Origin of the sequence: Fictibacillus enclensis (genome assembly GCF_030123385.1) — a bacterium.
Classification (GTDB): Bacteria; Bacillota; Bacilli; order Bacillales; family Fictibacillaceae; genus Fictibacillus_C; species Fictibacillus_C enclensis.
Genome location: NZ_CP126109.1, coordinates 2298055 through 2355199, shown reverse-complemented (window position 1 = coordinate 2355199; position 57145 = coordinate 2298055). Strand labels below are relative to the sequence as shown.

At 44.8% G+C, this 57145-nt stretch carries 61 protein-coding genes, 1 other RNA gene and 1 pseudogene (2 of these 63 running past the window's edge); 16 read left to right on the top strand and 47 right to left on the bottom strand.

Annotated elements, in window-relative coordinates; genetic code table 11:
- Together QNH15_RS12500 and QNH15_RS12495 are read right to left on the bottom strand one after the other, a co-directional pair.
- Window positions 1–218, bottom strand: partial view of a DUF2203 domain-containing protein gene (locus QNH15_RS12500; RefSeq protein WP_061969914.1) — the 5' portion only. 166 nt of this gene lie to the left of the window's left edge; 218 of the gene's 384 nt are visible here — the first part of the coding sequence; the start codon lies at window positions 216–218; its stop codon lies beyond the left edge, outside the window.
- A gap of 99 nt (window positions 219–317) precedes the next feature.
- The gene (locus tag QNH15_RS12495; RefSeq protein ID WP_141687035.1) at window positions 318–599 is read right to left on the bottom strand and encodes a hypothetical protein; all 282 of its coding nucleotides are present in this window, start codon (window positions 597–599) and stop codon (window positions 318–320) included.
- A gap of 214 nt (window positions 600–813) precedes the next feature.
- Between QNH15_RS12495 and QNH15_RS12490 the strand changes: the two genes are divergently transcribed.
- On the top strand, window positions 814–2280 hold the full coding sequence (locus QNH15_RS12490; protein WP_283895046.1) for an amidase family protein: 1467 nt from the start codon (window positions 814–816) through the stop codon (window positions 2278–2280).
- Window positions 2281–2323: 43 nt separating this feature from the next.
- Here the strand turns inward: QNH15_RS12490 and ltaE are convergent, their stop codons facing one another.
- Window positions 2324–3364 (bottom strand): low-specificity L-threonine aldolase, encoded by a 1041-nt coding sequence (gene ltaE, locus QNH15_RS12485; RefSeq protein ID WP_283895045.1) that lies wholly within the window; start codon window positions 3362–3364, stop codon window positions 2324–2326.
- A 95-nt stretch (window positions 3365–3459) separates the two neighbouring features.
- Window positions 3460–4239, bottom strand: a complete 780-nt coding sequence (locus tag QNH15_RS12480) for a phosphatase PAP2 family protein (protein ID WP_283895043.1) — start codon at window positions 4237–4239, stop codon at window positions 3460–3462.
- Window positions 4240–4400: 161 nt separating this feature from the next.
- Here QNH15_RS12480 and QNH15_RS12475 point away from each other — a divergent pair, with 161 nt between their 5' ends.
- Window positions 4401–4676: a YciI family protein gene (locus QNH15_RS12475; RefSeq protein WP_061969902.1), complete on the top strand. Its 276-nt coding sequence runs from the start codon at window positions 4401–4403 to the stop codon at window positions 4674–4676.
- A 30-nt stretch (window positions 4677–4706) separates the two neighbouring features.
- Here QNH15_RS12475 and QNH15_RS12470 read toward each other — a convergent pair whose 3' ends face one another.
- Window positions 4707–4991: a hypothetical protein gene (locus QNH15_RS12470; protein WP_283895040.1), complete on the bottom strand. Its 285-nt coding sequence runs from the start codon at window positions 4989–4991 to the stop codon at window positions 4707–4709.
- A 10-nt stretch (window positions 4992–5001) separates the two neighbouring features.
- Entirely contained in the window at window positions 5002–5778 is a 777-nt protein-coding gene (locus QNH15_RS12465; protein ID WP_283895038.1) for a class I SAM-dependent methyltransferase, read from the bottom strand.
- A gap of 98 nt (window positions 5779–5876) precedes the next feature.
- Here QNH15_RS12465 and QNH15_RS12460 point away from each other — a divergent pair, with 98 nt between their 5' ends.
- The 3 genes and pseudogenes from QNH15_RS12460 to yjcZ form a co-directional block, all read left to right on the top strand.
- Window positions 5877–8048 carry an MMPL family transporter gene (locus tag QNH15_RS12460; protein WP_283895036.1) on the top strand — a complete coding sequence of 724 codons (2172 nt, stop codon included), beginning with the start codon at window positions 5877–5879 and terminating at the stop codon, window positions 8046–8048.
- A 100-nt stretch (window positions 8049–8148) separates the two neighbouring features.
- Window positions 8149–8727 carry a glycerol-3-phosphate 1-O-acyltransferase PlsY gene (gene plsY / locus QNH15_RS12455; protein ID WP_061969894.1) on the top strand — a complete coding sequence of 193 codons (579 nt, stop codon included), beginning with the start codon at window positions 8149–8151 and terminating at the stop codon, window positions 8725–8727.
- Between the two features lie 285 nt (window positions 8728–9012).
- Window positions 9013–9171, top strand: a pseudogene (gene yjcZ / locus QNH15_RS12450) (sporulation protein YjcZ); the annotation flags it as partial.
- Between the two features lie 97 nt (window positions 9172–9268).
- On the opposite strand, the gene QNH15_RS12445 reads toward yjcZ, so the two are convergent.
- From QNH15_RS12445 to QNH15_RS12415, 7 genes are all read right to left on the bottom strand, one after another.
- Complete coding sequence (locus QNH15_RS12445; RefSeq protein WP_283895033.1) at window positions 9269–10006, bottom strand: exonuclease domain-containing protein; 738 nt, start codon at window positions 10004–10006, stop codon at window positions 9269–9271.
- Window positions 9984–11093: a DUF294 nucleotidyltransferase-like domain-containing protein gene (locus tag QNH15_RS12440; protein WP_283895031.1), complete on the bottom strand. Its 1110-nt coding sequence runs from the start codon at window positions 11091–11093 to the stop codon at window positions 9984–9986. Before QNH15_RS12440 ends, QNH15_RS12445 begins: the two co-directional genes overlap by 23 nt.
- Before the next feature lie 4 nt (window positions 11094–11097).
- Window positions 11098–12396: an ammonium transporter gene (locus tag QNH15_RS12435; protein WP_283895029.1), complete on the bottom strand. Its 1299-nt coding sequence runs from the start codon at window positions 12394–12396 to the stop codon at window positions 11098–11100.
- 206 nt (window positions 12397–12602) lie between these two features.
- Complete coding sequence (locus QNH15_RS12430) at window positions 12603–13037, bottom strand: BrxA/BrxB family bacilliredoxin (protein ID WP_090236734.1); 435 nt, start codon at window positions 13035–13037, stop codon at window positions 12603–12605.
- Between the two features lie 61 nt (window positions 13038–13098).
- The gene (locus QNH15_RS12425) at window positions 13099–13770 is read right to left on the bottom strand and encodes a Rossmann-fold NAD(P)-binding domain-containing protein (RefSeq protein ID WP_283895027.1); all 672 of its coding nucleotides are present in this window, start codon (window positions 13768–13770) and stop codon (window positions 13099–13101) included.
- Window positions 13771–13799: 29 nt separating this feature from the next.
- Window positions 13800–14366, bottom strand: coding sequence for a cysteine hydrolase family protein (locus QNH15_RS12420; RefSeq protein ID WP_061969882.1), 567 nt, complete (start codon window positions 14364–14366; stop codon window positions 13800–13802).
- Window positions 14367–14387: 21 nt separating this feature from the next.
- The gene (locus tag QNH15_RS12415; protein WP_430667146.1) at window positions 14388–15068 is read right to left on the bottom strand and encodes an MgtC/SapB family protein; all 681 of its coding nucleotides are present in this window, start codon (window positions 15066–15068) and stop codon (window positions 14388–14390) included.
- A 207-nt stretch (window positions 15069–15275) separates the two neighbouring features.
- On the opposite strand from QNH15_RS12415, the gene QNH15_RS12410 reads away from it, so the two are divergent.
- Entirely contained in the window at window positions 15276–15611 is a 336-nt protein-coding gene (locus tag QNH15_RS12410) for a DUF485 domain-containing protein (protein ID WP_283895023.1), read from the top strand.
- Complete coding sequence (locus QNH15_RS12405) at window positions 15608–17149, top strand: solute symporter family protein (RefSeq protein WP_283895021.1); 1542 nt, start codon at window positions 15608–15610, stop codon at window positions 17147–17149. The genes QNH15_RS12410 and QNH15_RS12405 overlap by 4 nt, the downstream gene beginning before the upstream one ends.
- Window positions 17150–17168: 19 nt before the next feature.
- Here the strand turns inward: QNH15_RS12405 and QNH15_RS12400 are convergent, their stop codons facing one another.
- The 4 genes from QNH15_RS12400 to QNH15_RS12385 all read right to left on the bottom strand — a co-directional run bounded on the left by QNH15_RS12400 (window position 17169) and on the right by QNH15_RS12385 (window position 21543).
- Entirely contained in the window at window positions 17169–18587 is a 1419-nt protein-coding gene (locus QNH15_RS12400; RefSeq protein WP_283895019.1) for an amino acid permease, read from the bottom strand.
- A gap of 118 nt (window positions 18588–18705) precedes the next feature.
- Window positions 18706–19566, bottom strand: coding sequence for a CvfB family protein (locus QNH15_RS12395; protein WP_283895017.1), 861 nt, complete (start codon window positions 19564–19566; stop codon window positions 18706–18708).
- A gap of 93 nt (window positions 19567–19659) precedes the next feature.
- Window positions 19660–19809, bottom strand: coding sequence for a YycC family protein (locus tag QNH15_RS12390; protein ID WP_283895015.1), 150 nt, complete (start codon window positions 19807–19809; stop codon window positions 19660–19662).
- 45 nt (window positions 19810–19854) lie between these two features.
- Window positions 19855–21543, bottom strand: a complete 1689-nt coding sequence (locus QNH15_RS12385; protein WP_283895013.1) for a formate--tetrahydrofolate ligase — start codon at window positions 21541–21543, stop codon at window positions 19855–19857.
- A 178-nt stretch (window positions 21544–21721) separates the two neighbouring features.
- On the opposite strand from QNH15_RS12385, the gene QNH15_RS12380 reads away from it, so the two are divergent.
- Complete coding sequence (locus tag QNH15_RS12380) at window positions 21722–22042, top strand: 2Fe-2S iron-sulfur cluster-binding protein (RefSeq protein WP_061969870.1); 321 nt, start codon at window positions 21722–21724, stop codon at window positions 22040–22042.
- A 54-nt stretch (window positions 22043–22096) separates the two neighbouring features.
- Here the strand turns inward: QNH15_RS12380 and QNH15_RS12375 are convergent, their stop codons facing one another.
- Window positions 22097–22738 (bottom strand): HD domain-containing protein, encoded by a 642-nt coding sequence (locus tag QNH15_RS12375; protein WP_283895009.1) that lies wholly within the window; start codon window positions 22736–22738, stop codon window positions 22097–22099.
- A gap of 80 nt (window positions 22739–22818) precedes the next feature.
- Here QNH15_RS12375 and QNH15_RS12370 point away from each other — a divergent pair, with 80 nt between their 5' ends.
- Complete coding sequence (locus QNH15_RS12370; protein WP_061969865.1) at window positions 22819–23070, top strand: DUF2564 family protein; 252 nt, start codon at window positions 22819–22821, stop codon at window positions 23068–23070.
- A gap of 42 nt (window positions 23071–23112) precedes the next feature.
- On the opposite strand, the gene QNH15_RS12365 is transcribed toward QNH15_RS12370, so the two are convergent.
- The gene (locus QNH15_RS12365; RefSeq protein WP_240482222.1) at window positions 23113–23391 is read right to left on the bottom strand and encodes a DUF6123 family protein; all 279 of its coding nucleotides are present in this window, start codon (window positions 23389–23391) and stop codon (window positions 23113–23115) included.
- Window positions 23392–23448: 57 nt separating this feature from the next.
- Window positions 23449–24111, bottom strand: a complete 663-nt coding sequence (locus QNH15_RS12360; protein WP_283895006.1) for a reverse transcriptase-like protein — start codon at window positions 24109–24111, stop codon at window positions 23449–23451.
- 82 nt (window positions 24112–24193) lie between these two features.
- Here QNH15_RS12360 and QNH15_RS12355 point away from each other — a divergent pair, with 82 nt between their 5' ends.
- The gene (locus QNH15_RS12355) at window positions 24194–24592 is read left to right on the top strand and encodes a reverse transcriptase-like protein (RefSeq protein ID WP_061969858.1); all 399 of its coding nucleotides are present in this window, start codon (window positions 24194–24196) and stop codon (window positions 24590–24592) included.
- A gap of 18 nt (window positions 24593–24610) precedes the next feature.
- Here QNH15_RS12355 and QNH15_RS12350 read toward each other — a convergent pair whose 3' ends face one another.
- The 3 genes from QNH15_RS12350 to QNH15_RS12340 form a co-directional block, all read right to left on the bottom strand.
- Window positions 24611–25504, bottom strand: coding sequence for a 5'-3' exonuclease (locus QNH15_RS12350; protein ID WP_283895003.1), 894 nt, complete (start codon window positions 25502–25504; stop codon window positions 24611–24613).
- 65 nt (window positions 25505–25569) lie between these two features.
- A non-coding RNA gene (gene ssrS / locus QNH15_RS12345) (6S RNA) lies at window positions 25570–25757 on the bottom strand.
- Window positions 25758–25791: 34 nt separating this feature from the next.
- Entirely contained in the window at window positions 25792–25932 is a 141-nt protein-coding gene (locus QNH15_RS12340) for a hypothetical protein (RefSeq protein WP_164988858.1), read from the bottom strand.
- A 118-nt stretch (window positions 25933–26050) separates the two neighbouring features.
- Here QNH15_RS12340 and QNH15_RS12335 point away from each other — a divergent pair, with 118 nt between their 5' ends.
- Both QNH15_RS12335 and QNH15_RS12330 read left to right on the top strand, forming a co-directional pair.
- Window positions 26051–26302, top strand: a complete 252-nt coding sequence (locus QNH15_RS12335; protein ID WP_283895000.1) for a DNA alkylation repair protein — start codon at window positions 26051–26053, stop codon at window positions 26300–26302.
- A 97-nt stretch (window positions 26303–26399) separates the two neighbouring features.
- Complete coding sequence (locus QNH15_RS12330; protein WP_283894999.1) at window positions 26400–26792, top strand: hypothetical protein; 393 nt, start codon at window positions 26400–26402, stop codon at window positions 26790–26792.
- 10 nt (window positions 26793–26802) lie between these two features.
- On the opposite strand, the gene QNH15_RS12325 is transcribed toward QNH15_RS12330, so the two are convergent.
- The 9 genes from QNH15_RS12325 to QNH15_RS12285 all read right to left on the bottom strand — a co-directional run bounded on the left by QNH15_RS12325 (window position 26803) and on the right by QNH15_RS12285 (window position 36490).
- Window positions 26803–28092, bottom strand: a complete 1290-nt coding sequence (locus QNH15_RS12325; RefSeq protein ID WP_283894997.1) for a peptidase — start codon at window positions 28090–28092, stop codon at window positions 26803–26805.
- Window positions 28093–28116: 24 nt separating this feature from the next.
- Window positions 28117–28779 carry a 3-oxoacid CoA-transferase subunit B gene (locus QNH15_RS12320; RefSeq protein WP_283894995.1) on the bottom strand — a complete coding sequence of 221 codons (663 nt, stop codon included), beginning with the start codon at window positions 28777–28779 and terminating at the stop codon, window positions 28117–28119.
- On the bottom strand, window positions 28746–29471 hold the full coding sequence (locus tag QNH15_RS12315) for a CoA transferase subunit A (RefSeq protein ID WP_283894993.1): 726 nt from the start codon (window positions 29469–29471) through the stop codon (window positions 28746–28748). The genes QNH15_RS12320 and QNH15_RS12315 overlap by 34 nt, the downstream gene beginning before the upstream one ends.
- Before the next feature lie 16 nt (window positions 29472–29487).
- Window positions 29488–30855 (bottom strand): aspartate aminotransferase family protein, encoded by a 1368-nt coding sequence (locus QNH15_RS12310; RefSeq protein ID WP_283894991.1) that lies wholly within the window; start codon window positions 30853–30855, stop codon window positions 29488–29490.
- Between the two features lie 61 nt (window positions 30856–30916).
- Entirely contained in the window at window positions 30917–31186 is a 270-nt protein-coding gene (locus tag QNH15_RS12305; RefSeq protein ID WP_283895549.1) for a YokU family protein, read from the bottom strand.
- Window positions 31187–31213: 27 nt separating this feature from the next.
- The gene (gene kamA / locus QNH15_RS12300) at window positions 31214–32638 is read right to left on the bottom strand and encodes a lysine 2,3-aminomutase (RefSeq protein WP_430667145.1); all 1425 of its coding nucleotides are present in this window, start codon (window positions 32636–32638) and stop codon (window positions 31214–31216) included.
- 172 nt (window positions 32639–32810) lie between these two features.
- Window positions 32811–34196 (bottom strand): sigma-54 interaction domain-containing protein, encoded by a 1386-nt coding sequence (locus QNH15_RS12295; protein WP_283894989.1) that lies wholly within the window; start codon window positions 34194–34196, stop codon window positions 32811–32813.
- A 68-nt stretch (window positions 34197–34264) separates the two neighbouring features.
- Window positions 34265–35125 carry a putative beta-lysine N-acetyltransferase gene (gene ablB / locus QNH15_RS12290; protein WP_283894987.1) on the bottom strand — a complete coding sequence of 287 codons (861 nt, stop codon included), beginning with the start codon at window positions 35123–35125 and terminating at the stop codon, window positions 34265–34267.
- Window positions 35126–35656: 531 nt separating this feature from the next.
- Window positions 35657–36490, bottom strand: a complete 834-nt coding sequence (locus QNH15_RS12285; RefSeq protein WP_283894985.1) for a sulfurtransferase — start codon at window positions 36488–36490, stop codon at window positions 35657–35659.
- 93 nt (window positions 36491–36583) lie between these two features.
- Here QNH15_RS12285 and zwf point away from each other — a divergent pair, with 93 nt between their 5' ends.
- The gene (gene zwf, locus QNH15_RS12280; RefSeq protein WP_283894984.1) at window positions 36584–38086 is read left to right on the top strand and encodes a glucose-6-phosphate dehydrogenase; all 1503 of its coding nucleotides are present in this window, start codon (window positions 36584–36586) and stop codon (window positions 38084–38086) included.
- Between the two features lie 57 nt (window positions 38087–38143).
- On the opposite strand, the gene QNH15_RS12275 is transcribed toward zwf, so the two are convergent.
- Window positions 38144–39303 (bottom strand): IS3 family transposase gene (locus QNH15_RS12275; protein WP_283895545.1). Its coding sequence is split into 2 segments (ribosomal slippage): window positions 38144–39024 and window positions 39024–39303, totalling 1161 coding nucleotides; the frame shifts between segments, so codons are not numbered across the junction.
- Between the two features lie 106 nt (window positions 39304–39409).
- Complete coding sequence (gene bcbE / locus QNH15_RS12270; protein WP_283894983.1) at window positions 39410–40705, bottom strand: bacillibactin exporter BcbE; 1296 nt, start codon at window positions 40703–40705, stop codon at window positions 39410–39412.
- A gap of 152 nt (window positions 40706–40857) precedes the next feature.
- Between bcbE and QNH15_RS12265 the strand changes: the two genes are divergently transcribed.
- Window positions 40858–42018, top strand: coding sequence for an aminotransferase A (locus QNH15_RS12265; protein ID WP_283894981.1), 1161 nt, complete (start codon window positions 40858–40860; stop codon window positions 42016–42018).
- 31 nt (window positions 42019–42049) lie between these two features.
- Here QNH15_RS12265 and QNH15_RS12260 read toward each other — a convergent pair whose 3' ends face one another.
- The 5 genes from QNH15_RS12260 to cshA form a co-directional block, all read right to left on the bottom strand.
- Window positions 42050–42325, bottom strand: a complete 276-nt coding sequence (locus QNH15_RS12260) for a DUF2533 family protein (protein ID WP_283894979.1) — start codon at window positions 42323–42325, stop codon at window positions 42050–42052.
- 529 nt (window positions 42326–42854) lie between these two features.
- Entirely contained in the window at window positions 42855–44801 is a 1947-nt protein-coding gene (locus QNH15_RS12255; RefSeq protein ID WP_283894977.1) for an IS1182 family transposase, read from the bottom strand.
- 152 nt (window positions 44802–44953) lie between these two features.
- The gene (locus tag QNH15_RS12250) at window positions 44954–48628 is read right to left on the bottom strand and encodes a dynamin family protein (protein WP_283894975.1); all 3675 of its coding nucleotides are present in this window, start codon (window positions 48626–48628) and stop codon (window positions 44954–44956) included.
- Between the two features lie 293 nt (window positions 48629–48921).
- The gene (locus QNH15_RS12245) at window positions 48922–49458 is read right to left on the bottom strand and encodes a GNAT family N-acetyltransferase (RefSeq protein ID WP_283894973.1); all 537 of its coding nucleotides are present in this window, start codon (window positions 49456–49458) and stop codon (window positions 48922–48924) included.
- Window positions 49459–49565: 107 nt separating this feature from the next.
- A complete protein-coding gene (gene cshA, locus QNH15_RS12240; protein WP_283894971.1) occupies window positions 49566–51074 on the bottom strand; it encodes a degradosome RNA helicase CshA in 1509 nt (502 codons plus the stop codon).
- A gap of 364 nt (window positions 51075–51438) precedes the next feature.
- Between cshA and QNH15_RS12235 the strand changes: the two genes are divergently transcribed.
- A complete protein-coding gene (locus tag QNH15_RS12235; RefSeq protein ID WP_283894969.1) occupies window positions 51439–52845 on the top strand; it encodes a Na+/H+ antiporter NhaC family protein in 1407 nt (468 codons plus the stop codon).
- On the opposite strand, the gene QNH15_RS12230 is transcribed toward QNH15_RS12235, so the two are convergent.
- A complete protein-coding gene (locus QNH15_RS12230) occupies window positions 52837–53487 on the bottom strand; it encodes a uracil-DNA glycosylase family protein (protein ID WP_283894968.1) in 651 nt (216 codons plus the stop codon). The genes QNH15_RS12235 and QNH15_RS12230 overlap by 9 nt on opposite strands.
- Window positions 53488–53677: 190 nt before the next feature.
- Here QNH15_RS12230 and QNH15_RS12225 point away from each other — a divergent pair, with 190 nt between their 5' ends.
- A complete protein-coding gene (locus QNH15_RS12225; RefSeq protein ID WP_283895543.1) occupies window positions 53678–53965 on the top strand; it encodes a HesB/YadR/YfhF family protein in 288 nt (95 codons plus the stop codon).
- A gap of 23 nt (window positions 53966–53988) precedes the next feature.
- Here the strand turns inward: QNH15_RS12225 and QNH15_RS12220 are convergent, their stop codons facing one another.
- The 7 genes from QNH15_RS12220 to acnA all read right to left on the bottom strand — a co-directional run.
- Window positions 53989–54303, bottom strand: a complete 315-nt coding sequence (locus tag QNH15_RS12220) for a hypothetical protein (protein WP_283894967.1) — start codon at window positions 54301–54303, stop codon at window positions 53989–53991.
- The gene (locus QNH15_RS12215) at window positions 54303–54734 is read right to left on the bottom strand and encodes an acyl-CoA thioesterase (protein ID WP_283894965.1); all 432 of its coding nucleotides are present in this window, start codon (window positions 54732–54734) and stop codon (window positions 54303–54305) included. The genes QNH15_RS12220 and QNH15_RS12215 overlap by 1 nt, the downstream gene beginning before the upstream one ends.
- 94 nt (window positions 54735–54828) lie before the next feature.
- Window positions 54829–55050, bottom strand: coding sequence for a small acid-soluble spore protein Tlp (gene tlp / locus QNH15_RS12210; RefSeq protein ID WP_061969803.1), 222 nt, complete (start codon window positions 55048–55050; stop codon window positions 54829–54831).
- Between the two features lie 62 nt (window positions 55051–55112).
- The gene (locus QNH15_RS12205; protein WP_061969801.1) at window positions 55113–55625 is read right to left on the bottom strand and encodes a hypothetical protein; all 513 of its coding nucleotides are present in this window, start codon (window positions 55623–55625) and stop codon (window positions 55113–55115) included.
- A gap of 136 nt (window positions 55626–55761) precedes the next feature.
- On the bottom strand, window positions 55762–55902 hold the full coding sequence (locus tag QNH15_RS12200) for an acid-soluble spore protein N (protein ID WP_283894963.1): 141 nt from the start codon (window positions 55900–55902) through the stop codon (window positions 55762–55764).
- Between the two features lie 112 nt (window positions 55903–56014).
- On the bottom strand, window positions 56015–56143 hold the full coding sequence (locus QNH15_RS12195; RefSeq protein ID WP_074440478.1) for an FbpB family small basic protein: 129 nt from the start codon (window positions 56141–56143) through the stop codon (window positions 56015–56017).
- A 119-nt stretch (window positions 56144–56262) separates the two neighbouring features.
- On the bottom strand, window positions 56263–57145 hold the 3' end of the coding sequence (gene acnA, locus QNH15_RS12190; protein WP_283894960.1) for an aconitate hydratase AcnA. Its footprint extends 1850 nt past the window's final position; only the last 883 of its 2733 coding nucleotides appear in the window; the start codon falls outside the window, past its right edge — the gene reads right to left on this strand; it ends in the stop codon at window positions 56263–56265.

The window sequence follows — 57145 nt, the reverse complement described above, 5'->3', positions numbered from 1 at the left end:
TGGATATTATGGATGTAGCTCTGAGCTTCCATCTCCATAAAATCGAGCTTGCTTTCAAGTACGAAAAAATCGTCATCCGGAGGATTATCTGACAACCGCAGTTTTTCCAATTGATCATAAAATTTCACAAAAGAAAGCTGAAGCTGCTGAAGGGCTTCTAACTCACGTGTAATGACCGGCAAAAGCTGATTCGCTTCTTCAACAGTAAAATATTTCATGCTATTAGACTCCTCTAGTGTTTACTTACTCTTTCATTATAACAACACTTCGGATGAATAGCATTAATAATGTACCGGCCAGAAAACCCACAATTGTAATTAGACGTTTGCTGTCTGCTTTTTCGGCTGCTTCAGATCAAGATAAAAATTTCTTACCTTGTCATCTTCAAGAAGTTCCGGGAAGTCTCTCCGGTATTCAGAGCTGATTAAAATGTGCGCTGCCAATGCTCCGGAATCTTTATTCATGAGACGGCGAAGAGTCAGCCACTTTTCCTGTTTTGTTTTCAAATGAAATTTTGTAACAAACAGCATTATTCTATCATTTGCACTGAAATTGTTATGGTTTCCGCTATAGAGTGTGAGACTAGTAATTCCTTTCATCTCCATCACCATCCCCTTCACGTTCTTTTTATCATTATTATTCAATGTTTTTAGAAATATACTACCCCTTGGTAAATTAATCTATTACCACTAGTAAACTTATTTTAAAATACTAGACTGTGCAGTTTGCGATCCGGACGGTTTTTTGCTTTAATTGAATTATCAAAAAATGGGAAATATTATTTGAAATTAAAGTGAAAAGCGGGGAAAAAGTATGTCCGTCACAAAAATCAATCCCTTCCAACTGGAAGAAGCAACGATTTCATACATTCAGGAAGCGCTGGAAAAAGAAGAAATTACTTCGCTAAAGATGGTGGGGATGTACATAGAAAGAATTTCGAAATTTAATCACACAGGCCCAGGACTGAATGCGGTTATTGAAATCAACCCTGATGCGATCCACATTGCAGAAGCACTGGATGCCGAACGATCCACTAAAGGAGCAAGAGGTCCTCTTCACGGGATTCCAGTTTTGATCAAAGATAATATTAATACCGGTGATGCCATGCACACCAGTGCCGGCTCTCTTGCCCTGAGCGAATCGTACGCCGACCAGGATGCCTTTATCGTGACAAAACTAAGAGAAGCGGGCGCTATTATTCTCGGGAAGACCAACCTGACTGAATGGGCAAATTTTATGACAGAAAACATGCCCAACGGATTTAGTTCACGGGGAGGACAGGTCCTGAATCCTTACGGACCCGGAAAATTTGATGTCAGCGGTTCAAGCTCTGGATCCGGATCTGCAGTAGCCGCAAATTTTGCCGTGGCTGCGATCGGAACCGAGACGTCCGGATCGATCACCAGTCCCGCCGCCGCCAACAGTATTGTCGGGATCAAACCGACCGTTGGCCTGCTCTCGCGATTTGGCATCATTCCTATTTCTGTCAGTCAGGATACCGCAGGTCCCATGACACGGACTGTAGCTGATGCCGCCATACTTCTTGGAGCGATGACGGGGCTTGATCACAATGATGCCGCCACGTTAAAGGCTTCCTATTCAAGCAAAGCTGACTATACCGCCTACCTGAGGGAACATGCATTAAACGGTACACGGATCGGTATTTCGTATGAATATTCCGTCAGAGAATTGTCTCCTTCTCAAAAGGAATTATTTGATCAAACCATTGCAACTATGAAAGAAAAAGGGGCGGAAATTGTTATTCTCGATTCAGCAACCCCTCTCGAACAGGAAGATGGGGATTTTAATGTATTGCTTTATGAATTTAAATCGGGTATCAACTCCTACTTGAAACGGCACACCAAACTCCCATCAATCACCTCTCTGGAAGATGTGATTGCTTATAATTCAAAGCATCCTGAAACATGCCTGAAATATGGGCAGGTTCTTTTAGAGCAAAGTGAAAGCACATCCGGCACACTTACCGAGTCCTCGTATTTAAACAGCCGACTGGATGATCTTAAAAAAACAAGGGAACTTGGATTGGATCAGGCTCTGAACGAATTTCAGCTGGATGCCATTTTGTATCCAACAGATGCGGGCTATGGGTTTCCCGCAAAGGCAGGCTATCCTTCGATCAGTGTGCCCGCAGGCTATGATGATGAGGGCAAACCCTTTGGCATCCTTTTTACGGCAGGTGCGTTCTCCGAGCCGAAGCTGATATCATTGGCCTACTCTTTCGAACAGGCAACGAAATACCGTATACCGCCAAAAATGTAAGGTTACAAAAACCCGGCTCCAAATGGGAGCCGGGTTTTTTATGTTAATGCAAAATGACTTTTGAAGAGATGATCGCCGAGATGCTGGTGAGAGCTTTATCAATATCTTCAAAGGTAACATCATAGTGAGTGGTAAATCGGATCGTTTGAGGTCCAAAAGCAACAGCAAGTATTCCTTGGCCCTTGAGCAATTGAAGGAATTGGTCGGCAGAAAATCCGGTTTGCCCAATATTAACCAAAACAATATTGGTATCCACCTGGTTTTCGATGGAAAGCGACGGGATTTCCGCTAAGCCCTCTGCCAGCTTGCTGGCTTTTTCATGATCCTCATGCAGACGCTCTGTCATCTCGGTAAGCGCGATCCGTCCCGGTGCAGCCAGCACACCTCCCTGGCGGAGTCCTCCCCCAAGTCGTTTTCTCCACTTTCTTGCTTTCCGGATAAAATCCTCCGATCCGGCAATCAGGGAGCCGACCGGTGCCCCAAGCCCTTTGGAAAGGCAAATTTGTACCGTATCACAATAAGAAGCGAAATCTTTGACGCTTGTTCCACTGCCAGCTGCCGCATTAAAAAGGCGTGCGCCATCGATATGAACAGGGATCGAGGCAGCAGAACAAATTTTGTAAATGTCTTTCATATCACGAAGAGGAACGATCGCTCCGCCTGCACGGTTATGCGTATTTTCCAAACAAACAAGGCTTGTCTCAGGGTGATGAATATCGTCACTCCGAATCGCGTTTTTAACATCCTCTGCCTGCATGGAGCCGTTGATTCCCTTGACCAAACGAGGCTGAATTCCCGCAAAAGCCGATACAGCGGCTCCTTCATACATGTATATATGGGAGTCGCTTTCCATGATAACCTCACTGCCAGGTGCCGTATGAGTCAAAACCGCAATCTGGTTTCCTTGTGTACCGCTCGTGACAAACAATGCTTTTTCCTTTCCGAGCAGGTCAGCAGCGGTTTCTTCCAAGGAATTAACAGCAGGATCTTCTCCGTAGACATCGTCCCCCACCTCAGCTGCGTACATGGCCTTTCGCATACGCTCTGTCGGCTTTGTCACGGTGTCGCTTCTAAGATCGATCATTGCACTATACCCCTCCGGATGTTTTTTATCTATCGTAACACAATTGCCTTATAAAAAAAGAAAAAAACTCCGGCTGCCCCGGAGTCCGTTTATGTTTAACGCGAAATGACTTCACTTTTCTTTTGTTGAAATCCAGCTGTAAGATCGCTGTTTCTGTTGCTTTTTTGAACGTCCCCTTCCACTCGCTGATAGCGGAGAGAAACAACGATCATGTCACCCATCTGTCTTCCCAATTTCATTCCTTCCTCGACATCTGCCTTATATTGAATACCTGCCAGAAACATCGTCCATGAGATCTCCTCGGCCAGCCGTTTCAGCTTCCCGTCTTCATGGGGGAAAAAGTAGGATAAGATCATATGGGCACAGCCTGCAGCGGAAGCCTGCTCACATACAAACGAAGGAGAAGAGGGAATTGAAAGAACCGGCTGCAGGGTGGCATCCAGCTGATGGGGACGTGGAACATCATACAAGTTTTTCACATAGTGAACGGCAGCCGCGGTATCCGATAATCCCATTGTCAGTGCCGCCCTAACTCTGGCAGACAACATAGGTGATAATTTATAAGATGAAATCAAATTTCCGGTTATCCGAAACCAAAAATCTTGTAGATGCTCACCATAAAAGTTGATCTTCTTCCGCTTGTCAGGAGTCAAATTTCGTAACGCTGAACGCACTTGCTTGAGCTCATTGCCTTTAAAATCAACAAAAGCAGGATTCCTCAACTCCCAGGTGACCACGTTCCCTTTTCTGTCGGTAAATTCTCCCCTTCTGTTTCGTTTCAGGAAAAAGGTCGGCCAATTGTTACCATGCCCTTCATCTCGACTCCGGCTGCAATCAAACGAACTCCATGCAGGATATCTTCTGTTTATTCTCATTTTACTCCCCCATGCATCCTGTTTTATTTTAAACTAGTAATCATTTAACTTTATGGATGCATACCAGAAAACTTTCTTATATTTTTCAATGGGCATACATCTTTTCTTTTTCGGGGTTTGTCTTCATAATAAAAGAGACTACATCTCAGGGAGGTTAATTGATGAATTATTATGCTGTTCGTTTACCAGTTTTAGATGAAGAAAAAAGCAAGGTTCACCGTCAGGAACATCTTAGCTATCTTGAAAGCCTTGCAGAAAAAGGGAATATCTTTACATATGGAAGGTTTACCGACGGTACTGGTGGACTTGTTATTTACAAGGCTGCCAATCTGGAAGAAGCAACTTCACTGGCCAAAAATGATCCGTACGTCGTGACCGGGGCCAGAGATTGTGTGGTTAACGAGTGGGCCATGAACATTGAAGTACTTTCGAAATAAAAAACAAAATCCCGGCAAAGCAACACTGCTTTACCGGGATTTTTCTTTAATATACGCGATAAAACCATCTCTGCACCCATCGTTTGCAAGAAGCCGCTGTACATAATAAACATCTTTTAACGGACCGCTTTTTTCAAACGATTGAATCAGACCGGAAGATTGTGGATCGTTCATGAGCTCCTGATACCAACATTGTTTTTTTAATTCCGCCAAATAATGAGCAAGATCGGGATCTTTTATCCTTAAGATATGCTTTTTAATAAATCCCACGATCCCGGCACCAGCAAGCAGTAGCACCATTAACCCCGTCAGCATCGCATTCTCCTCAATCCCCTAATTCAATGATGGCATAATGGAACTTGGACGAAGGCCGCTTTATTACGGTAAATCCAAATTGTTCAAATCGGCTGCTTTTATAATGGTCCTTCAATACGACCCGTTCTTTGGCGACCCGTTTTGCTTCCGAAATAATATCAGCGGTAAGAGGCGAATATTCCGCCATATTCTTCAGTCCGCTCAAACCGGGGGATTGTATCGTTTCCTCGAACATCGGATCAAAATAAACAACATCGAAGGATTGGTCGGACTGTCGCTTCAGATAGGCCAAATGATCTTCGTGCAGGATGGTGATCCGGCGCATGGATTCATCCATTTCCTTCAACCCGCTTTCCCACGTTATCAATCCGCTTTTCACCAAAAACGCGATGTACTGGTTTTTCTCCAATCCGGTCACTTTCCCCTCTGGTCCGACAGCCAGGCTGCATACAATCGCATCAGAAGCCAGTCCGGCCGTACAATCAAGAACAGTCATGCCTTTTTTAAGCCGTGCCGCTGTGAGCAATGGATCATGCTCTCCCCTTACGATTTGCTTCACCCGGAACATCGAGGAATTCGGATGAAAAAATAGCGGTTCTGATCCACCAAAAGGATGCAAGGTCAGTTTTTCTTTTCCAACCATTAATAGATGATCCTTAAATTGGGTATGTAAGGAAGAGATGGATTTATTTTTTCTCAACACAAACGTTCCTCCGACCGTCTCGTTGATTTTTTCCGCTTTTTCGATCAGTTTTTGATCAAACTTGCCTGCCGTTGTCACAATCATTGCTATTTCACCAGAACCTTTTTTATTTAATCTTTTATCACACATTTGCCGAAAGAGCAATCCTTCACCCTATACAGCAGCCTTTAAGGAGGAAATTCATGAAGAATTGGAGTTTATTTCAAGGAATCGGAAAATTCGTTTATACATACCGAAAGCTGATCATTGCAGTTTGGATTTTGCTTGCCGCAACGTTTAGTGTTCTGGCACTGAAACTGCCAGACTCCCTCAGCGGAAGCGGTTTTGAAATGGAAGGTTCATTTAAAAAAGTAGAAAACATGATGCAGCAGGATTTTGGCCAGCCTAAATCATCGGTCATGGTGCTTTTTCAATCCGATACCCTCTCACCCCAAGATACACAGTACAAAAACACAGTAGAGCGTACGCTGAAAAAATTGAGAGATGTGGATCATGCGGTCAGTGTAACCTCACCCTACTCTTCAGCAAAGATGATCAAAGGAAACACCTCTTATGCAACTGTGAATTTTGACTTGAATTTCGGAGAACTTAAAAAATCAATCGAACAGATCCGCTCCAAAACGACCAGCACAAAGGATGTCAAAATTGGAATCACAGGCGGTCCGGTTATCGCCGAAGACATGAACACAGCGAGCCAGAAAGATTTGGCACGCGCCGAGGCGATTGGACTTCCCGCAGCTCTGATCATTCTACTGCTGGCATTTGGAGGTCTGGTCGCAGCAGGCCTTCCGATTCTTATTGGTTTGATCAGTGTGGCCTGTGCGATGGGTGTGCTTTACCTGGTAAGTCAGGAACTGAATTTAACGATCTTCATATTAAATGTCGTTCCGATGATCGGCCTTGCACTCGGCATTGATTTCGCGCTACTGCTGGTCAACCGTTTCAGAGAGGAATTGGAGAAAAACCCGGTGAAAAAAGCAGTCATCACGTCAGTACAAACAGCAGGCAGGTCCATCGCATTCTCTGGCTTGTGTGTGTTTCTGGGGCTTTCAGGTATGCTGCTCATCCGAATCGATATCTTTCGTTCCGTCGCCCTCGGAGGCATGGTCGTTGTTATCATCTCGGTTATCAACGCGCTCACGTTTCTCCCTGCCGTCTTAAGTATCCTCGGACCGCGCATTAACTCGCTGATGATTTTAAAACGTAACCGTGAACGATCCGGCTGGAAAGCTTTCGCAACGTTCGTGATGAAACGCCCGGGAATCATGCTGACTGCGTCCATCGCCATTCTTGTCCTTTTCCTATTGCCCGTACGCCATTTAGAATTATCCATTCCTGAGGCCGAGTCCCTTCCTCCTGATTACGAATCAAGGATCATGTTCGAGAAATTCGAGGACACATTCGGTAAAAAAGATTTATATCCCGTGACCATCGTCGCAAAGAGCAATGGAGATATAACGAGCAGTGATAACCTTACCAGAGCGGAGCAGCTGGTCGAACGGTTGAAAAAAGAGAGTGTCGTCGACCGGGTGGACTCCCTGTTTTCCCATACCGGTGGCATACCGCCTGATCAGCTCCAATCGTTCATCAAAACAAAGGAAGGAAAACGCCGCCTGCAGTCGGTGCTCGACCATTATTCAAAGGATAATCTAACCGTCATCCAGGCATATCTTTCAGTGGGCGTCACATCTGACAAGGCAAAGCAATGGGTCAAAGATTGGGAAGGTGAAAAAAATGGCTTAAAACTCACATTAGGCGGTTCAACCAAGTTCAACCAGGAAATCTTCGATGAAATTCTTAATAAAACACCTGAAGGGCTTGTCATCGTATTGCTATCGACCTTTGTTATCCTTCTTCTTGCTTTTCAATCATTATTTATTCCGTTAAAAGCCATTGTCATGAACATTCTCAGTCTTTCGGCAACCTTCGGCCTGTTGGTATGGATCTTTCAAAGCGGAAATCTCATGGATCCTGTCAGTATCGGATTAATGATTCCCGTCTTTACGTTCGGTATCGTTTTTGGACTCAGCATGGACTATGAAGTATTTCTCATTTCCCGGATACAGGAAGTCTATGAAAACACGGGCGACAACGACAAGGCAACACTGGACGGTTTAACGTCAACCTCCAAAATCATTACCTCTGCTGCCGCCATTATGATCGTGATTACGGGTTCATTTGTAACAACGGACGTCATGCCGGTAAAACAAATCGGCATAGCAATTGCACTGGCTATTTTCATCGACGCCACCCTTGTCCGAATGATTCTTGTCCCTTCTTTGATGAAACTAATGGGCAAATGGAACTGGTGGCTGCCATTCAGGAAACACACTGTAAAAAACCACGCCCAATAACGGCCGTGGTTTTTTACTATTTGCTTGTTTAAAAATCCCCTATCTAAACCATCGGAATGATTATATAATAAGAGAAAAAGACAGGCGAAAGGTGAATCGTATGGTATTTTTCATTCTGTTATTATCTTACGTTATTGGATCGGTTCCTTTTGCGCTCATTGTAGGCAAGTGGGGCTACGGCATAGACATCAGACAGCACGGAAGCGGAAATCTCGGAGGAACGAACACCTTCCGAATCCTTGGAAAAAAAGCAGGCTTTATTGTAACCATTTCGGACATCCTTAAAGGAACCCTTGCCGCATCTCTTCCCGTTTTGTTTCATACGGATCTTCATATCCTTATTGCCGGAATTCCGGCAGTGCTTGGCCATTGCTATCCTATTTTCGCAAAGTTTAGGGGCGGTAAGGCGGTTGCCACATCAGCGGGGATTTTATTGTTTTATGCTCCCCTTATGTTCGTCGTCCTTGTGGCTGTATTTTTTGTTGTCCTTTACCTGAGCAAGTATGTGTCTCTTTCTTCCCTCATCGCGTGCTCGGCAGCTGTTGTCTACGGACTGATCGTACAGGACGTGCTTCTTACGGTGGTAATGACGGCATTTCTGCTGTTTCTTCTTTATCGTCACCGTACCAACATTGTGAGAATCATATCCAAAACAGAGCCAAAGATTACATGGCTTTAAACGTTCCGTGAAGGAACGTTTTTTTTATTTTAAAAAAATCCGCATTTGTCCGTTACCGACCAGGGCAAACGTACATAGGCTGTAGGGTGATATATACCTATATTATTGATTAACGGAGGGACAATAATGGAAAACAAAAAAATAAATGTACCTATGGCCCCGGCAAATAAACCTATGAACGCCCCTGTCAATATGCCGGTAAACAAACCCGTGAACATCCCATTAAACAAGCCGCTCAACGTACCAACTGCCCTTGCAGCACCCGTCTATGACCACGGGTATGGCGGTTACGGATACGGAGGAACACCGTGTTATGATTATGGTTATGGCGGCGGATACGGAGGCTATGGTGGTTATGGCGGACACTTCGGATTTACCCTGCTCATCGTGCTCTTTATTTTGTTAATCATTATTGGCTGCTCCTGCTGGTCCGGATTTGACGGCGAGGAACGTTGCGAAAGCAGCAGCTCCAGCAGCAGTTCATGCAGCAGCACAAAAAGTCATTAATAAAAAGCAGGGGCGAAAAACCGCTCCTGCTTTACTATTTGATATGAATATACAAGTCTTCCAGTGTCTCTATTCCCTTTTCAATACATAACCGCAACAGGTTCATCCACAAACTGCTCATAATCTTTACATCAGCATCCGCCTGGTGCCGGTTCTGACAGGGAATATTAAAATAATCGGCAGCACTGTCCAGGCTCGGAAAAGGGCCCTCCCCGGTGAGACGTTCTGTCAGGAGAGCCAGCTCCAGGGCCGGCTGTTTTAAGGAAGAACGATATCTTCTCCACAAGTAATGGTTCAAGAACGCATAATCATGAGAAATATGATATCCAATAACAATACCTCCAGATAAAAAGCCCAGAATTTCTTCTGCTTTTTCATCCAATGCCGGTGCCTCTTTTACATCTTTTGTGGTAATGCCGGTAAGCAGACTAATTTCTTTCGGAATCTCTATTCCCGGATTGATTAAACAACGAAACTCACCAATAACCGATCGGTTTTGGATACGCGCAGCTGCCACCGAAAAGATATGGTCTCCATGCTCCGGCCGGAAACCAGTTGTCTCTGTATCCAGCACAATAAACAGGACATCTTCCAAGCGGGTTTGGAGATCAGCGCGCCTGGACGCTTTTTCCTTCAGCATCCTCCTGATCCAGGCTTCATGCTGAAAGGACCCGGGGCTCCCTGGCGGTACTTCTCCTCTTTTCAGGCCCAGATTGAACAAGCGGTTCATGAACTGCTTCAGATTTCCGTCAAAACCCGGTTGATTGTTCAAACTGTATTCCTCTCTTTTTTATCTTTTTTTGCAGCCATTTTACAAGTCGCATCGTATCCTTCAACTGGTGAACCCGTTTGGTTCCCAAACGGTTTAACTGGATATGATAATCCAGCTTGTCATCATTGTCCCTGGCTTTCACAGAATGACAGAGCCGCAGGTGCAGAAGAAAATCATAGGCCAGAAGACAATCTTCCAGTTGAACCCTGGATAGCTCTCCCCGTCCCTCTAAAACAATCAATCTTTCCCGTGTTGAAGATTCTTCAACGTTGCTGATCACAGCCAAAACTTTAACAGCATTTGTAAAGGGAGCAAAAACACCTTGCTTTACATCAAAACGGCCAGCGAATTTCCCCCATCGTTCTGTGAATATCATTCCTGCAAAGTTAATCGGTATATCATGAGACCCTGCAAGCGAGGACATCTTCATGAGTACTTTCGGATGTTGCCGAAGTTCATGAAGGTACCAGGCTCGCAGTTGATACAAAAGCCCGGGATTACCGAAAATTGGCCTGGTGTCCAACAGCATCATCAAATATTTTAAATCATACTCACTCGCCTCGTTCCAGTAGGCGGCCAGCTGTGTTTTCCATTCGCTTTCACTGTGTCTCCAACGGGGATTGGATGCCATCACATTCCCAGGGCATAAAGGATAGCCAGCCTCAGAAAGATAATGAACGGACGCTTCAGAGAATTCCCTCGCAAATCGTTCAGCCTTCTCCTGATCCAATCCGAAATCATGGATCAACCCATTATCCTGGTCCGTCCAGATTGTCTGTTCTTGTCTTGCACTTGACCCCATGCTGAAAAAACAAAGATTCCCTTCAGGCTCCCCGATCTCCTGAATAACATGGTCGTATGCAAAGGAAACCGCCTTCCTCGCCATCACATCGTGCGCTTCATTCAGTTGAGCATATACTTCCCCAGTCGAATGTTGGGAATCCTGCAACGCCTGAATCCACGAGATAAACATCTCGTGGATTCTTCGCAATTCTTCCAGTGTAGCCGCTTTTTGCACCCTTTCCTTTACACTAAGAATCTCAAGGGCATCCTGTTTGCCTTTGGATTCATCAAAAAGATTCAACATGGACCTAATTGGCTTTCTTTGCGCTGGTAAGTGAAGGATCAAGGTGCTCAGGGTAACCGTATGAACCATGTTCACTGATATCCAGTCCGGAAATCTCCTGCTCCGGGGTTACCCGAAGGCCGACAAGTTTCTTCATGACAAACAATAAAATGAACGAAATAACTCCGACATAAACCGCTGCACCAATAACACCGATCGTTTGAACAAACAATTGATCAAAGCCTCCGCCATAAAAAAGTCCTGCTTTCCCTACGCCAGTCTGTTCCACGAGACGAGGAGAGGCAAAAAAACCGGTCGAAATCGTACCAATAATACCGGCAATCCCATGAACAGAAAAAGCATAAATCGGATCATCAATCCCTTTTCTTTCAAAATAGACCGACGTCCAGAAAGTAAACGCCCCTGCAAAGAATCCGATCACAATAGCTGCCCAGGCTTCCACAAAGGCACATGCGGCAGTAATAGCCACCAAAGCGGCAAGAACGCCATTGACCATTGCAGGAATATCCGCTTTCCCTGTCAGAAACTTAGAAGTCAGGATTGCACCGATTGCTCCGGCCGCCGCTGCCAGATTAGTAGTCAAGGCAACATAGCCAAAAAATCCATCCGCAGTACCCATCGTGCTTCCTGCATTAAATCCGAACCAGCCAATCCAAAGAATAATTCCGCCAAGCACCGTATAGACCTGGTTATGACCCGGAATAAGGTTCGGTGTCCGATCCTTATTGAACTTCCCAATTCGCGGCCCAAGAAGAAGCGTAGCCACTAGAGCAGCAATTGCTCCCTGAAGATGGACAACCGTTGAGCCGGCAAAATCCTGCATCCCCATTTCTCCCAGCCATCCACCGCCCCAAACCCAGTGACCGATGACCGGATAAATTAAAACGGTGAAGACGATGCCGAAAATAAAATAAACGGATAATTTCGCACGCTCAGCAAATCCTCCCCACGCAATGGCCAGTGATACACCGACGAACGCCAATTGAAACAAAAATTTAAGTGACAGTGGCACATTGGCCCAGGATAAGGCCTCGAATGTCTTGCTGTCGCCCCCTAGCATCCAACCAGAAGTTCCAAATAAGCTGTTGCCCTCCCCGAAAGTGATTCCAAATCCGACAGCCCAAAAAGCAATCGTGGCAAGGGCAAAACTCAAAATTTGCTTTCCGGCAACATGCCCCGAATTCTTCATTCGTGTCGATCCCGCTTCAAGGAGCGCAAATCCCGCCTGCATCCCAATTACCAGGATTGCTGCAACCATCACCCAAAGAGAATCCAGGTACATCATGATCGTACTTTCCTTCATGTTACATCTCCACCCTTCTTCATGTCATGTTTTCTAACATCTGATAGGTATACTATATGACATGTAAAAAGAAAGTGCAATTGTTTTCTGAATATTTTTCAAAATAAGTTGATTATTTGTCCTACTTATCTCCTATTCTCTGCATAAAAAAAGAATCTTCAGAGGATCGCAAAAGCTTCCTCTGAAGATTCCGGTATTGGTATGGTTTATTTATTATAGGTGTTATAAGCGTTCACAAGGTTTCCAACAATCTCTTCCGCACTGTGGTTTTCAATATCGTGGCGGTGAATAAAGTGAACCACTTCTTTGCCTTTTAATAGGGCCATGGACGGAGAAGAAGGAGGATACCCTTCAAAATATTCTCTCATTTTTGCGGTTGCTTCTTTATCTTGTCCGGCAAAAACGGTAACCAAATGATCGGGTTTTGCTTCATGGTTAAGTGAATAAATTGCCGATGGCCTGGCCAATCCTGCAGCACAACCGCACACGGAATTGATGAAAACAAGAGAAGTTCCCTCTGCATTTTCCATAAAACCGTCCACTTCTTCTGGTGTTGTTAATTCTTTGAACCCTGCATTTGTAAGCTCGGCTCTCATCGGCTGGGCCATTTGCTTCATGTACTCTTCGTAAGCGTTCATAATATCCCTCCAAATCAATCTGTATTGTCATTATAGCCCATAATCCAAATGGAAGAAACTCATTTCACTTATTAAGAGAATAGGAGGACTCATTCATCTCTTCTGATGAAATGAGATGAACCCCTGTTTTTTCTTTTTGGGCAAACTCAAACATGGCAGCGGCGACCGAACTCGCTTTTACAGGGCGGTATTTTTTAAGACCACCTTTGAACAAAAAGGAAAGCCGACCGGCAATCCAGTCAGCAGCTCGTTCTCCTGCCCGGAACTCCTCACGCTCGCCTGTTAACAGAGACGGGCGGAATATTCCGATCAATGGCACACCTTCTTTTGCCACGTCACGCTCCATCTCTCCCTTAACCCTGCTATAGAAAAAACGTGACTCCATATCTGCACCCAGTGCGGAAATTACCTGAAAGGAATGTGCTCCCTGATCGGCCGCAATATGGGACATCACAACGGGATAATGATGATCAACCTGTCTGAAATTCTCCTTCGTCTTTGCCTTTTTTATCGTTGTACCAAGGCAGCAAAATACATCTGCGGCAATAAAGTAATGTTTGTGCTCTTCAAGGCTGTTAAAATCTGTGATTACTTCTGTCACTTTCTTATGGCTGATGCCTTTTTTCCTTCGAGCAAACACAATAGTACGCTCATACCTATTGCTTTCTGCCAACAAATGGAGTAATTCCCACCCGACAAGTCCTGTAGCTCCGGCAATCACTGCCGTTTTTCCCATGTTACCATTCCTTCCATGATCCTTTTTAACTAAAACGAGCTCTCGTTTACGACTCTGGCTCCAATGACATTTGTGAAATGCTGAAGCGCCCAATCATGGCCGGCGGCATTAAAGCTTTGTACAGCATCCTCATGAACGACAATGGTAAAGCCTCTATTATAGGCATCAATCGCGGTGTGCAAAACACAAATATCAGAGCAAACACCAACCAGGTGAATTTCAGTAATGTTGCGTTCCCGCAATTTGAGATCAAGATTGGTTCCGGCAAAAGCACTGTACCTGGTTTTATCCATCCAGTACACCAGCTTATTTTGCTCGGCCAGCAAAGAAGAGACATACTCTCCAAGCTTTCCGTATTGCTCTCTTCCCTTTGTCCCTTTAATATTGTGAGGCGGAAACAGTGACATTTCGGGATGGTACGTATCCTCTTCTTCATGCAAATCAACCGCAAATACAACAAAATCATTATTCTCGACGAATTGCTTTGTAAGGGCTGTTAAACGGTTCTCGATGGACTGGCCCGGAACACCGCATGTCAATTTTCCTTCATCCGCAACAAAATCAAACGTATAATCCACAACAATCAAGGCTTTCATCGTCCTAGCTCCCTTATGATATTATCCAAGCGTTTCAATCTCTACGTTTTGTACTCCTGTTATTTCTTTAATATCATAATAAATGTCGGTTGTATATCTTTTATCGTACGTTCCAATGGTCAGTTCCATTTTACTCATTCCATTTTCCAGATCCTTCACACGCACATTGTAAATTTTCATCTGTCTCTTCTTGATTTCTTTAATCATTTCCGTCATATTCCTGCCATCAGGAACAATAAGTCGTACTTTAGCTTCTTTTTCCCTCAGCGTTTTCGGACCTACCCATTTCATGATCATGGGGATCAATTCTACACTGATCAGAATCATGAGTGCCCCTGCGGAAGCCTCTAAGTAAAAACCTGCTCCCGATGCAATTCCCAATCCGGAAGCGCCCCAAATCATCGCAGCTGTTGTCAGCCCTGAAATGACGTCATTGCTCCGCCTTAATATGACACCTGCACCCAGGAAACCGATACCGCTGACGATTTGTGCCGCCAAACGCATCGGATCCATCATTGTTCTTCCTGTCAGCTCAGAATATGTGCTTGCTGATTCAATGGAAACAATTGTCAACAGACAACTGCTGATCGAAATGACCAGGCATGTTTTCAGGCCAACCGGTTTTCGTTTCAGTTCCCGCTCAAGGCCAATGACCAAACCGAGGAATGCTGATATTCCAAGCTTGATTAAAATGAGGCTCATTGCCATTCCCCTCCCTCTTATATTTTATATGTATGGTAAATATCCTAAAAATACTATAACCTTCCGAAAAGCTCAACTATATATCAGAAAATGTAGATAAACAGAAAAGCATCCTATATAATAAGGATGATTTAAATTTTTCTGAAAAATTAGATAAAGGAGTGTTGCATGCGTGGATTCTCACTTACATTTTCCGGAGGGGATGAAATGTTAGCCGAAAAAGAGATTAAAAAAGGACAAACCGATTATTCAGCCATTGCTTCTTCCCCGTCTTTTCAGAATTTGATTCGCCAAAAAAAGAAATTCCTTCTGCCTATGTCGATTTTCTTCCTGGTCTTTTACTTTACTCTTCCCATCATGACGTCCTACTCAACCATCTTAAATACGAATGCAGTCGGTGGCATTAGCTGGGCTTGGATTTTTGCATTTTCCCAGTTTGTTATGACGTGGATGCTTTGCATTCTTTATTCCCGAAAAGCGATAAAATTTGACCAAATCGCCAATCATGTCATCACTCAATCCGAAAAGGAGAAAACGAAATGAATACAGCTTTCATGCTGTTCGTCGGAATTGTTGCCATTACTCTTGTCATAACATACTTTGCTGCCAAACGGACCAATAATGCAAACGATTTTTACACTGCAAGCGGCGGCCTGACAGGATGGCAAAATGGTCTTGCCATCGCAGGTGATTACATGTCAGCCGCGTCGTTTTTAGGCATTGCCGGTTCTATTGCGCTTTCAGGATTTGACGGATTCTTTTATTCCATCGGGTTTCTCGTTGCTTATCTCGTCGTCCTCTATCTCGTGGCCGAACCGCTCAGAAACCTTGGTAAGTACACGATGGCCGATATGATCGCCTCCCGGTTTGATGATAGGAAGGTCCGGGGTGTGTCCGCCTTGAATACCATCACCATTTCCATCTTTTATATGATCGCCCAGCTCGTAGGAGCAGGAGCCCTCATTACTTTATTGCTCGGTTTGAAATACACAACCTCGGTATTAATCGTCGGTGTTCTTATGACGGTTTATGTGGTGTTTGGCGGCATGATGGCCACGAGCTGGGTACAGATCGTAAAAGCTGTTTTGCTCATGATCGGAACCTTTATTATCTCCGTCATGGTTTTTGCCAAATTCGGATTCAGTGTAACAGGGATGTTTGAGCATATGAAATCTGCTACCCCGCTCGGAGAGAGTTTCCTGAATCCCGGCAATAAATACAAAGACCCGCTGGATACGATTTCTCTCAACATGGCTCTTGTCCTTGGTACAGCCGGCCTGCCGCACATTCTAATCCGTTTTTTTACAGTAAAAGACGCCCCGACGGCGAGAAAGTCCGTCGTCTATGCCACATGGTTGATCGGCATCTTTTACATCATGACGGTTTTTCTGGGATTTGGAGCGGCCGCGTTTGTGGGAACGGATAGTATCGTAAAAGCCAATGCGGCAGGCAATATGGCAGCCCCATTGCTTGCCCGAGCACTCGGCGGAGATTTCTTGTTCGCCTTTGTATCAGCGGTTGCGTTTGCGACCATTCTTGCCGTGGTTGCCGGCCTTGTACTTTCCGCCGCATCTGCCTTTGCTCATGATTTTTACAGCCAGATCCTGCGCAAGGGAAAGGCAACCGAAAAAGAGCAAATGAATGCCGCAAGATGGGCTTCCATCGGTGTGGCTGTTCTATCCATCCTGCTTGCACTCTTTGCCCAAAAACTGAATGTAGCCTTCCTGGTGTCTCTTGCTTTTGCTGTTGCGGCAAGTGCTAACCTGCCGATTTTGCTTCTCACTGTCTTTTGGAAGCGCTTTAACACCACAGGTGCAGTAACCGGCATGCTTGTAGGCCTTTTCAGTTCCCTGATCCTTGTCGCCATCAGTCCGAGCGTCTGGTCTCCGGAAGCGGGTGTCGCCATTCTTGTCGGAGACCCATTGTTCCCGCTTGCCAATCCAGGTATTGTTTCCATTCCGTTAGGCTTCATTGGAGCCATCGTCGGAACCCTGTTGTCAAGAAAGACCGTGGATCAAAGCAAATTTGATGAAATTCTCGTAAAAGTAAATACAGGTGTCGGGCTGCGCGATAACGCCTAACCGAAAAAAGGACAGCATTTCATTCATGCTGTCCTTTTTCCTTGTTCAGGGTATGCTTGCGTACGAGCGGATAAAAAACGATTCCCGATATCAAAAGTGACATGCCAAAAAGGAAGGTTTTAATATCCTCCGTACCTGCTTTGATAACCCATAACGAATACAGGGCAGCAAGAACCGCAATCAGTCCGTCGCCAAATCTCGATCTTGAAGCTCCTTCATACGTTTCCCCGCTGAAAACGAGTTTTACCTGATACAGGGAAGCCATCAAATAAGGAACGAGGAAAGCCAGTGTTGCAACAAAAATGACGAAATCAAATGCATCAGCCATTGATTGGGAAACTACGGAAAAAATAAAAAGCTGTGTCATAATATTAGTGACAATCAATGAAAAAGAAGGGGCGCCGTATCGGTTTTCTTTTGCGAACGCCGGAATAAACATCGATTTGTTGGCGGCTTGATAGGGAACCTCGGCTGCGAGCAAAATCCATCCTATGGTCGCTCCAAACAATGAGATCAGGCCTAGAATAGCCATAATACTGCTTCCCGACGGACCGATTACACTTTCCAGCGCATCCACAAGGGGCTTTTGTGAATGAATAAGTTCCTTTTGAGGAAGAGTTCCCATGACAAGAACCGTAATCCCTATATAAATCAAAAGAGCAATCAGGAGTCCGAAGATGGTCGCCTTCTTTACATCATTTTGCCTTTTGGCCCGGTTGGAAAAAACCACCGCAGATTCCACGCCAACAAATGCCCAAAGGGTGGAAATGGCCGCAGCATTCAACTGACCCATAAACCCGATTGTTTCTCCCGAGCTGCTCGGCTTCGGTTCAACAAAGGGAGTCAGGTAGCTGGATTGAAAAGCAAACAAACAGATCAAGATAAAAAACAAGAATCCCGCAACCTTTGCCACGGTTGCTACCAGATTCGCCTTCCCTGCCCCTTCGATTCCTTTCAGGATCATAAAATGAAGACCCCACAATAATGCAGAACACACCAAAAAAGTGATCCCGCCCCCAAGGGTGACATCTGTGCTTCCTGCCGTAAAAAGAGGTTGTTTACTGGTCATCACCGGAAAAAAGGTGGACAGGTAGCTGGCAAACGTCGTAATGATTGCCACGTTGCCCGCAAAGTTTGCCACCCAATATCCCCAGCCCACGAGATAGCCTGCGACCAGCGAGGTTTCAGAGTCCTCCTTGAATAAGGCCTTCGCATAGTTTTGCGGTCCGCCATTCAAAGAGGGTTTTCTCAAGGCAAGGTTGCCGAACACCAGGGCCGTCAACAATACACCCAATCCTGTAACCAACCATGCGCCCAGAACACCTCCAGGACTCGCCACTTCGGCCAGCGAACGGGGCAGCATAAATATCCCCGATCCAACCATGTTTCCTATAACCAATGCGGTGAGCACCGGCAATCCAAGCTTATGTTCGTTCATTTCAAAATCCCTCCAAGGATATCATTCCTCCCTACTATCTCCCTCTTTGGCTATCACTAACCGTTTTTCACCGTACACAAAAAAGCATACAGAAAAAATCTGCATGCTTTCCCTATCGTTAAATTTTTAAAAACGTCATTCCGTTTTCCTGCTTCACTTTGTTTTCTTTAATTAATTTGCCAAGTGCCCGTTTAAATGCTGCCTTACTGATGTCAAATTCATTTTTGATGTCATCCGGGTCCGATTTATCGGTATACGGCATCTGGCCTTTATGATTCTTCAAGTACTGATAGATCATTTCTGCGTCTTCATTATACGCCTGTTCTTTTCTTGGCTTCATGGAAAGATTGACTCTGCCGTCCTCTCTCACAAACGTTACACGGCACTCCACCCGTTCGCCGAGCCGGACCCGGCGCGTCATTTCTTCGTTGTGAACAAAACCAATCAGATGATTTTCAGTAAACACCAAAGCTCCTGCTTCATTAAGTTTGTAAACATGGCCTGCCACCATCTCATTAAATTGGCTTTCTTCCGCCGCCTCCGCCTGATCCACAATCTCCTGTTCTGTTGCAAGGTCAGCAAACAGTCTGCCTTTTTTATCAAGGCGGAGTCCGCAGTACAACTGATCTCCAACCGCCGGCCATTGATCCAGCGGTCCCGGTAGGTCATCATTGGACAATAATACATCTTTATGTATGCCCATATCGAGAAAAACACCGAGTCGTTTTTGAGAACCTACGACTGTCAGCCAGGCCAATGTATCCAGCCTTACTTTTGGCTGTGACATCGTTGCCGCAAGGCGGCCATCATGATCCTGATATAAAAAGACATCAACGGTTTCTCCTTCTTTCAACTCCCGTGATGCTTCACGTTTGTGAAGCATCACATCCTCTGTACCATTGCTTAAAAAATAGCCAAACTCACTCAATCTCGCCACATTTAAGGCCGTGACTTCTCCGGCCCTTAACTTATTTTCCATAACCGCTCAATCCTTTTGCTCTTTTTCATAGTATTCACCTTTATATCAAAAATAGAAACCTACTTTTTAGAAAGCAGGCTTCCTTTTTTCCAGTTATTCATCTTTCATATTTTCTTCAGCTTCCAATTCCATCAGCTTTTTGATCAGGATGTGCTGCGGCATATGCATGATTTGCTCTAACGGAACATTCAGCTTTTCGGACAGCATAACAGCTGTCTCCGCAGATATTTGTAAAGGTTTCAATTCGATCAGCCTCCCTCCGCTAAGTATAGCAGACCTGATTGTTCTTTAAAACAATCCTACCGCTTTTCCATCTTCCGTAACATCCATGTTCAGGGCAGCCGGTGACTTCGGAAGGCCTGGCATTGTCATGACATCCCCGGTGAGCGCAACAATAAAGCCGGCGCCTATGGATGCTTTTAATTCGCGAATGGTAATCACAAATTCCGTCGGCCGCCCGAGCTTCTTAGGATCATCCGACAGGGAATACTGTGTTTTAGCCATGCACACAGGAAGGGTGGACCAGCCTTGCTGTTCAAATTCTCTGAGCTGTGTCAACGCTTTTTGCGAGAATTGGACACCTGCCGCACCATATACCTTTTCGGCGATGGTAATTATTTTTTCTTCCAGGGGCTGATCAAGCGTATACAAAGGTTCAAAGGCATTCGTTTGGGATTCGATGATGTTCAGCACTGTGCGTGCCAAATCCTCGCCGCCTTCTCCGCCTTTTAGCCAGACGTTTGCAATCTCCACAGGAATGTTTCGCTCTCTGCACCAATTCAGGATATGCTGAACTTCCTCATCATGATCCGATACAAACCGGTTCAATGCCACGACAAACGGCAGACCGAACGCCTGAATGGTTTCAATGTGCTTTTCAAGGTTGGCCATCCCTTTTGCAAGGGCGGCTACATTCTCACCCGATAGTTGGGCCTTATCCACACCTCCATGCATTTTCAGTGCACGGGCAGTGGCCACAATAACAACTGCACTTGGCTTGAGTTCGCCGTATCGTGATTTAATATTTAAAAACTTCTCTGCACCCAAATCCGCTCCAAATCCTGCTTCGGTGACCACAAAGTCACCTAGCTTGCTGGCCAATTTGGTCGCAATGATGCTGTTGCAGCCGTGGGCAATATTCGCAAATGGCCCTCCATGTATAATGGCAGGTGTATTTTCCAGGGTTTGTACCAGATTGGGGCGGAGCGCATCCTTTAACAACAGGGTAAGAGCACCTTCCACCTTCAGATCACTAACGGTAATTGGCTGGTTATCATATGTATAAGCAACCACCATTCGGGAAAGCTTTTTCTTTAAATCTTTCAGATCCCGGGCGAGACAGAAAATGGCCATCACTTCTGAGGCAACAGTTATGTCAAAACCATCCTCACGCGGTACACCCTGTATCGGTCCGCCCAGGCCAATCACGATGTTACGCAAGGCGCGATCATTCATGTCAATTACCCGTTTCCAGACAATGCGGCGGGGATCGATATTCAACTCGTTTCCTCGGTGTATATGATTATCGATGAACGCAGCCAACGCATTGTTTGCTGTTGTAATCGCGTGAATATCCCCGGTAAAATGAAGATTGATATCTTCCATTGGTATGACTTGTGAATAGCCTCCCCCAGCCGCTCCTCCTTTTAGTCCCATGCTCGGTCCAAGCGAGGGTTCACGAAGTGCAATGATCGCTTTTTCACCAATCCGGTTCAATGCCTGGCCAAGACCGACGGTGACGGTCGATTTTCCTTCTCCGGCGGGTGTCGGATTGATGGAAGTCACCAAAACCACCTTGCCTTCCGGTGCGGTTTTTAGTTTATCAAATAAATCCAGGGATAACTTGGCTTTATAGCGCCCGTATGGTTCCCAATCCTCTTCGGTCAGGTTTAGCTGGGCAGCAATCTCATCAATGCGTTTCATGCTTGCTTCTTGTGCAATCTCGATGTCGGACTTGTGTGTAACTTCCTTTGTCATCTGTAGTGTACCCCCTGTAAAAATACGTGCTATTCTTATTCTACAAAAAAACAGACATAAAAGATAATGTTGCTTTTCCTGCCTTTATAGTGTATCCGCATTTTTATTTTTGCTGCAGACCCATGTATACTATAATGGAAGGGATTACAATTTACATAATTAAAGGAGGTTCATTTTTATGGCAAAGATCACTGTTAAAGGTTTCGGCGAATATGAAATTGAAAACGGCAAGAAACTCGTTCTTGGACTTGAAGACCAAGGAGTGGATATTCTTCACCGTTGCGGGGGCAATGCAAGGTGCACAACCTGCCGGGTGGAAGTGCTGCAGGGCAGCTTCGGTGAGATGGGCGAAGCAGAACGAAACATCATCGAAACGAAAGGCCTCGGTGAAAATATCCGCCTTTCCTGCCAGGTAAGAGTTAATGGGGATGCTGAAATTGCACCCGCCATGACTTCCTCCAAAGATGGACTTGACGCAGGACCACGTCCAGCAGAATAAACCACTGCCACTGCCTGGGGGACCCGCTTAATCCATGCGGATCTCCCCTTCTTTTTATTGTCTTCCTTCCCACTCCTCAAAAAAGACGCCCAAAAAGTGCTCCATTTCTTCATGGCGGCGAGCTGCCAGCTTTTTTCCATATTCAGTATTCATCCTGCTTTTGAGTTTTAGAAGTTTTTCGTAAAAATGGTTCACGGCAGTAGACGTCCCGTTCCGGTATTCCTCTTTTGTCATACTGCTTCTGACCATAATATCCGGGTCATAAATCAACTGTCCGATATGCCCCGAGTAAACAAATGTCCGTGCAATGCCAATGGCTCCGATGGCATCGAGCCTGTCAGCATCCTGAACCACCTTGCCTTCAAGCGACGACATCAAACCTGTGTTGCCGCCTTTATAGGACATGGTTGAAATGATATTGAGAACCTCTGTGCTTACATGCGCAGGGACATCGTTCTCTTTCAACCACCGTTCGACTTTTTGAAGGCCCTCTTCTTCTAAACCATTCAATTTCTCATCGGCAATGTCATGCAAGAGAGCAGCCAGGCTGCAAATGAAAAGATTTGCCCCTTCTTCCCTTGCGATGGAACAGGCCAGTTTGTTCACTCTGTAAATATGCCACCAATCATGCCCGCTCCCTTCGTAATCAAGCACCGCTTTTGCATAGTTTTCTGCCGCTTCCAGTATTTTGTTCAAATTTACTCCCTACTTTCTTCTTTCCTTATAAAAAATGGCTGCTGTAGACATACTAATTCAAAAACAGGTAGGTGAATGGGATGTCAGAACCGTACAATGAGTTAAAACAAGTGGATATGTCAATCCAGAGTGCACAGCGGATCATCGGACATGCAACAATGAGCATGGACCCGGGACAGCTGCATGCAGCCAAAGAAGCGCTTGATACCGCCAAACAGCAGTATGAGGAAGCACTTAAAACCCCCACTGGCATGGATGGGATGTTTTTGGAGCATGCCAAAGAGACTCTTCAGCAATGTGAACAGCAAATTAATGAGGCATTAAAGCCTTAAAGAAAGAAAAGCCGGAGAATTTCCGGCTTTTTATTATGAATATTAAACGGTAAGTTCCAGTTCAAGATTGTTTACATACGCATACGCTTTTTTCTTCGTCGTAATGTTATTTTCTTTAAAACCTTCCAGAAGAGCAATATAATAACTGCCATCAAACTCCCGTTGGACCTTCAATGTGATTTCGATCGATATACTGACCATATAATCACTCATCCCGGTGAAGTGTTTTCCGAATTCAATAAATGCTGTATCGCTTTCTTTCAATTTAATCCCTTTGGATGCAAGGTGCTGGAAATAGTCCTGGATTGAAAACTGCGACAAAATATCCCATCCCATTCTAAAAAAGATTCCTCTAAATTGTATCAATCCAAAATGGCTTTAATCAATAATTTCTTTTTTTCCATGAATGATATTGCCATTCAACGCCTGAGTGGCCAGGGTATCTGCTTCTTTATTGTCATTTCGGTTCAAGAGTTCATAGACAGGCTGAAGCCCGTGTTTTTTTATTTTTTCTTCAATCCGATCCATCCACCGCTGAAGGTTTTCTTCATAGCAAGGCCATTCCCCGCTCATTTGATGGATTACTCCCATCGAATCGCCTTTTATCGTTACAGACGTATGGTGAACACCCAAGGCGTCCAATTCATTGACGAGAAGCCAGAGAGCAGCATATTCCGATTCGCTGTTGGATGAAATCTCGTCGAACGCGGCATTCGTCCTCACGCGGTAATGCTTGTGGCTTTGTGTATAATAGATCGCTACCCCCTGGCCGGATTCCTGGATATCCTTTTGGAAGCCCCCGTCAAAGTAGGCAACAATATCCGTTGGCTCTGTCAAGATGACCGCCACCATTTTTTGAAGTTCTTTCCTGGACCAATAGATTCCGGATTCATCCATAAAACTCATATTGCCAAGCCGGCCTGTTTTCTCAATATCAGCCGCAAGCTGTACAGCACGCTCAACTGTAACAGAATCTGATACAAATCGGACCGTTTCTTTCGACTTTGCAGGTTTGTACTCCCATTCAAGCGTCAGTTTCAAAACCATGACCTCCAATCAAAATTAATCACCTACCTTATTGTATCCCATTTGGCTATAATAGAACTAACAGGAGGGATGATAGGTGATTGAAGTTTATATTGACGGAGCCAGTGCGGGAGACCCGGGGCCATCGGGAGCTGGGATCTTTATTAAACTGGGAAATGGTAAAGTTGAACAACACAGTATCCCACTCGGCAGCCTCTCCAATCATGAAGCGGAGTTCAAAGCCTTGCTTCTCGCTCTTGATATTTGTTTGGAAAAGAAGTATGATTCCGTGTCATTCCGAACAGATTCGCAGGCGGTTGACCGGGCAGTTGAAAAGCGTTTTGCCAAAGACAAACGATATGACGGCCTCCTTCAGGAAGCGCTGGCAAAGATGGAGGCATTGCAATTGTTTTTTATCAAATGGATCCCAAGCAAACAGAATAAGGTGGCTGACGATCTCGCCCGTAAGGCCGTCCAGATGAATAAAACTACATAAAAAAAGAGCAGGCCATTTTCAGCCCACTCTGACATTGATTTCAAGTCTGGATAATTCGTCCTTCAATAACGAACGATTGACTTTGATTCGGATATCATCAAAATTCAAATCCACAATATCAGGAACATCCCTGTAGATTTCGCAAAGGTCGCGGCTTAGGAACGCCATCTCACGACCAAGCTGAAGCTTCTTGAAATATCTTTTGTATTTCACATCCAGTTCATCCACGGATTCATAAATGCCTTCCACGCTTCCGTATTGCTGAACCAAAGGAAGCGCTGCTTTCTCGCCGACCCCTGCTACTCCGGGGATATTGTCACTCTTATCACCAAGCAATGCTTTCACATCGACCCATTGGGAAGGCTCAATTCCATAGTCATCGCGGAAATCATGCACTGTATATTTGATTTCACCCTTTTTGGCAGCAATAAGCTGGGAGGTTTGTTCGCACAAAAGCTGCAGCAAATCACGGTCATTGCTGTAGACGATGCATTCTCCCTGTTTTTCATCCCGCCATTTTTGGGTAAACGTACCGATAATATCATCTGCTTCATATCTCGGAATGGTAAACTGCGGAAGACCTAACGTAGTAAAGAGCGTAACCGCTGTTTCGTACTGCTGGATCAATGGTTCCGGAAGCTCGTTTCTAGTTCCCTTGTAGTCCTGGAACTTTTCTTTGCGCAATGTTTCATTTCGCTTTACATCCCACGCGATGGCCAAATGTGTAGGTTCATGAATTCTTACAAGCTGAAGAAGCTTTTGGATCTTTGCCCGAAGGCCATTGATGAATAAGCCCTGTGAATTGCGCGTAAGCTGATCCCATTCCTTACCGTATGCTGTCGCAAAATAACATCTGCTCAGCAGGTTAAACCCATCGATTAACAGCAATTTTTCTTGTGTTTCTTCCGACATTCTTTCCACCATCCCGCCAATAATAAAAAAACTTATTTTACCCAATAAGTAAAATAAGCTTGTTATGTATATCCGCTTTGCCGTAGCTCATCCTGTCTTAAAAACCCGTTCTCACAGGTGGGTATCCGCAGCGGTCTTTCCACCTTCCTCTGCGTAATGGAGAGGCACGGTGTATTCAACCCGTCATTTAAGATTCCCGTATTACTCATATCGGTTTAAGACAAAATAAGAGCCACTAACATCGCAGAATGTAATTATAACTCTAAAGTTGGAATTTGTAAATGATCTTACTTGGTTTTCTTGCCGTGGCGGTGATTGTCGCTTTGCTGCTCTTCGATAGCAGCAAATTCTGTGTCACTGCGCTGTTCCATTTTCTTTGCGTTATTATTACGCTGGGCATTGGCATTTCCTTTTTTCTGTTTTCCCAATGTGGTCAGCTCCTGTATATAGAATATACCTATGGTTCCCGGAAGTCAAAAAAAGAATCCCCCTTATAATTTTCCTCATAATGGCAATCCTATGTAATAAAAGGAGGCTGGATTACTCATGGCAAATGCTTATTTATGCCCAAACTGCAAAACCAACCGTACACGGTTTAACATTATTGATCAGGTCCCGCAATCGGTAAAACTGGATCCTGCAACTGGCTCCGTTGTCAACCAGTACAACAGCAATGAAGAGCTTGATCCTTTTCATATTCCTTACAACGGAGCCAGCAAACTCATTCAATGTGCTGCCTGCGGCGTAGTTGGTGAAGAAGAGACCTATATTAAACGGGCTCAAAATAATCCCCTTTAAAGATGAACATTTTGTTCATCTTTTTTCATTTCATAAAAGGAAAAACCTCTTTTTATCGCGAAATCATAATGAAATGAGACTAAAGGAGGATAAATGTTTGTCTGTTAGAAATCCAGATTCCCATCTTTTTAAAATTCCAAACTGCCAAATCGAGAAAAAAGAGTATCAGATTGTTTCTCAATATTATGAAGGTGAATCCTTCGTCTACAGAACCTTTATTGTTACCCAATCAGGAGCGCCGTATCTGTTGTACGAGCTTGCCATCACGTATGAAGCTGTGTACAAGCTGAGCCAATTTTTTCCCCTTTATACTCCTGCTTTCCTGCTGCCCCTTGGATTGAACTTTGTGTATGACATGCTCAAAGCCCCCTGCCCCCGCCATACTTCATCATTAATTACCAAAGAACACATCTCTTCTTTAGCCATCCATTGGCGTTCTCTCCCACCAATCACCGATCCTGCTTTGCCTGAATCTTCCTCTTCATTATAATTAATCGCCGTTACTTCTCCTTTTTAAGAAGCTCTTTTTGTTGTGGCTGATGGGCTACTTCGCACCAGTCCAAAATCGTTAAGGTGATCATGGCTGCCGCCTCAAAAATTTTATCCAGTTCAATGTATTCATCCGGATAATGAGCGACAGAAGTGACGCCAGGCCCAAAGACTATGCTCGGCGTGTGTCCTACCGCTGTCAGAAGGCCGCCGTCTGTTCCCCATGGTGAGGCTTCAATAACCGGCTCGGCTCCGGAGATATCCTTAAAGCGCTTCTTGAGAAGCTGCATTAACTCATGTTCCGTGTCAATGGAGCCCGGAAGCCATTGCGCTCCGAACCATTCCACCCGGGGTGGATGTTTGGTTAACCAATCGTCCTGAATACTTGTCATTCTGTCTTCAAGCTCTTTTCTTACTTGCTCTAGCGTTTCATCTGGAGCAACTCCAATTCTCCCTTCAATCATAATACAATCAGGAACTGAAGATGGCCAATCACCGCCTGATATTTTTCCAAGGTTGATTGGAACCGGAATCGGAATCTTCTCATACAGGGGATCGGTGATTCTTTCGTTTCTCGTTTTCTCAAGCCGCTGAATTTCCTGTATGACAACCATGGCTTTTTCAAGGGCGCTGACTCCTTCATACCGGGTTCCGCCGTGTGCAGAGCGGCCAAAAATATGAACTCTGAACCACATGGAACCTTGCTGGCTGGGGAAAATTTTCATGTTGGTCGGTTCTGGGATGATGGCGGCATCCGCTGTGTATCCCCTTAATATGGCGGCGAGTGTTCCTGCTCCCCCACTTTCCTCTTCCATTACACTATGAAAGATGACATCACCTTTTAAATCCAGCTTCAGATCCTTGATGCATTCCATTGCAAGCAACAGACAGAGATTGCCACCTTTCATATCTGTAGCTCCTCTGCCGTACAGCTTACCACCCTTAATGGTACCGCTGTACGGATCGTTGTCCCACTGGCTGATATCACCCGGAGGGACGACATCCACATGGCCATTGAGAACAACTGACCTGCCTCCTCCTGTTCCTTTAATCACTGCGGCTACGTTCGGGCTGTTCGAAAAATCTGTTCGAGTCGCACAAAAATAGGGATGCTGAAAAAACTCCTCTTCGTCCGGATGCCAAAGATCTACTTCACAGCCTATATCTTTTAGCTTTTCAGCAATCAGCAGCTGTACCTCTTTTTCATTTCCCTGTTCGCTGTTCTTACGCACCATTTGCTGAAGGAACGAGATCGCCTCCGGTTTTTTCTTCATCATCCACTTCTGAATTTCCTCTAACATATAACCCCTCCTGCGTATTAGGCTTTATTGAAAGGTCACAACCTCATTACGGATTTCAAGCGGAGCGCCTGTTGATTCAACCACTTCTTCGACCAAATGCGGATGCATGACTTCTCTCAGAACAAGCTTTTCATCCACGATATCAATCACCGCTTTTTCGGTAATGATCATATGAGCTCCTCTTTTTACAGTAAGCGGCAATTTGCAATTCTTTACGATTTTGGGATTTCCCTCTTTATCGGAATGGTTCATCAGCACAATGACTTTTTTTGATTTTTGGGCAAGATCAATGGCACCTCCCATACCTGGCACTCTTTTTCCAGGAACGATCCAGTTGGCAATATCCCCCTGTTCACTTACTTCCAGGGCTCCCAGCACCGTTATATCGAGCAGACCCCGGCGGATAATTCCAAATGCCGTGGCACTGTCGAAATAAGAAGCCCCGGAAATCAGCGTTACCGGATAACCACCTGCATTGGAAAGGTTGCCGTCTTCTTTTCCCGGTGGGGGAGATCCTCCCATGCCGAGAATGCCATTCTCCGTATGCAGCATCACTCCATAGTTTCGTGGAATATAGTCCGCGACAAGAGTCGGAATACCGATCCCCAAATTCACAATCATCCCCCGTCCAATTTCAAGGGCGGCTCTCCTCGCTATTTGGTGTCTTGTTTCAATTCCCAGACCCATTTCCAGTCCACCCCTTTGCTTTGAACGATATAATCCACAAAGACCCCCGGCGTTACCACACATTCCGGATCCAGCTGTCCGGCAGGAACGATTTCTTCCACCTCGGCTATAGTTACATTCCCGGCCATAGCCACCAGCGGATTCGTATTTCTTGCGCTCTTATCGTATATGAGATTACCATACGTATCCGCCTGTTTTGCATATATGATAGAAACATCCGCTGTAAGAGCCGGTTCAACCATGAACGTTTTTTCTTGCACATCCACTGTCTGCTTTCCCTTTTCCACGATGGTTCCAAATCCCACATCCACAAGAATCCCACCAAGACCCATTCCACCGGCTCTGATTTTTTCAGCGAGCGTTCCTTGAGGAATGAATTCGACTTTGAGTTCACCGTTTTGCATCTGTTTACCTGCTTCCGGGTTGGAACCGATATGGGAGGCGATCAAACGGGAAACCTGCTTCTCGGTAATCAGCTTTCCCGGTCCGATCCAGGGGAATCCTGTATCATTGCTGATCATGTAAATGTCCTTAATCTGTTTATCAATCAGCACATTAATCAAGCCTGGCGGAGCGCCAACCCCGCCAAATCCGCCGACCATCAGGGTCATGCCGTTAAAGAAATGGGTTGCTGCTTCATCTATAGATATCTGCTTGGTTTTTGATGAACCTTCTGTTGATTGGTACACCATTCTTTATCATCCCTCCTTAACTTGTGGCTTTATGGGCGAGTATGCCAGCTGAAATGAGGCCATTCATCAGTTCCTCCATACTTTCATCCAGTATTCTTAGCATTTCATAGATTTGGAATGAGGTAATGGTTAAAGGAGGGGAAATCAATACCGAATCACCCTCAAATCCAGTAACTCCGCCAAATGCAGGATAGATGACAAGCCCGTTTTTAAAACAGAGAGAAATAAACATTTCCCCCACGCGGTGCGTGACTGAAAAAGGAACCCGGGTGGCCGCATCGCTAACCATCTCCAGGCCGCATAGCAGCCCTTTACCTCTGACTTCACCGATGATTGGATATTTTTTCTGAAGGTCTTTAAGGCCTGCGATCAGTTTTTTTCCCTGTTCCTCTGCGTTCCGTACGAGTTCGTGCTTCTCCATGTAATCGATCACTTCCCCGCAGACCGATGCTGACAGCGGATTCGCACTGAAGGTATGCCCGCTCATGACGATTTTAGAGCCTTTTCGGATCACATCAATGATCCGGTCGGATACCATTGTAGCGGCCATTGGTGTATATCCCGCACTCATTCCCTTGCCAAGTGTCATGATATCAGGTTCTATCCCCCAATGCTCTACAGCAAACATTTTGCCCGTTCTTCCCATGCCGGTCATCACCTCATCGGCAATCGTCAGGATATTGTGCCGGTCACAAATCTCTTTGATTTTTTCGTAATAGCCCGGAGGCGGGGTTACCGCTCCTCCTGCTGCACCTACAATCGGCTCAAAAATAAAAGCCGCAATGTTTTCGGACCCGATGTCTCCGATGGCCCGCTCCAGCTCATGACCGCATGCCAGCCCACATCCCGGATAGGTCTTGTTCAGCGGGCAATGATAACAATAGGGAGCTGGTACAGCAGGAAAATCTTCAAGCAGGGCAGTAAACCGTTCTCTTCTCAAAGCATGCCCTGACATTGAAAGCGCACCCAGGGTTATTCCATGGTAGCTGGTCCATCGGGAAATGATTTTGGTCTTTGTGCGGATCCCCTGCTCTTGAAAATATTGAATGGCTACCTTTAATGCAGTTTCGGTTGCTTCAGACCCGCTGTTTACAAAAAATGTCCAGTTCAAATCTCCGGGAGCCAAAGCTGCAAGTTTATTTGCCAGACGTTCAGCCGGAGCACTTGTGAAATGGGAGCGATACACAAAAGCGATCTGATTTGCTTGTTTCTCCATAACCCCGGCAATTTCCTCCACACCATGACCAATGTTCGCTGTTACCGCTCCAGAAGAACCATCGATATACCGTTTTCCATCCGTATCGTACAAATAAATACCCTTACCATGGCTGATCATCGGATAATTTGCATCCAAAACCGGTTTGATGATGCCTGATTTCTCCACGGGGGGCACCCCTCTCTCTTATGTTGGCAAGCAACGGATCAGATCCGTTGCTTTTAAAGGCTCAATTATAAAATTTAAAGTAGTTCTTCTTTAAAAAACGTTCTGTGGCCATGAGCTCTTTGAATGACACCACTTTGCCCAGCTTTTTTGTATCAATCAAAAGCAATTGATCCTCGATCTCTTCGACCACATGATCTTCATGGTATTCCATGCCGCAGGATGAACAGCTCACCGCAGGAATCTCATCAATCTGAAGCGCACGGGTTCCATCATGGAGCTCCCAGTAACCAGTTTTTTTCGTTTCCACAGCCGCATCTTCATTACACCACATGCATTCCTTCACCAGCTGCACCTCCTTTTAGGCTTCTTTTACCGGATCATCGTCAGGTTTTGTTGCTTCTTTTTGCTGCTCATGCTTATATTTTTTTTCTTTCATTTCATCCCTTTTTCCGCGCTTATCCTTGAGGGTGGCATGCTCAGGATTGGTCTCATACGTTTTTCTGCGGTCGAACCGGTTTAATCCTTCCGGAACAATATTAAACTTTTCATCTTTGATCAGAGCGGTGATGCCAATCGCTGCAGGTTGCTCTGTGATATTCATCGTTTCATTAAAATAATCATCCGCTTTTCCCGGCTCATAGTTTTGTGGCTCAGGGTAGGAAGTGATCACGCCCTCAAAGTTTCTCAGGATCACTTTGTCAGGACTTTGTGAAATAAGGTAATTTGGCTGCAGCGAAATTTTGCCGCCGCCTCCAGGCGCATCTACAACAAAAGTTGGCACCGCATAACCTGACGTATGTCCGCGGAGTGCTTCGATAATTTCCAGACCTTTAGAGACCGGCGCCCGGAAATGGCCAATTCCCTCGGACAAATCGCATTGATAAATGTAATAAGGACGAACCCTTATTTTTACGAGGTCATGCATCAATTTTTTCATAATATGTGTGCTGTCATTGATCCCGGCAAGAATAACGGACTGGTTGCCGACCGGAACTCCGGCATTTGCCAACATTTCACATGCCCGTTTGGATTCCTCGGTAATTTCAATCGATGTATTAAAATGAGTGTTCAGCCAGACTGGATGGTATTTCTTCAAAATCGAGCAAAGGTTCTCTGTAATGCGCTGCGGAAATACGACTGGCGCCCGGGTGCCGATCCTGATAATTTCCATATGCGGAATGGCTCTCAGCCTCTTTAAAATATATTCGAGAATGTTGTCGTTGATTAATAAACCATCGCCACCCGAAATCAGGCAATCCCGCACCTGGGGAGTTGCGGCAATGTAATCAATGGCGGCGTCCAGCTGCTTTTTTGGAACCCCCATGCCAATCTGGCCGGAGAACCTTCGTCTTGTACAGTACCGGCAATACATCGAGCACTGATTGGTTACTAGAAACAGGACCCGGTCAGGATAACGGTGAGTCAATCCCGGTACAGGTGAATCCTCGTCTTCATGAAGGGGATCTTCCAAATCATATTTTGTTTTCAGAATTTCCTTGCCGACAGGAACCGACTGCATTCGTATCGGGCAGCGGGGATCATCCTGGTCCATCAGCCAGGCATAATACGGTGTGATATTCAGCGGGATGGTCATGGTTGATATACGGACGCCTTCCTCTTCCTCAGGCGTTAAATTGACAACCTTTTTTAAATCTTCCAGCGTTCTGACAGTATGAGTTAACTGCCATAACCAGTCGTTCCATTGTTCCTCTGTGACATCCTTCCATAACTCGATCTCTTTCCAATGTCGTTTTGGCTGGTACAATCCATTTACGATCGGCATGATGTTACCTCCTTGTATACTGAGCTCATATTCTACAGTTGCAAGTTTCGTGCCAAATCAAACCCCCGCATCATTGAGCGGTTTTTTCTGCGACTGTGCGGTTTATTACCAATGTATGCGTTCGCTGACCTTGATGGGAAAAAGAAAAAACCGCCGAAAATTCGGCGGTTCGTCATGTTTTCATTCGTAATTTATATTGAAGGGTTTGTCGCGGGATTTTCAGGAGCTGTGCTGCTTGTTGGATGTTTCCGTCTGTTTTGGAAAGCGCAGTGGAAATCAGTTCCTCTTCCCTTCTTGCCAGTGCTTCACGCAAAGGCACGATAGATGTTTCTGTCTGAGACTTGCCCGTTACCAATAGATGACGGGGGAGGTCGGAATTCCGGATGGGGTGATGATCTTCTGCCATGTTCATTGCGTATTCAATGACATGCTTGAGCTCCCGGACATTTCCCGGCCAACGATACCGGAATAGAAGCTGAACCACTTCATCTGTAATGCCTTTGACTTGTTTATGAAAGGTGTGGTTGTAATGAGAAATGAAATGGCGGGCAAGGAGTTCAATATCCAATTGCCGTTCGCGAAGAGGTGGAACCTCAAAGAAAATGACATTCAGACGATAGTAAAGGTCTTCCCTTAGCTTATTATTTTTAACACAATCCACCGGATGTTCATTTAATGCTGCCATAATCCTCACATTGACAGCCTTCCCTTTTGTTTCCCCCACCCTGCGCACCACTCCGTCCTGAAGCACCCGCAGCAGCTTGGCCTGGATATCAAGAGGCATAGAATTGATTTCATCAAGGAACAAGGTGCCCCCGTCGGCAAGTTCAAAAAGCCCCGGCCGTTCGACGGCTCCCGTAAAACTTCCTTTTAAGGTGCCGAACAAAATACTCTCGAGCAGCTGTGACGGAATGGCTGCGCAGTTTTGCGCGATGAACGGTTTGTTTTTTCGTGGAGACTGATTGTGAATCCCCTGTATTAAAACTTCCTTTCCGGTTCCCGTTTCCCCAAACATCAACACGGGGGACGAAGTCTGTGAGACTTTTATCAGAAGGTGTTTCAATTGTTCAATGGCCGGGTCCGCCGAAATAAAATCAGCCAGCTGGTAGGAAGCGAAGTGCCCGTGGGTCACTGGTTTTGGACGCGCTTTATGAAATTGAGCCTGCATATCAAGAAGTTTTTCGGACAGCTGTTTGATTTTGGTCAAATCTTTTGAGATTTCAATCGCCCCGATCAGTTTGCCATTGACTAACAGTGGAAGAGTGGTATTGACCGTATCCACTCTCTTTCCGTTAAAGTTCGTATAGGTTTGCTGCTGATTGATGATCGGCTTTCCGGTTTTGATTACTTTTAATAATGTGCTCGTATCCTGATTGAGGGAAGGAAAAGCATCGAGAACATGATAGTCGATGACGTCACTCACCTTTAACCCATCCAGTGATGCGGCTACTTCATTATAAAAAATGGTCATCCCCTTAGCATCAACCGCATGAATACCTTCGTCAATCGTTTTTAAAATGGCCTTCAGTATTTCGATAGTTTCCACTTTTTCTGTCATCACGGGCACCTCCGTTGGGATCAAAGACATGCTGCTGAAAATTCATCACAACTGCCGAAAATCCGGCACTACAAGGAGGATAAATCTTTTACCCACAAGTTCATGTCTTCGTATTTATCAAAAATAAGGCAGTTTTTGATCAATCTCCCTTGATAAAGATAACCTCTTTGAGAGAAAACAGCGTTCATTCCAAAAGATAAGGAACGGGCAATCGAATAGGCACAATAGATGTGGCGGGATTTTAACTCTTGTTCCAGCTGGTCGATGAGTATCTTCATCAGACCAAATTTACGATGTTCCGGCAGGGTGGCACAATCAGTAAGTTCAGCATTGTGATAGGTCTGATCGATGTCGGCAGAAGCAGCGCTTACTACTTCCCCCTGATGTTCGATCACATAGTATACTGTTCCATTTCCCATTGTTTTTTCGATATAGTCCGAATCGTTCATCGGCGTGGGATAGACTTCAAAAACCTTGCTGTATAATCCAGCCAACCGGGTACAATCTTCAGGAACAGCCAGGCGTACTGAATACGATTCCGGCAAAACGGTTTCTTGTTTCGCGGGCGGATTGGAATGAATCTGGTCCATGATTCGGTCCTCTTCCACCCAAAAGTCGCTTCGTTTGCGTTCATTGCTATAATATTTACACATGGCTACGCAATTGCTGCCATTAAAATAGCGGCTGAACCATGCCTCAGGTAGAAAACCTAATGAAAGCAGTTCAGGAAGATGTTCCGCTCTTGCTTTAATAATCACTTTTGAAAAGTTTTGCTGCTGGATCAGGTCGTGAATGACCTTGACCATCGATTGAATGTTTCCTCTGTAATCGTCAACACGAAGCCGTTCGTTAAAATAATCAAGACAAATGGAAGCTGTAATGTCATGCTGCTTAATCGCTGTATTTTTGTAGTATGTGTCTGTTTGCATACTCTTGCACCCCCTGATTTACTCTTCTTCCCTATTCCATATGTAATGAAGGGATTCCTTCAAGATTCTTTTCCCAGAAAAAAAGCCGCAATTCACCGTTGAAAAACGAGTGATGCGGCAAGCCTTTGTCTGAGGTGGTTGATTTCCATTCCAGGATGCTCGCTTTTTCGCGGGCGGGCGCTGAGCCTTACCGGCACGAGCGCCTACTTTACCGGCGTAAACGCCTACTTTACCGGCGTAAACGACTCCTTCCTCGTCGCAAGCTCATGCGTAACGGCGCTTGAGCCTCCTTTACCGGTGCAAGCACCTCCCTTACCGGTGCAAGCACCTCCCTTACCGGTGCAAGCACCGACCTGGTCTCATCTGTCCCGCTTTTCCCTCAGGACAAGGAAAGGCTTCCGTCAGCGTTGCATCGCACGAAGAAAATGTGGTGTTCATTTTCGAGGAGTCTCGCTCCTTCCACTCCCGTCAACTTGATATCGACATATTTTTCAAAAAATATTAAATCATTATAATACGGTACGTGAAATTTTATTTTTTCGTTTCAACCGGATTATCGTCATAGGAAATCCAGTCGCTCCAGCTTCCTGGATACAGTACCACTTGTTCAATGCCTGCCTCACTCATGCCAAGGATGTTGGCACAAGCTGTGACTCCTGAACCGCAATACACAACAATTTCTTTTTTGCCGGCAAGATCTTTATGCAGTTCTGCCAATTCCTCTGTCGGGTGCCATTCTTTTGTGCTGTTGATGTTCTTTAACCACGGTTTGTTTATGGCCCCAGGAATGTGTCCCGCTTTTTTGTCGATCGTTTCTTGTTCCCCACTGTACCTGGCCGCATCCCGTGAATCGATAATAAGCGTATCTTCTTTTTGCATCGCCTGCTTTACATCTTCCATTCCCACTGCCCGCCAATCACTTTCGCGGATAATGAAGTCGGTTGGTTCAGGGACGGTACGTTCATCTGTAACAGGATACCCGGCTTCTTCCCAGGCGGAGTAGCCTCCCTGGAGAACAAACACTTTTTCGTGTCCCAGAAATTTCAGCATCCACCATAACCTTGCGGCCATTGATCCATTCTGGTCGTCATAGGCTACCACTGTTTTTTCCTCATTGATGCCAAGTCTGCCAAATGTGGCCGCTGCCTCTTTTTTGGAGGGCAATGGATGGCGGCCGCCGTGCTCTGTTACCTCTCTTGATAAATCCTTGTCCAGATCAACATGCACGGCACCTGGAATATGGGATTTTAAATACCTGTTTCTTCCTTCTTCCGGGTCTGCCAAATTAAATCTGCAGTCATAAATCAGAACATTCGAGCGTGATAAATGAGTGCTCAGCCATTCTTGTGTTACAATGTGTTTCATGAGGCGACTCCTTTCGAAAATAATTACGTTATTTTTTGAAACATAGGGGAAACTGAAGTCATAAGCAATACTAGTAAAGTGAGGATTGATAACATGGATAATCATATTCCAGAAGCCTGTATCGTACTCTTTGGAGCTACAGGTGACCTGGCTCACCGTAAACTGTACCCTGCGCTCTTCCAATTGTACCAAAAGGAAAAGCTCAACGAAAAGTTTGCAGTAATCGGAGTGGGAAGAAAAGATTTTTCACATGAGAAATTCCGGGAGGACGTTATTGCTTCCGTTGCCAAAACTGGGGATTTCCCAACTGAAAAAGTGGATACATTTGCATCACATTTTTATTTTATTCCAATGGATGTTACAAATGAAAAAAGCTATCATCAACTGAAAGACCTTGCCGATGAGCTTGACAGCACCTATTCCCTTAACGGAAACCGCATGTACTATCTTGCCATGGCCCCACAATTTTTCGGGACTATTCCTACCTTCCTGAAATCGGAAGGATTGACAGAGACCGCTGGTTGGCAGCGTCTGGTTATTGAAAAACCATTCGGCCATGACCTTGCTTCTGCCACCGAACTTAACGAGCAGCTTCAAAAAAGTTTTCCGGAAGAAAGCATTTATCGGATCGACCACTATCTTGGAAAAGAAATGGTGCAAAACATCCAGGTGATCCGTTTCGGAAATGCGATTTTTGAATCCATCTGGAACAATAAGTACATTTCTTCTGTACAGATTACTTCCAGTGAAACCCTTGGTGTGGAAGACCGCGCTTCGTATTATGAAAATTCCGGAGCGATTCTGGACATGCTGCAAAACCATATGCTGCAAATGGCCATGATGGTGGCCATGGAGCCTCCTGGCGGATTGGATCCAAAACTGATCCGGGATGAAAAAGTAAAGGTTCTTCGTGCGCTTCGTTTTTATAATGAAGATGAAGTAGCAAAAAATATCATTCGCGGCCAATACAAAGAAGGTTCAATGAACGGCAAGACCGTTCCTGCTTACGTTGATGAAGAAAACGTAGATCCAGCGTCAAAAACCGATACATTTGTAGCGGCAAGAATTTTCATCGACAACTTCCGCTGGGCTGGCGTCCCGTTTTATCTTCGTACAGGAAAACGCATGGCAACCAAAGCTACTGAGATCGTTGTTCAATTTAAAAATGGCCCTATGGCCCTTTATCATGAACATAATGACCACTACCAGCCGAACCTGCTTAGAATCCACATCCAGCCGGATGAGGGGTTGAGCCTTTCATTGAATGCGAAGCCGCAAGGTGATTTCCCTGCCCTGCTTCCAATCAACATGAACTATTGCAATAACTGCCAAAATGAGTTGAACACCCCAGAGGCTTATGAAAAGCTGATGCACGATTGCCTGCAGGGCAATTCAACGTACTTCACCCGCTGGGATGAAGTTGCCCTTTCCTGGGAATTCATTGACGGCATTACAAACGCCTGGAAAAACAAGGACATTCCACTTTTCAAATATTCGTCCGGTACCATGGGACCGCTTGAAGCTGAAGAGCTTCTTAATGAAGACGGTTATACATGGTGGCCACCGACCAACGTTCGGAACGAAATTAATGAATAAAAAAAACTCACGGCTTTTCAATGAACTGACCTAGCTAATTGGGACAGAAAAAAACACCTAGGCTGCCATGCTCCTGAATTCTACTGGAGTATGGCAGTTTAATTTTGTAAATGGTCGATTGTAATTATAATAATACATGTAATCTTGTACTTTTTCTTGTACAATGGAACATGTAAGACGCGGTCTTAGCGGGCTGCTGAATTCTTCCGACTTTAGCGAGGAATGGAAGGATTCGATGACGGCATTATCCAAGCAATTGCCTTTCCGGGACATGCTTGTGATGATGCCTTTTTCTTTTGCCTTTTCCTGAAAAGCATAGGAAGTATATTGAGCTCCCTGGTCACTATGCAAGATCACCTCGTAGGTTTCTCGTCCTCTGCAGGCGTCTTCCAGGGTTTGAGTGACGAGCGAGGTATCTTGTTTATCACTGATTCGATAGGCCAGGATTTCGTTGTTGTACAAGTCCATGATGGTCGATAAATATAACATCTTTTCTCCATAAGGCAAATACGTGATATCCGTGACCCATTTCTGATTGGGCTTCTCTGCTGAAAAGTTTCGCTCCAGAAGATTGGCGACGATACATTTGCTTTCTCCTGCCGTAAAGGAGGTTCTCTTTGGTTTTACCCGGCATTGAATGTTGTATTTCTGCATGATCTTCTGCACCGTATTTCGATGAGCTTTCATCTGATGGTCTTTGTAGAGAAGGTCTCGCACCATTCGGTGCCCAATCCGGTATTTAAATGCTTTACACAGGGCCAGAATCTGTTGTTCCAATGGAGTGAGATCCCACGACTTGTTTTTCCACCGATAGTACGTGGACCTTGGAACCTTTAATCCTTCGCAAATCATGGCAATGGTGTACTTCTCTTTAAATAGATCCACTAATTCGACGAATACTTCTGGAACCACTTCCTTTCGATCTCCTGATACTTTCCCACTAATTCTTCTCTCATCTCATAAATGGCTAATTTTCGTTTAAGTTGTTCAAGCTCACTTATCTCTTCCGGTCCTTTCCCAAAGGTATATTGTTTTCCAATCGGTTGGGCTAACCGTTGTTCCTCCCCATCTCGAAACCACTTCATCCACGTTTTAATTTGCGTACGATTCTTAATCCCAAATTGATTCATCAGTTCCTGGTTGGAATACTCTCCTGTTAATTTTAGACGAATCACTTCTCTTTTTAGCTCTTCAGAATAGATCTTCTTTTTTCTCACCATGAGAAAAACACCTCCACTTTGTCGATATTTGTATATACGACCATGGGGGTGTTTTTTCCTTTGTCTCATTTAATTAGGTCACTCTATCAAAGCCGTGAGTTTTTTAATGCAATGCAGGATTGAGGGATTTGGCAGGTTCTTCTGTTTGTTCCTTTTCATCACTTTGTTTCTTTTCCTTTTCCCCTTTTTCCCCTTTTTCCGGCTTGATCGCAAAGAATGCGAGCAGTGCGGCCAGCAGGCTGATGCCCGAAGAAACATAAAATACATAGGAATGATCCGATTTCATGATCAGAGCGTAAATCGGCGGTCCCAAGGCCACACCAACAAACCGCATCGAACTGTAAAGTGAAGTAATCGTCCCTCTCTCTTCTTTTTCGATGCCTTCTGTAATCAACGCATCGAGGCATGGCAAAGCTGCTCCGATTCCAATTCCGCTCACAAATAAAATGCCAAGCAGAAAATAAAGCCCTTCTGTGAACGTCACACTAAGTATAGAAACAGACAAAAGAAAAATACCGCAAAAGGTAAGCCATTTCATCAACGTTTTATTTTGTCCGATTTTTTTTCCGGCAAAAAACGAAGAAATGGAAAGCGCCAATAAAGGGATGGCAAGGACAAACCCTTTTTTTACACCATTGATGCCATAGGTTTCCTCAAGCGTTGTGGACAAATAAAATAAAACACCAAAAAGGACAAACATAATAATGCCGCCGATGCCAAAAATCGCGATGAGCCATCTGGCATTACTTTTGAAGGTTTTCTTAAACGACTTCAGGAACTCTTTGAATGCAGCAGGTGCTTCTTCTTCTTTTTTTGGTGTTTTTACAAGAAACGAAACAAGACCGATGGAGATCAGGCAAAAAATCGGAATAAACCAAAAGGGCAAATGCCAGACGATAATGGCCAAGGCGGCTCCGATGATCGGGCTCAGCACTTTTCCGAACGTATTGCTTGTTTCAATTAAACCAAGGCCTGAGCTCACGTCCTTCTCATCCTTAAACATATCCCCTACAAGGGGAAGAACAACAGGTGCTGCACCAGCAGACCCAATCCCCTGCAGCAGTCTTCCCAAAAGTATAATGTAGTACGGATTATCCATTTTCCATGAGGCCCATCCGGTGACCAGACCGCCGAGTCCGGCAATGATCAAGCTTGGAATGATTACCTTTTTTCTTCCAATCCGGTCAGAGAGATAGCCTGCAATGGGAATGAGTAGAATGGCCACTATGGAATAAACCGTGATGATCATAGATACTTGAAATGCTGAAATATGAAGTTGTTTTTCAATTGATGGCAAGACAGGAATAAGCATCGAGTTGCCCAATGTCATCACAAGCGGTATGGATGCCAGTGAAATCAGAGCAAGCTTGTTGTTTGAATCTTTATGATTTGATTCCATGTTCTCCTCCAAATCGCAAACAGGCGTTGATCTTTCTTAGTATGCTTTTATGTGCTTTTACCATACAAGAAAATCAAACCCATTGACTGGAAACAAAGATTAAAGCTAAACTTAGGTACAAACGAACATGGATACAGAGAGGAAGAAATACGTTGGAACATTTACTTAACCCTTCGGTGAAACACATCCAGATTTCCGGGATCCGAAAATTTTATAACCAGGTGAGCAACTATCCCGAAGCGATTTCATTTACCCTTGGCCTGCCCGACTTTCCCACCCCTGACCACATCAAGGAAGCTGCAAAGCGGGCGATCGATGAAAATAAAACCGTCTACTCGCACAATGCCGGCTATTTGGAATTGCGGCAGGCTGCGGCAAGCTTTGTGTCTGAAAAGTACGGGCTCCAATACAATCCGCAAAATGAAGTGATTATTACAAACGGTGCGAGTGAGGCGATTGATATCTCTCTTCGCTCCATTCTGGAGGAAGACTGTGAAGTTCTGCTTCCCGGCCCGGTCTATCCCGGCTATGCTCCGGTTATTGAAATGTGCAAGGCAGTGCCTGTATACATAGATACAACAAAAACCGGGTTCAAGCTGACAGCAGAATTGATACGTGAGCATTTGACTCCAAAAACAAGGTGCGTTATTTTACCTTATCCGTCCAATCCGACAGGCTGCGTATTAAACCGGGCGGAGCTTGAAGAAATCGCCGCTGTGCTGCGTGAATCGGATCTGTTTGTTTTATCCGATGAGATATACAGTGAACTTACTTACACCGCTCCGCACGTTTCCATCGCTTCGATCGAAGGGATGAGAGAAAGGACGATCGTGATTAATGGTCTCTCCAAATCCCATTCCATGACAGGCTGGAGAATCGGTATGCTGTTTGCTCCTGAAGAAATTGCGCAGCATATGTTAAAGGTCCATCAGTACAATGTGACATGCGCGTCAACCATTTCACAGATGGCTGCTCTCGAGGCATTGACCAATGGAATTGATGATGCGATTCCCATGAAGAAAGAATACAGCCATCGCCTTTCCTACGTGATGAAAAGGCTCGCTGATATGGGGCTCGATGCGGAAACTCCTGGCGGCGCTTTTTACGTCTTCCCAGATATCAAACCATTTGGGCTCATGTCACTGGAATTTGCCACCCAACTGCTTGAATCCCAGCAAGTGGCCGTTGTCCCAGGTTCCGCTTTTTCCGAATATGGCGAAGGATACATTCGCCTCTCGTATGCAGCATCAATGGAACAGCTGAGTACGGGCCTCGACCGGCTGGAAACGTTTATTGCCTCTCTAGCCAACTAAAACTGCTTATAAAGAAACCAGGTATCCCGATTTAATCGGATGCCTGGTTTTTTTTGCGGTCAACATATTCTTTCACCATGTCTTCCGTAATCATTTTCCGTTGGGGCACAATGCCCTTTTGTGCCAGCTGGTTCATTTGCCGGCTAACGTCATTAATTTCTTTTACGCTAAAAGGTTCCTGCTTGCTGCAGCGCTCAACAGCTTCCTCGATCAACTGTTCTCTTATCTGTTCAAGACGAAGAAATTGAGCCACAACCTCATGCTGTTTGCTTGAATGCTTGCTGATTTCCATATGTACGCTCATCATGATGCCCACCTTTCTCTATTGATTAGAGTATACCATGTGACGGTCAGCTTGTATTATTATTCAAAAAATTTGCAATAATTTATCATTTTACAAAATATTGAAAAGAGAATAAACTAGATTTTGCCAGTAAATTTCAAGAATATTACATATTGAGGGAGGAAGTAAACAATGAAAAAAGCAGCAACTTTAGGAATGGTGCTCCTGTTAGCCTTAAATGTGGGCTGCAGCCAGGAAAAAGAAGCAAAAGGCAAAGAGCATACAAAAACAGAAGCTTCATCATCCAAAAATGCAGAAAAATCTGCACTTCTCGATTTTGAAGTCAATCTTGGAGCTAAATTGCGTGACTATCATGCCCCATTTAATGCCTACACTGCCGCACTGGATCCGGAAAAGAAAACACCAAAGAGTGAAATTCGGAAGCTGAAAGAAGCTGCAAAAACAGCAGGACAAAAAGCAGCAAAAGAGATTCCAGACCTTGATGTGCCATCTTCCCTGCCTAAAGAAGACCAGCAAACGTTTAAAATGGCCTTCAAAGATCTAGGAGCCTCCTATCAAACAAGAGCAGATGGCCTTGGAGATGAAAAGAAAACCGCACAGTCAGACGAAGAATTCCAGAAATTTCAGGATCAAGTGAATAAAATTCACAAGAAACTCGGTCTGATTGATGCCAACTTTGCAAATGAACTTCAATAAAACCAAAAGAGGCTGTCCAATAAGTCCCTAAAATGAAAGCAGGACGGAAAAACGATAAGTTTTTCCGTCCTGCTTTTTTTGGTTGTTCTTTTTTCCTGAAAGTAGTCAGGCGAATGCCTGCTACTTTCAGGAGGTTGTGGGCCAATGCCACGATTCCAAACTCTACATGTACCTTGTCCAGTCCCCGCAACGACCACCTGCGGAACGACCGATTGCCCTTGATGTGGCCAAAGACGCTTTCCACTTCGACTTTACGTCGGGCATAAATCGCGGCTTTTTCCTCACATTCAAGGGCTGCTTTTGCTTTGGCCTTCATTTCTTCATAGATCGTGTTCCAATGCACCTGGCGGTTCCCTTTCGCTTTGGTGCACTTGGTTTTAAACGGGCAATCCGTACAATCTTCGCATTCATAAATCTTGAAACTTTGTTCCAGACCGGATCGGTTCTTTTTCTTCAGATATTTCTTAAACGGTACCCTTCTGCCATTGGGACAGATAAACCAATCATCGAGTTCCTCATATACCCAGTTCTTTGCGTTTTTGATCTCGTTTTTATAGCTTCGGGTTTGTTCCTTCAAATAGCTTCCATAGGGAATCAGAAAATCAAATCGCGGTTCTGTTTCTTCTCCGACCGCAAACAAATAGTTCTCTTCGCTGCCATAACCGGCATCCGCAATCACGGTTTTCGGCATCGGTAAAGAAGACGCGGCCAGTTTCTCTAAATGAGGAATGAAACACCGCGTATCTGTCGGGCGTTGATGAAGGGAATAAAACAAAACAAATTGGTTCTCGGTCGCCATCTGTACATTGTAGCCGGGTTTCAACTGGCCGTTCTTCATGTGGTCTTCTTTCATGCGCATAAAGGTGGCGTCGGTATCGGTTTTGGAGTAACTGTTCCGGTCTCCAAACCGTTCGTTCTGTTCCTTATATTTGGCTAAACGAGGCAAGAAATCGTGACGAATAAGCTTCAAGGGTTTTTTGTAGATACTGCGCTTCTTACGCATCTCTTTGCGTTTTTCGGTATTCGTTTCCTTCTCGATCGCATCCGTCAGGGACGTGACTTCTTCATCGAGAATCGTTGCGGCTTCTTCTAATGGAAGGGAGAGCTCATCGCTGGTTTCATCTCCTTCTGGCAACGCTTCTAATTCAGTGAGGCGGTTGATGTGGTGCAGCGTTTCTTGAATTTTCTCTTTCAACTTCGCTTCATGTTTCACGGTGGATTTTTTCCACACGAAAGAATACTTATTGGCATCGGCTTCGATCTTTGTACCATCCAAAAAGTAGTGATCCATCGTAATATACTCGTCCTGGATGAGTTGCCTGATCATGGTTTCAAACAGTTCATCCATCAAGGCTTTCATCCGTTGGCCGCGAAAGTCGTTCAACGTTCGGAAATCGGGCTTCTGCATGGCTGCGAGCCACATGGCCGGAAGATTTTCCTGAAGCAGCTTTTCAATTCCGCGACACGAATAGACCTTCTGTGAATACCCATAGAGGAGGACTTTCACCATCATTTTTGGGTGATATGAGCTCCGTCCACCGCCGGAGTAATAAGAAAATAGCCGGTCATCAGGAATGCCCTCCACCATCTCATCAATTACACGTGCCACATGGTGGGCTGGAATCCATTCCTGCAGATCAAAGATCATTTGAACTTGTTGGTTATCGTACGGTTTGAAGGTGGGAGCTAATTTTCGTTTAGTAGAAGAACTTTCTTGGATTCCCCCTAGAGGAAGGCTCGTTTGCGTGGTATAATTTTCAGTAGTAATCGTAAGATTGCGCATAAAAAATCGTCCTTTCTTTTCGTGAAGATGTTGGTGTGGTAACTTTCATTTTACTAAAGAGGACGATTTTTTTGTGTACTTTTTATAGTATTTTAAAAAAAGGCTGCCAGAAAGTCAGTTTACACTGACTTTCTGGACAGCCCCTTTTTTTATTACACGAGGTTGTTTAACGCTTCACGGGTTTTCTTCATCTCTTCCACCACGGATGGCGAATTCAATGATTGAAGAAGCCCCTCATAATAATCAGTATATTCTTTTATTCGGAGGTCCATTTCTTTTTGAGCCTCTTCTGACAACAGCGGCTGATAATAGCGGCCAAATACGCCTGCACTCTCTTCTGTAAACCTTGATACCGGTTCTTCGAATAAGGAATACATTAGATCCATTGCCTTTTTCTTGCCGCCCTGCTCAAAAAACTGCTTGGCATTTTTGAACTCTTTATAAACGGATTCCTTGCCTTCCACTTGACCCAGTTCAGTTTCAACAACGAGCGTTTCAAACTGAACCCGCTCTTTTTGCATCTCATACTGCGGCGGATCCCATTGTGCCAGCTTCCTGTCAAGCTCTTCATTCATCTCCGACATCAACCCGATGATCACTCTCTCCACGCGAAGGACAGTAGCTCTCGATTCTTGCTGAAGATCAAATTGAATCGCCTGGTGAAGCTCTTTCCCGCTCTTGGCAAGTGCATTTTTTTGCTCTTTCACCGACCCGGAAATCACAGCCGGATTAAAGGCTTCATTAAAAAATTCGGTAAACCGGAGCATAACCCGCTGCTTGACGTAAAATAACAATTCCTGGATCTCTTTCTCCAGAGCTTCCTGTTTTTGTTCCAATGAATAATCATTGATTTTTTTCTGAAGCCCACTGATCGTTCGCTGCAGTTCTTCCTTCTTTTGCTCTGCATTTTCCTGATTGGCGACTGCTTCTGCAATGAAACGGTCCAATACATTCCTCGCTTGTGACAGTTGCTTCTTGGCGGCTGTCACCATCACATGGGCGAGATCATGATTTAAAAACCCGGTAAATGCGTCCATGAAACGGACATAGCCGGTTTCATTTAAAAAATTATCCTGCTGCTCAGCCAGGTTTCCGTACTTTTTCTTCAGCCGACCAGCTTCCTCAGGAAGCCAAGCAGATGGTTCTTTTTGTCCTAACAGTGAAAAGTAGCTGGACATTGGAAATAATTTAGGCTTTCGGATTCCAAATTGGCGAAGGTTATCGCCCACGTGCCCAACCACATCCTGAAGCTCCTCATCGTCTTTGGCCAGGTCTGAAGCATTGATAACAAAAAACATTTTATCGAGCTCAAAGGTATCTTTTACCCGGCCGAGCTGAATGAGAAATTCACGGTCTGCGGCCGAAAAGGCATGATTATAATACGTGACATACAAAATCGCATCTGATTTTTTTATAAACTCAAAAGCAACATTCGTATGGCGGGCATTGATCGAATCAGCTCCCGGTGTGTCCACAAGGGTTACACCCATCGAAGTTAATGCACAATCATAATAAACGGTGACACTTTCGGTAAAACATGCTTTTTCTTCATCTGCCACAAAGGACTTAAAGTGTTCCACAGAAACGGTTTGCTCTTTACCAAGCAGATCTCTTACCGCATCAAAACCACTGCAGACCGCCTGCAGAAATTGAAGGTGCGGGCGAAGTTCATTGGATCGCTGGGAACGATCAATCGACTCTGAAATGGATACTGCTTCTTCCATTGTACCGGCCTGCTTTCCAAAATGGAAAAGAGACTGATTGATCTCTGCCAACAAATCCGCTTCCTTTTTAAAATAAATCCGTGCAGTGCCATGCAGATGCTCCTCATCCGGGGGAGCTATGCGGTTGATGGTAGCCGTCGTGGGATTTGGAGAAACCGGGAGAAGATCTTCGCCAATCAACGCATTCGCAAACGACGATTTTCCCGCCGAGAAAGCACCGAATAATGACACGGTAAAATCTCTGTTGTTCATTTTTTCGGCAAACTGATTCATGTCCGATGCGCGATTCTTCATCAAATGGAGCTTTGACAGAACAGCTGCGGCATTCTGAAGCTGCTCCGCTTCCTTCAGCAGTTCATTTTCCTCTGTTTTGGCGATCTCTTTGCTGCCAGTTTCAGAAGAATCATCCTCTTCAACGGTTTCTTTTGCTTCCGTATTTTCCGGAATTTCAGCCATGGTAACCGTTTCTATACTCTGAATCAGATCCTGTTCAGCCTCTTCAACGGCACTCTCGGTGTTTAATGGCTCCTTCAGCGAGCTTTTCAGTTCCTCTGATACCTCATTCCATTTCTCGAGGATTTCTTGCTTACCTTTGTGAGCCATAAGGACCTTTTCCAGTGCACCAAGCTCGGAGCGCAATTTCTTAAGCTCATGATCCGATGCTTCTTGTGCTTCATCGGCCAATTGATGCAATTCATCCCGGAAATGAGTCGTATATTGTTTTTTGATTTCAGCTACCACATCATTGCAATACTGCAGCACATAATTGCCGTTTAATGAAGCTCCAGGCTTGATGAGTGCTGCCATGGTCTCTTCACCAATGACAGGTTCATTTTTTACAGAAACGCCATGCGACTGAAAAAAGTCTTTCAAATGCCAGTTGATTTGTGTTTTCACATTTTCCTTTACCGACTCATAAAACGCTTCCAGTCTTGCTTTTCTTTCTGCTTCGGTTTTCTTCCCAGCAAACAAAAGACCTACCTTAAAGCTGTCCTGGCGGCTCTCGATGTAATTCTTGGCCAGATCGCGGGTCTGAAACGGCATGAGAATCGCATTGTCCAGAATATTCTTAAATTCCTTCATAATGCCGGTCTGGCTTTCTTTCTTCCTCTGCTCTTCTGTTTCCATTTCCTCTGAAAGTTTTCCGGCGAGGGCCCTGGCGCTTTCCTCGTCTTGCTGACCTGCCAGCTCAAATGCTTCATGTTGATGTTCTTCATCAAGATCAAGACCATTTTGTACAGTTGTTCTAATCAAGCGCTCAGTCTCTTTGCGGGCATTCTCTTCCACCCATTCATCCTTGGCCAGGTAAAACTTTTGAAAAAGCGTTTTGATTTCACGCAGCTGATTGCCCGGATGTTCTTTTTCCATGATTGTGGTAAAAAAGATATCCTCCGGTTCAATGTCCCAGCTTTTGAAGCCGTTTTTCACTTTTTCAGAAAACGCCGAGAAAGCAAGCTCCTTCTCATTGTGCTTATCAATTTGGTTAACAATCAAATAAACCTTTTTTCCCTGCTCTTTTAACAGGCGTATAAAGGTGAAATTGAGCTGTGAGAGGACATGGTTATAGTCCATAATATAAAAAACCACATCGGCCATGTGAAGCGCAGACTCCGTGGCCACTTTGTGTGCATCATCCGTGGAATCAATCCCAGGCGTATCATAAATGGCGATGCGGTCAGGAAGCAGATCCTGTTCCACATTAATTTCGATGCTTTCGATTTCATTGCCATTTTTTGCCCATTTTTTGATTTTTTCTAGATTAACCGGTGCATCGATATGAATGATCCCTTTATTCCGGACTTTCACACGTGCTGATGGTATTCCGCTTTGAACTTTCACCACATTCGCGCTTGTCGGGACCGGGCTTGAAGGAAGAATGTTTTCACCGATCAGCTCGTTGATCATACTTGATTTACCAGCCGAGAAATGGCCGCAAAAAGCGATGGCAAACTGCTGATTTTTAACTTTGTCATATAACTCCAGCACAGCGCGGGCTTCCTGTTGTGCATCCAGTTCTTTCATCCCGCGGTAGACGGCAGCAAGTGAAGCCGCTGTCGGATTTATTGTTTGGTCTTTGGTTTCGGTCATTCGTGCTCTATTCATTGAACTCTCCATTTATAATAGTCGTTCCTTACACTTTACCATAATTATGTATCTTTCTCTATGCTATTGATGAGAGAATTGTGCATAAAATCACGAAAAAAGGTGATCTGTTTTTTTCTGTAACGAAGACAGGTCCATAATAATTGAGCGAATGCCACAATTGCACGGAATCATCATACAATTGCACGAATTGGGCCGATAACTGCACGCAATCAAAGTTATTTGCACGAAGCAAACAATTCAGACTTCTTACAACCAACCCACTATACGAAGAAAACGCCAAAAGAGTTTGATCACAAAAAGTATGCCATCCACCATTCATCCTGGAAAGAGTCGTTGATCTTCACCTGTCCTTTTTGGACGCCTTCAACCACAAAGCCAGCCTTTTCATATAATTTGATAGCCACCGTGTTTTCTGAAAACACGGTCAGACTGATCTTATAAAGCTCATTCCTTTTTGCCCAGGCAATCGAATAATCCATAACCTCCTTGCCTATACCGAGCCCCTGTCCCTTTGAGTTAATCCATGTCCGAAACATGCCGGTATGACGCTTCATCGCCAATTCCCCTCTCAGGATTCGGGCAATGCCGATTACTTCTCCCTGTTTTTCGATGGCGGTATACATGTTTCCTTTCTCCTGACATTCTTCAATAAAGGCCTTTTCTTCAGCAAGGGTCCGCGGTCTCTCTTTCTGCAAAAACTCACCGGCTTCCACAATTTCTTTTACGGCTTCAATGATTTGGACCGCATCCTGAAAAACAACAGGGCGAAGTGTAATGGATTCATCGTTCTTCGCCGTAAATGTATGAGTGGTATTTTCAATAATCATCGTCATCCCTCCTAACAGGTAGTATGCCAAATAACAGGATCAACAATCACAGGACATAAAAAAGGAGTCCATTCACCGGAACATGAATGGACTCCTTTACTTTTTAGTTATCTTGCTTTTTTATCTTCTCTCATGCGTTTTGAAGCACGGTAGGACATGTCGCGGTTTCCTCCGCCGCCCTGGTGGCGCTGCTTATCGCTGCGGCCTCCCGTTCTTCGCTTGTCGCGTGAATCGCTGCCGCCGCGCTGAGGGCGTTTGCGGTCACCGTAGCGATTGTCACGGCGTCCTTTTTTAACAGCCAATGGCGGTTCAAAGGTTAATTCGATCGGTGTAGTATCCGGCTCTTTTGTGAGCAGTTTTAATGCTGCTGACACAAGAGATACGGAATCATGCTCTTCAAGCATTTCCACGGCTGTTTGTTTATATGATCCGACATCACCGTCTTCAAGAACACTCAGAAGCTTTTCAACAGCCATGCGCTGCTGGCCTTCCATCGCTTCATTCATGGATGGCACCGAACGTTTGACCATCTTGCGTTTTGTGATTTTTTCTATGGTGTAGAGGTGATCAATTTCACGCGGCGTAATAAACGTCACCGCATAACCTGTTTTTCCTGCACGGCCTGTACGTCCAATACGGTGGACATAACTTTCAGGATCTTGAGGAATATCAAAGTTATATACGTGTGAAACTCCGCTGATGTCCAGTCCGCGTGCTGCAACGTCTGTTGCTACAAGCACTTCAATGGTGTTGTTTTTAAATGCACGAAGCACCATATCACGCTTGGATTGTGGAAGGTCACCATGGATTCCTTCGGCTGAATATCCTCTCTTGTTCAGTGCTTCAGATAATTCATCCACACGGCGCTTTGTACGCCCAAACACGATGGCAAGTTCAGGTGATTGAATATCAAGCAGTCGAGTAAGAGCATCGAATTTCTGTTTTTCCTTAACCTCTACATATTCCTGTTCAATGCTTTTAACGGTCATTTCACTTGCTTTCACGCGGATAACCAAGACATCCTTCATGAATCGTTCAGCAAGCTTTTGAATTTGTTTTGGCATAGTCGCCGAGAAAAGCATGGTATGGCGTTCAGTTGGTACGTTCTCAAGGATGGTCTCAATATCCTCGATGAAGCCCATATTCAGCATCTCATCTGCTTCATCAAGAACCACGGTGTGGACATCTTCAAGCTTTAGCGTTTTTCTGTTGATATGGTCGATGACACGACCAGGAGTACCCACAATAATATGAGGACCATTCTTCAACGCCTTGATTTGACGTACAATGGATTGTCCGCCATAGATCGGCAGCGTTTTGATTCCCTTGAACTGGCCAATTTTATTTAATTCTTCTCCAACCTGAACCGCAAGTTCACGAGTAGGAGCAAGAACGATACCCTGAATTTTACGGGCTTTCACGTCGATTTTTTCAATAAGCGGAATACCAAAAGCCGCTGTTTTTCCTGTTCCTGTTTGTGCCTGTCCGATAAGGTCTGTTCCTTTTAGTGCTGTAGGAATCGTATCACGCTGGATTGGTGTCGCTTCCTCAAATCCCATATTATTAATGGATTTTAGCAATTCGGGACTTAAACCTAATTCACTGAATGTTGTCAATGTGTAACTGTCTCCTTTTTCGTCAAAACCATTTCCTTATACTTCCCAAAACATCCTGAAATCATCTTTTACAATCTTAAAAAAACCATAACTTATATTGGTCTTTTTGTTCACAATAAAGATCATTAAACAAAGTAGGCCTTAAAAAAAGGCACATACATAGATATAATATGCCCCTATACAGAAGTATATATAAACAGTTTTGCCGTACAATTTATTATCGAACATAACCTTAACATGCCAGAAGAAATATTGCAACCTTAACATGCTGTCACGTTCCGATAGATCAAGTGGAAAAAGAGAATAATTTCCTGGTTCCATCGCATGCTAATCATTAGTTTATTTCGATGAAACGGGTGACATAATGAATCATAACTGGCTGTCCATTATACCTTTTCTTGTGGTAATTCCCATCGCCATTAAAACGCGGCAGGTGCTGCCCGGTTTATTTATCGGTTTTCTTGTCGGCTGCTATTTGCTTGAGCCATCCCTCATCGGCGGTCTCAAAAAGATGCTTTCTTTTATTATTAAAGGGCTGACCGATCACAGCAACCTGAAGATCCTGCTCTTTTTGTACACGTTTTCTGGACTGGTTGGCATCATTAAGCTGTCAGGCGGGATCCGCGGATTTGTGGAAGCAGCATCCTCAAAAATCAAAACAAAAAAAGGCGCCCTTTTCCTGACGTATGTTTCTACCATCGGCACATTCAGTGCGCCGAGTTTCCGTTTTGTTACCATCGCCCCCATTATGCGGTCCTTGTTAAAAAAGGTAAAAATGTCAACACAGGAACTGGGTTTTGTAATTGAGACAACCGCTACGCCAATCATTGTTTTAATTCCGGTGGCAACTGCGTTTGTCGGCTACATGACCTCTATTGTGGATATGGCACTCGAGAATGAAAACATTCACCAGGATGCTTATTCTTTATTTATCCGCAGCATTCCCTACAATTTTTTTTCCTTTGTGATGATTTTGCTGGGGATTTATTTAAGCTTTTTTCACCATTCCAGCTCAAAGCCAATGAGCAGCAACGAATCCATCGATCAGCCTGATGAGGATTGGCACAACTGTGATCCTGCCGTCTCCAAAGAGCTTCCGGTAAAGCCTTGGAACCTTTTAATTCCGCTCATTATTGCTGTCGTCCTCACATTACTGCTTACCTGGTGGGATGGAAGCAAAAAAGCGGATGGCTTCCTTCAATCCTTTATTAAGGCGGATGTACTGGATGCCATGGTCATTGCCCTTGTGATTACCATCTTGTTTTCCATTATCTTTTATCGCTTTCAAGGTATGAAAACGGGGCCGCTTCTGGAAGGCTTTATCGCTGGAGGCAATGATTTAATGTCGGTCATCGTGCTCCTTACTGTGGTATGGGGGCTTTCATCCGTTACGGACAAGCTTGGTTTTTCTGCATTCATTACCAGCCATGCCGGATGGATTCCGGCGGCTTTTGTGACTCCGGTGCTGTTTATTTTCGGTGGTGCGGTTTCTTATTTTATCGGGTCGGCCTGGGGAACGTGGGGCATTTTAATGCCGCTTGGCATATCCATGTCCGAAGCAGCCGGCATTTCCCTTCCGCTTGTCATCGGCGCTGTTTTTGCAAGCGGCACGTTCGGAGCATTTGCCTCCCCGCTAAGCGATGACACGAACACCATTGCCCGTATCCTTAATATTCCGGTGATAGATTACGCCAAATACAAATTAAAACCCGCTCTGATTGCAGCGGGCATAACGGCGGTATTATACGGAGTCACGATGTTTTTATTTTAATTCCCCCGCTTGCATTGACTCCACTGCATGTTTAACTTCTTGAATTTGCGTTCTGTATCGTTCCTTAGTCCATGAATTATAGGATGGATGGGGAACATTTTCGATGAGGCTCCAGCGTGGGCCTAGTACACCAGCGAGCCTGAATTGCTTTTGCGCAAAACGGCCGCAGGGAACGATCACAAGCGGACGGCTGCTCAGCTGTGACAACCGCTCTCTAAAATCTGTAAGCATAATTTCCTGAAAGGTGTTCCAATCGTCCTGTTTGAAGGCATCTTTGTCATTGGATGTTCGTACCTTTTCAATGACCTTCACAAAATCAGCATGCTCATTCACCCATTCCCCGGACGGAATGGCCGCACTCTGCATCGGGAACGGACAGACATTCATAATGCCGAGACCGTTGTATGGCGGTTGTTCGCTATTCTTTTTCAGCAGCCGTCCAAACGGCAGATTCTCCTGTTCTCCAAACAGCACTTTGCTTACAGAACGACCTGAAGATCCTGCCAATGGTGCCCCATGTTTAATTTCTTCACGATGGGGAGATTCGAGTATGAATAGAATATGTAACTCTGAAGAAAAAAGATCTGAGACTGTAAATTGGTCTTTTGCCTGCAAAAAGATCTTCTGCATGTCCGATAACATGGCCTGATCATCCTTTCTGTCTGTAATAAGAAGTCCACTTATGGACTATACCCCTTTTGCCTGATGAAGAAAAGTCAGCCGTAACACAAAATCCTTTTCATAAAAATCGATCTCGGCTATAGTATCTGGAGAGTGTTAAAGGTGAAAGAAAGTGTTCTTGTCGATGAAGAGAGAGGATGGATGGATGGATATGAAAATTACGATTACACAACCTGCTGCAGCCTGGTACAGTAATGAACTGGAATTAAGCGAGGGTGACCACTTGCGTTTTTATGTGCGCCTTGGGGGCTGCAGTACGGTACAAAGCGGGTTCTCACTCGGTGTGGCAAAGGAAGCGCCTAAAGAAACGGGAGCATCGGTTGAGCAAGACGGTATTACGTTTTACGTGGAACGGGAAGATCTTTGGTACTTTGACGGTCATGATTTGACCATTGATTTTAATAAAGAGAACGAAGATGTAGATTTTTCGTATGAATAATGAAAAAAGGAAGGAACCGCAAGCTAGTGGTTCCTTCCTTTTTTTATCAGCTTCTCAAGCTGGTCCATTTTGTTTTCGCTTTTCAGGATTTCGGACTGTTTGGTTCCCATCAAATCAAAATGGGGATAGCCGTTATGGTGGTCGATCCATTCTTTCTTCAGCCCATACCTTCTTCCCCATTCTTCAAGTTTGGAAAGATCACGGCAGCCGACTTTGGTGACCGTTTTAACGTCAGGAAAACGTGGATCATACCAAAAATGGGTTAGAAACGCGATTTCTCCGTCCTTTACTGCCGCCTTCCAGTTCTGCAGCTCTTCTCTTTGCAACCCGAATGCCATTACAGTTCCTGCTTCTGCTTTTTCTCTTTTTCATACGCGAGATGCCATTCAGGAAAATATTTTTTCATGGACACTGGTCTGAAGCTGTCTTTTTTCACACAAACATGAGTGGAACTGCCTGTGATGCACAGATCACCGTGGCTGTTTCGAATTTCATAGCCATAAATCACCTTCACGCCGGTATATTCCTCCACCCAGGTCTCCACAATGGCTTCCTGGCCATAAGTCAGCGGCTTTTTGTAGTACGCATGAATTTCCGTCACTGGTGAGAGGATGCCATCCTTCTCCATTTGCGCATAACTGAAGCCCAGGTCTCGAATATAAGCGGTTCTTCCCAGCTCAAACCAGACCAGATAATTGGCATGATAAACGACACCCATCTGATCGGTTTCAGCATACCTTACTTCCACTTTTGTCTTTGATCGCAACATCGTTTGCTTTCACCTCGAATTTGAGTGTACCACAGGAAGGAGGACCATAAAAATAAAATGCAAAAACCCCCAGGAATGGGGGTTTGTTTCTCACTTATTGGTTTTTGCGGAAAGACTGTTCATCCTGTATTTCATTTTGAAACGACTGAATGCTTTCTTCTCTTCGCTGGTTTTTTTCACGGATTTGCTGTTTTTGCTGATCCGTCATGTCCGTATTTTGCAGGGAGTCGTTTGCTTCCTGAATGTTTTCTTGTGTGTTTTCAACCATTTGCTGCAGTCTTTCAGCATTATTGCTTCTATCATCTGGTTTCGCCATGATTATCTGTCCTCCTGATATTTGATCCATTATAGTTTGTATCAAACCGGAGAATCTATACGTTATCCAAGCTTTTTCAAGATAATCGGCGAGTTGTGTTCCGTGCTGAGCTCGCATAATGCCTTTAAAGCGCTCCAGCACTCCACGACTTCTTGCTGATCGTGATTTCGCATCGTAATTTCAAGCCAGTTCAATTCTTCAGCCAGACGGATGGACGAGCCGATCCAGATTTTTTTATTTTTTACCGTAATAAAAAAAGGCTCTTCAAAACGAAACGGCAGGTAAAATCCTTCGACGTTTGGATGCATAATAATATGCTGATACACAGTGCCTTTTGTCAGCTTTGCGTATAACAAAAGCACACCGTCACTTTTTGCGGCAGCTTTCTTTAATTTTGTAATAATGGTTTCTGAACCTATCTCAACCGTTCCAATCTCATTTTCCCAATTGAGTTCTTCACGAAAAGGAACAAGATGGCCAAGACGCTGCATTTGCAGCTCGAGTTCGCGGTAAAGCAAATCCTGGTCTTCTTTTTTGGTTGAAACAGGCAGCGGCTTTACTTCAGCAGTAATCAACCCTACCCCTCCTATTTCTCCTCTATATACAATTATTCGCTTTTTGAAGATTTATATGGTGGTAGTAAACATAACAAGCAGAAAATGGGACAAAAAAGCCACTTTGCTCGATAAGCAAAATGGCATGGTATAAATGTTATCCTTTTGGAGGTACATAATCGGGATGCTCGTTGCCTTTATTGGCCATTTGCTTCCCCTTGTTGCCTTTTCCTTCCCGAGGCTGTGTGCCTAGGTGGCTCGGCACGAACGCCTGAGGATGTCTTTTTGGGTTGCTCATTGCTTTAACCTCCTTAAAGGGCTTAAGGCTTGCTGGGATATCAATCCTGCCGGCAAGCTCTTTTCTAGCTTTTCCCGCAAATCAAAAAAGAAACAGGTACTTCCTGTCTCTTTTAGGCTCTTCTTGTATGTCTTTCTTCCAGCTTCTTTTCAATTCTTTCCATTTCATCCTGATTGCTCAATAACTCGCGTTTATTTTCCAACACCAAGTCTTTAAACGAGGCATGTCTGCTTTTTCTCACTCTTACATTCCTTCTTCCTGATTGGTTTGTTATTACTCTTGACAGAATGACGATTTTTTATTCAAATGTTCAGAAAAATAAGCAAAAAAAAAGCCCTCCAAAATGGAGAGCTTCGTTTATTAGCTTTGTGGCTGCTTGTTGGCAATCTTGTTGCGGAGAACCATTGGAAGAATTCCTCCATGGCGATAGTAATCGATCTCCACTTCACTGTCAAAACGGGCAACCACATCAAATTCAGTTTTTGTGCCATCCTCGGATACTGCTGTAACTTTAACGACGTCACGAGGTTTCACATTTTCGTCCACTTGTACAGTGAAAGATTCTTTTCCAGTCAGGCCAAACGTCTCAGCGTTTTCGCCTTCTTTAAACTGCAATGGAAGAACGCCCATCAGTACAAGGTTGCTGCGGTGAATACGCTCGAAGCTTTCAGCAAGAACAGTCTGGATTCCAAGAAGGTTTGTACCTTTTGCTGCCCAGTCACGGGAGCTTCCCATTCCATAGTCTTTGCCGGCAATGACCATCAAGCCAGTATTGTTCTCTTTGTATTTCATCGCTGCATCATAGATGCTCATAACTTCCTCATTCGGCCAGAATGTTGTCCATCCGCCTTCAGTTCCAGGAGCGATCTGGTTACGGATACGGATGTTTGCAAACGTACCGCGCATCATGACTTCATGATTTCCTCGGCGGGAACCGTATGAATTGAATTCACGTGGTTCGACACCATTTTTGATCAAGTATTTTCCTGCAGGAGAATCTTTGGCAATCGCTCCAGCCGGTGAAATATGGTCAGTTGTTACAGAATCCCCGAATTTCGCAATCATGCGAAGGTCTTTAAGCGGCTGAATTTCTTTAAGTTCCGCAGATAGATTTTCGAAGAACGGCGGGTTCTGGATGTAAGTGGAATTGTCATCCCAGCTGTAAAGCTTATCTCCTGTGGTTTTCAATGCGTTCCAGCGTGCATTTTCATCGAATACATCTTCGTACTCCTTTTTGAACACT

Bases quoted from the DNA above. Each gene is read 5' to 3' on its own strand.
- QNH15_RS12495 (WP_141687035.1), bottom strand. From the start codon at position 599: ATGAAAGGAATTACTAGTCTCACACTCTATAGCGGAAACCATAACAAT.
- QNH15_RS12490 (WP_283895046.1), top strand. From the start codon at position 814: ATGTCCGTCACAAAAATCAATCCCTTCCAACTGGAAGAAGCAACGATT.
- ltaE (WP_283895045.1), bottom strand. From the start codon at position 3,364: ATGATCGATCTTAGAAGCGACACCGTGACAAAGCCGACAGAGCGTATG.
- QNH15_RS12480 (WP_283895043.1), bottom strand. From the start codon at position 4,239: ATGAGAATAAACAGAAGATATCCTGCATGGAGTTCGTTTGATTGCAGC.
- QNH15_RS12475 (WP_061969902.1), top strand. From the start codon at position 4,401: ATGAATTATTATGCTGTTCGTTTACCAGTTTTAGATGAAGAAAAAAGC.
- QNH15_RS12470 (WP_283895040.1), bottom strand. From the start codon at position 4,991: ATGCTGACGGGGTTAATGGTGCTACTGCTTGCTGGTGCCGGGATCGTG.
- QNH15_RS12465 (WP_283895038.1), bottom strand. From the start codon at position 5,778: ATGATTGTGACAACGGCAGGCAAGTTTGATCAAAAACTGATCGAAAAA.
- QNH15_RS12460 (WP_283895036.1), top strand. From the start codon at position 5,877: ATGAAGAATTGGAGTTTATTTCAAGGAATCGGAAAATTCGTTTATACA.
- plsY (WP_061969894.1), top strand. From the start codon at position 8,149: ATGGTATTTTTCATTCTGTTATTATCTTACGTTATTGGATCGGTTCCT.
- QNH15_RS12440 (WP_283895031.1), bottom strand. From the start codon at position 11,093: ATGTTGAATCTTTTTGATGAATCCAAAGGCAAACAGGATGCCCTTGAG.
- QNH15_RS12435 (WP_283895029.1), bottom strand. From the start codon at position 12,396: ATGAAGGAAAGTACGATCATGATGTACCTGGATTCTCTTTGGGTGATG.
- QNH15_RS12425 (WP_283895027.1), bottom strand. From the start codon at position 13,770: ATGGGAAAAACGGCAGTGATTGCCGGAGCTACAGGACTTGTCGGGTGG.
- QNH15_RS12420 (WP_061969882.1), bottom strand. From the start codon at position 14,366: ATGAAAGCCTTGATTGTTGTGGATTATACGTTTGATTTTGTTGCGGAT.
- QNH15_RS12415 (WP_430667146.1), bottom strand. From the start codon at position 15,068: ATGAGCCTCATTTTAATCAAGCTTGGAATATCAGCATTCCTCGGTTTG.
- QNH15_RS12410 (WP_283895023.1), top strand. From the start codon at position 15,276: ATGTTAGCCGAAAAAGAGATTAAAAAAGGACAAACCGATTATTCAGCC.
- QNH15_RS12405 (WP_283895021.1), top strand. From the start codon at position 15,608: ATGAATACAGCTTTCATGCTGTTCGTCGGAATTGTTGCCATTACTCTT.
- QNH15_RS12400 (WP_283895019.1), bottom strand. From the start codon at position 18,587: ATGAACGAACATAAGCTTGGATTGCCGGTGCTCACCGCATTGGTTATA.
- QNH15_RS12395 (WP_283895017.1), bottom strand. From the start codon at position 19,566: ATGGAAAATAAGTTAAGGGCCGGAGAAGTCACGGCCTTAAATGTGGCG.
- QNH15_RS12385 (WP_283895013.1), bottom strand. From the start codon at position 21,543: ATGACAAAGGAAGTTACACACAAGTCCGACATCGAGATTGCACAAGAA.
- QNH15_RS12380 (WP_061969870.1), top strand. From the start codon at position 21,722: ATGGCAAAGATCACTGTTAAAGGTTTCGGCGAATATGAAATTGAAAAC.
- QNH15_RS12370 (WP_061969865.1), top strand. From the start codon at position 22,819: ATGTCAGAACCGTACAATGAGTTAAAACAAGTGGATATGTCAATCCAG.
- QNH15_RS12350 (WP_283895003.1), bottom strand. From the start codon at position 25,504: ATGTCGGAAGAAACACAAGAAAAATTGCTGTTAATCGATGGGTTTAAC.
- QNH15_RS12335 (WP_283895000.1), top strand. From the start codon at position 26,051: ATGGCAAATGCTTATTTATGCCCAAACTGCAAAACCAACCGTACACGG.
- QNH15_RS12325 (WP_283894997.1), bottom strand. From the start codon at position 28,092: ATGTTAGAGGAAATTCAGAAGTGGATGATGAAGAAAAAACCGGAGGCG.
- QNH15_RS12320 (WP_283894995.1), bottom strand. From the start codon at position 28,779: ATGGGTCTGGGAATTGAAACAAGACACCAAATAGCGAGGAGAGCCGCC.
- QNH15_RS12315 (WP_283894993.1), bottom strand. From the start codon at position 29,471: ATGGTGTACCAATCAACAGAAGGTTCATCAAAAACCAAGCAGATATCT.
- QNH15_RS12305 (WP_283895549.1), bottom strand. From the start codon at position 31,186: ATGTGGTGTAATGAAGATGCGGCTGTGGAAACGAAAAAAACTGGTTAC.
- kamA (WP_430667145.1), bottom strand. From the start codon at position 32,638: ATGCCGATCGTAAATGGATTGTACCAGCCAAAACGACATTGGAAAGAG.
- QNH15_RS12295 (WP_283894989.1), bottom strand. From the start codon at position 34,196: ATGACAGAAAAAGTGGAAACTATCGAAATACTGAAGGCCATTTTAAAA.
- ablB (WP_283894987.1), bottom strand. From the start codon at position 35,125: ATGCAAACAGACACATACTACAAAAATACAGCGATTAAGCAGCATGAC.
- QNH15_RS12285 (WP_283894985.1), bottom strand. From the start codon at position 36,490: ATGAAACACATTGTAACACAAGAATGGCTGAGCACTCATTTATCACGC.
- zwf (WP_283894984.1), top strand. From the start codon at position 36,584: ATGGATAATCATATTCCAGAAGCCTGTATCGTACTCTTTGGAGCTACA.
- bcbE (WP_283894983.1), bottom strand. From the start codon at position 40,705: ATGGAATCAAATCATAAAGATTCAAACAACAAGCTTGCTCTGATTTCA.
- QNH15_RS12260 (WP_283894979.1), bottom strand. From the start codon at position 42,325: ATGATGAGCGTACATATGGAAATCAGCAAGCATTCAAGCAAACAGCAT.
- QNH15_RS12255 (WP_283894977.1), bottom strand. From the start codon at position 44,801: ATGCGCAATCTTACGATTACTACTGAAAATTATACCACGCAAACGAGC.
- QNH15_RS12250 (WP_283894975.1), bottom strand. From the start codon at position 48,628: ATGAATAGAGCACGAATGACCGAAACCAAAGACCAAACAATAAATCCG.
- QNH15_RS12245 (WP_283894973.1), bottom strand. From the start codon at position 49,458: ATGATTATTGAAAATACCACTCATACATTTACGGCGAAGAACGATGAA.
- QNH15_RS12235 (WP_283894969.1), top strand. From the start codon at position 51,439: ATGAATCATAACTGGCTGTCCATTATACCTTTTCTTGTGGTAATTCCC.
- QNH15_RS12230 (WP_283894968.1), bottom strand. From the start codon at position 53,487: ATGTTATCGGACATGCAGAAGATCTTTTTGCAGGCAAAAGACCAATTT.
- QNH15_RS12225 (WP_283895543.1), top strand. From the start codon at position 53,678: ATGAAAATTACGATTACACAACCTGCTGCAGCCTGGTACAGTAATGAA.
- QNH15_RS12220 (WP_283894967.1), bottom strand. From the start codon at position 54,303: ATGGCATTCGGGTTGCAAAGAGAAGAGCTGCAGAACTGGAAGGCGGCA.
- QNH15_RS12215 (WP_283894965.1), bottom strand. From the start codon at position 54,734: ATGTTGCGATCAAAGACAAAAGTGGAAGTAAGGTATGCTGAAACCGAT.
- tlp (WP_061969803.1), bottom strand. From the start codon at position 55,050: ATGGCGAAACCAGATGATAGAAGCAATAATGCTGAAAGACTGCAGCAA.
- QNH15_RS12200 (WP_283894963.1), bottom strand. From the start codon at position 55,902: ATGAGCAACCCAAAAAGACATCCTCAGGCGTTCGTGCCGAGCCACCTA.